This is a genomic window from Mycobacterium intermedium, assembly GCF_002086275.1.
Lineage (GTDB): Bacteria > Actinomycetota > Actinomycetes > Mycobacteriales > Mycobacteriaceae > Mycobacterium > Mycobacterium intermedium.
This window is the reverse complement of record NZ_MVHT01000011.1, coordinates 1-57,671: the sequence shown is the minus strand read 5'-3', so window position 1 is coordinate 57,671 and position 57,671 is coordinate 1. Positions and strand designations below refer to the sequence as shown.

Below are 57,671 nucleotides of genomic sequence, written 5' to 3'. Positions count from 1 at the left end.
ACGGATCGCTGGCCTTGTCGTGGGACTTTGTCACGCAGGCGATTTCACCGGAGATCGCCCGGCGGAACCTCGACAAGCTGGTCGACGCCATGGTCGCGGCACCGTCGGAGCAGGCCGGAACGGACGACGAGCTCACCCAGCGTGTCATGGCGATCTGCGCCGCGGCCCTCGGCCTGGCGCGGGTGGCGAAGTCCGACAACTTCTTTCAACTCGGCGGTGACTCGGTGTCCGCGACCAGCGTGGTGGAGCGATTGAGCCGCGAAGTTTCGGACGCGGCCACGTTGCGACTGCTGTTCGAGAACCCCGTGATCGGGGACTTCAGCGAAAAGCTGGCACAGCTGCGCGCCGCCGACGGTGCGGACTTTGAAGAGGGTGTGTTGTGAGCGCCGCGACGCTGATCGACCAGGTGCGCCGCCTCGGCGTGCAACTCTGGGTCGACGGTGAGAACCTGCGCTTCCGGGCGCCGCAGGGCGTCTTGGGCCCCGATCTCAAAGCGGCGCTGTCGGCGGCCAAAGCGGACGTCATCGCGGAGCTGACGCGCGAAACTCAAGTGCTGCGGGCGCCGCAGGATAGGTTCGAGCCCTTTCCGCTCACCGCCGTCCAGGCGGCGTATTCGGTCGGACGCACATCGGCGTTTCGCTGGGGCGGTGTCGGTTGTCACGGGTATGCGGAGTTCGCCGTCGACCACAGCGTGACGAAACCGTCCGCCGCCCAGTACCGCGCGGCGTGGTCCAAGGTCGTCGACGCGCATGACATGTTGCGCTGTGTCGTAGATCCTGACGGCTACCAGATCATCCGGACCGATCTCGACGATGGCCTGTCGGTCCTCGAAAGTGCCGACAGCGAACAGATTTCACGCGACCGCGCCCGGATCACGGAGGAACTGAAAAACCGCGTCTATCCGCTGGGCGAAGGCCCGATGTATGACATCGTGGTGACCATCGGTCCGGACGACGCCTTGGTACACGTGTCGGTCGACCTGCTGATCGCCGACTTCGTCAGCATCTTCATCGTGATGACCGACTTCGGGCAGGCGCTGTTGGACCCGGAATACGTACCTCCGGCACCGGAATTCAGCTTTCGCGAATACCTGCTCAACCTAACTCGCCAGCGCAACTCGGTGGCCGGTTCCCGACGTCGGCAACGCGACCTGGACTATTGGCAGGGTCGGCTCGAGGAGTTGCCGCCCCCGATAGCGTTGCCGCTGCTGCCTGAGTGTCGCGGGCGCGACGCCGGCTCGGCGGACGTCGCACCGACCTTCTCGCGGAGGTCGATGCGGTTGGCAGCCAGCCGGTTCGCGGCCTTCAGCAACCGCGCGACCGAGCGCGGCGCCACCGCCAGCGTGGCGATCGCAACGGCATTCAGCTGCGTCCTGGGCCGCTACGGTGACCGTGACCATTTTCTGTTGACGCTGACAACCATGTCCCGACATCCCTTCGTTCCGGACGTCGATCGACTGGTCGGGGACTTCACCGGAACCAGCGTCCTCGAAGTGGATGTACGCGGGCAGCGCCGGTTCGCCGAACTCCTGGGCGTGATCGGCCGGCGCCTCTTCGAGGACATGGACCATGCCGGCGTAGACGGCATCGAGGTGGCGCGCATGCTGGCGCAACACGCCGAACACCGTGGCGAGCACTCACCGGTGGTGCTGACGTCGACGCTCGGCTTCGACGTCCAAAGCGCACCCTTCCTGCGTCCGGTACCTGGGCGGGGACTGAGTCAAACCCCGCAGGTGCTGTTGGACTGCCAGGTGTTCGAGATCGACGGTGTCTGCGAGATCAACTGGGACACCCGCGACGGAGCCATCAGCGACGAGGTACTCGACCGCGCATTCGCCGACTTCCGCGATGCCGTGGAGAAGCTCAGCTCCGACCCACTGGCATGGGACCGACCTCTGCTCGCCGTGTCGGCTCCACAACGCACCCCGGTACCGCCCAACGGCGCTTTGCTTCATTCCGGGTTCTTACAACAGGCCGCGCGGACGCCGGATGCGGTGGCGATCCGGCACGGTGAGTGGTCGGTAACCTACGGTGGGCTGCTCGCCGCCGCCCATGCGGTAGCAGCGGAATTGTCCGCCGCCGGTGCCGGTGTTGGCGACTACATCGGAATTCGCCTGCCGGCGGGGCCAAGTCAGGTCGCGGCGATCCTGGGCACCGTGCTCGCCGGGGCGGCGTACGTGCCGCTCGATGTGGCGTGGCCGTACCACCGGGTCGCGCAGATCACCCAGCAATGCTCGCTGACCGCCTTGTTCGAGCCCGGTGGACGGGTCGATGAATTGCTCGCCGACCCGGCGACCTGGCTACCGGGCAGCACCACGATTGCGGTGCCATCGCCGGCGCCGGACAACACCGCCTATGTGATCTTCACGTCGGGGTCTACCGGAACGCCCAAGGGCGTCATGGTGAGTCACCGCGCCGCCTGGAACACCATCGACGACGTCAACGATCGGCTGGACATTCGGGCAACCGACTCCGTACTCGCCGTCTCGCAACACACGTTCGATCTGTCGGTGTACAACATCTTCGGGCTCCTGGCCGTCGGCGGCACCATCGTGTTCGCGGCGGGAACGGCGCGCAACGACCCGCGGGCATGGGCCGACTCCATCGCGAAACATGGCGTGACGGTGTGGAATTCCGTGCCCGCACAGATGCAACTACTGCTTGAGCACGTCGGAGATCGCGAAACGCTGCCAAGTCTGCGGCGAATCATGCTGTCGGGCGACTGGATTCCGGTGTCCCAACCCAAACAGATCGCGTCGTTGGCGCCGCGGGCCGCCATGCTCAGCCTCGGCGGCGCGACCGAGGCCGCCATCTGGTCGATCTGTCATCCGCTGGAGGCACGCCGATACGAGCGCAGCGTCCCGTACGGGACCGCGATGCGCAACCAAAGCGTGCACGTTCTGACCCACCGCGGGGAGCCCGCGGCGCCCTGGCAGATCGGTGAAATACACATCGGCGGGGTGGGTCTCGCGCAGGGGTATCTCGGTGATCCCGATCGCACCGCCGCTGCGTTCATCGACCATCCGGTCAGTGGCGAGCGACTTTACCGCACCGGCGATTTCGGTCGATACACCGACGATGGTGTGATCGAGTTGCTCGGCCGGCGTGACAACCAGGTCAAGATCCGCGGTCACCGCATCGAACTGGCCGAAGTCGATTCGGCACTGTGCCGGATCCCCGGGGTACGGACCGCGATGAGCGCCGCCATCGGGCAGGCGCCGCACGACCGGATCATCGCGGCCGCGGTCGTCCCGGACATCGCGGACGACACCGAGCGATCCGAACGCCGTTGCAGCTCCGAAGCGGTCCGGCGCAGCCTCGGCAAAGCGCACCAGCACCAGACCGCGGACCTCGACGGCGAAAAGCTGCTGCGCTTCGCCGCAGCCGCCCGATCGGTTGCGCTGGAAAGCATGTGCGCGGCCCTGGGTACCGTGGCACGCCCGGGCGAACCGATCACCGTAGACGAACTGGGCCAACGCCTTTCGCTGCCCGGCCGGCTCCACCGACTGCTGCGCCGCTGGCTCGACGCGCTCGTCGACGCGGGCCTGGTCACAATGAGGCCGGGTTCCCGGCTTGAACTGACCGAACATCGAGAACTTTCAGACTGCGCCGCCCAGTGGCAGCGGGTGCGCGAACTCGGTGCCGCCGTCGACTACGGTGACGACCTGTTGGCCTACGTGGGCGAATGCATCGAGAACCTGCCCGGCTTGCTGGCCGGTGCCGTCGACCCACTCGGGCTGCTGTTCCGCGAGGGAACGGTCGGCACCGCGACCGCCGCCTACCGCGACAACCTGATCAGTCGATATACCAACCGGCTGGTGGTGTCCGGTGTCGCCGCTCGCGCGAGCCGGGCCACGGCCCGACGACCCCTGCGGGTCTTGGAGGTCGGCGCCGGTGTCGGCGGCACCAGTGCGGACCTCGTCACCGCGCTTGCGCCCTACCACGTGCGGTACACGTTCACCGACGTGTCGAACTTCTTCCTGCTCCGGGCCAGCCAAATGTTCGCCGACCACGACTTCATCGACTACCGAATGTTCGACATCAATCGTTCACCCGCGGAGCAAGGCTTCTGCCCGCAATCCTTCGACGTCATCGTCTGCGCAAACGTGCTGCACAACGCGGTCAACATCGACGACACACTCATCATGCTGGACCGACTACTGACGCCCGGCGGATCCCTCGTCTGCATCGACGCCACCGGCGTCAACCACCCACTGATGATTTCGATGGAATTCAAAGAGGGTCTGCACGGATTCACCGATGCGCGCGCCGGGACCAACGCGGCGTTTCTTTCCCACGCGCAATGGCTTGGCGCCCTGCAGCGTTCGCCGTTCGGCGAGGTGTGCAGCTTTCCGCCGCCGGAGCACCCGCTGGGGTGGCTTGGCCAGCACGTGTTCTGGTGTGACTCCGCGTCTACCGCGCATTCGTTGCGGTCGACCGAGGTGATCGAACGCGCGGGGCAGCTATTGCCGAATTACATGGTTCCGCAACAGCTCATCTGCCTGCCCGCGTTGCCGCTGACGGCCAACGGGAAGGTCGATCGAGCGGCGGTCACGACCGAACTCGAATCGCTGCGGTCTGCGGCCCGGGCCGACGGCGAGGCCGGCGCGGGTGCGGCCGGGTGGCAGGGACATCTGGACACCATGCAGTCCCGCATCGCCGACATCTGGGCGTCGGTGCTCGGGCTGCCATCCAGCGAATCCTTCTCACCCGCATCGGACTTCTTCGCCCTCGGCGGCGACTCGCTGCTCATGGCCCAGGCGATCGGCCGGATCCGCCGCGAAATTCCTGAAGCCTCCGGCCTGGCCTGGGATGATCTGCTACGCGCGATGGTCTCCAATCCCAGCCTGGGCGCGGCCGCCGAGGCAGTGCGCGGCGGCACGGAGTCCCGGCCGAGCAACTCCGGCCACGACGGCTCGCCGCTGGTGTACCTCGGTGCGGGCCAAGGCTTTACCCCCGGCACCGAGATCGCGGTGTGCGTGCACGACGGTAGCGGGGGACTGGCGCCCTATGCGCAGTTGGTGCCGCAGCTGCTCGGGATGGGCGATCAGGTGCCCGACCTGTATGGGCTGCAGCGGATTCCGGGCGACGGCTACGCCGAGGTCGAACCCGCGCGGCTGTTCACCACACTGGCCGCGCGCTACAGCGCGCCGATTGTGGCCTTGGCACCCACCAAGGTTCATCTGTTTGGTTACTGCATGGGCGGGCTGCTGGCAGCCGAGATCGCGAAGTGTCTGGAAGAGTCCGGCATTGACGTCGGCACGGTGACCGTGGCCAGCTCGTACCGGGTCCCGATGGACGTCGAAGACGACGACATCCTCGACTACTGTTTCGCCCAAATCCTGCAGGTACCACCGGAAGCCCTCGGCCTGCAGGTTGACGACGACGCCATCCGCGGCGCCTTCACGCGCGCCAGGGCCCGGTACGGCGACGTGATACCGGCCGGCGCGTTGCGCGGCGAGGCCGAACCGGTGCTCGCGGCGTGCCTCGAGCGCAGCGCGGAACCCGGGGCGCCACGCCTGCGGTTGCTGGCCGAATCGGGCGTTTTGGGCGAGTCGTGGGATGTCGAATCCCTCACCGAACTGCGGTCGATCTTCGTGCACAGCCTGCGGGCGGTGGTGCATGGCGCGGCCGAGCCGTTCCTGGGTGACATTCACTTCCTGCGACAACGGGGCGACATCCATTTCCTGCCAACGCTGCAGGAAGACATGACCGCATTCTGGTCCGACTACTGCCTGGGCGAGTTGACGGTCAGCACCATCGACGGCAACCACTTCGATTGTCTGACCGGTGAAAACGCGGAAGCCGTCGCCAAGCTGCTCGTGCACTCTTGGGTCAGCGGTACGTGACCGGCGTGCTGCTGCTCGGCGGTACCGGAGCGGTCGGACGCGGCTGCTTCGACGTCTTGACGCGTCTGCGCGGCATGTCCGTCGTGCTGGCCGGCCGCGACGAGGCACGGCTTCGCGAGGTGGCCCCGGGTGCCGACGTCGCCCGAATCGACATCACCGATGCGGCGGCCGTTACCGCCGTGGCGACACAATGCGACGTCGTCGTCAACTGCGCCGGACCGTCAACAACATTCAGCGCGCAGGTCGCCGAAGCCGCCGTCGCCGCGGGGGTGCCCTACGTCGACCCAGGCGGTGACCAAGCGCTGATGGACCGGCTCACGGCGACCGGTGCGGGTGTTCCCGTCGTGCTGCAGGCGGGTGTGCAGCCCGGTCTCTCCGGACTGCTGCTGCGTCTGCTCGCATTACGCGCAACCGGCGCGATCGAGGACGTCACCGCGTGGTGTGGCGGATTGCAGGAACTCACGCCCGCCTCGGTGCTCGAGTATCTCGCCAGTCTGCACGACACCCAGAGCCACCCGGGAGCCGTGTTGCGGGACGGCGTGATTCGGCGCGCCACTCCCGACGAATGCGAGCCGGCGCCGGCGTCGTGCTTTCCGGACTCCGTCACCGCACGCCCCCACCTCGACGCCGAGACCGTTGCGGTGGCGGCACATCTCGGCATTGGCAATGTCTGCTGGATGAACGTGTTCGACGGCGCCCACAGCACCCGGGCGATGCAGCGGATGGCGATCGATGACGAACGATCGCCCGATCTGGAGGCGGTACGGTCGGCGGCCAAACTGGATCTGTTTGGCCGCCAGCCCTATTTCGCGATCGTCGCGCGCGCTCACGACGGCGTTGGCTCGACGACGGCCGCGTTCAGCTGTCCGGACAGCTACCGTGTCACCGGGGCGGTGGCGGCCTTCGCGGCCACGCGGGCCGCGGACCTGCCGGCCGAGGTCCACCCATTCTGGAGCATCGATGAGCCGCCGCGCGCGCTCGAGTTCGTGACCGAAGCGATTCCCCAAGCGACGCTATCGTGTTGCCGCGATTCTGCATTGCCGATCGAAGAGGGTGCCCTGTGACGGCGCGGCCGCGGGCGATAGTCGTCGGAGCGACCTTCGGGGCGGTCTACGCCGAAGCACTGGCGGCACCTCGTTCGCCGGTCGAGTTGGTCGGCCTGGTCTCCACCGGGTCCGCGGCGTCGGCCGAGCTCGCGGATCGACTGGGTGTGCCGCTGTATACCCGCCTGGACAGCCTGCCGAGCATCGACATCGCATTCGTGGTGGTCCGCTCGGGCGTGGTCGGCGGCGATGGGGTCCAGATCAGCGAGCAGTTGCTGGCGCGGGGCATTCACGTCATGCAGGAGCAACCGGTACATGCCGACGAAATCCTGTCCCTGCTGCGCGTCGCCAAGAAAAATGCGGTTTTCTACGATGTCAACGACTTCTACAGCCGCGTCGCACCGGTACGGCAATTGATCAGGGCCGCAAAGGCTCTCGACAAACGATCGCGGATTCGCTACGTCCATGCGCGGTCGGCGATCCATGTCGCGTACCCGCTGTTCACCATCCTCAGCAAGGTCGTCGGCCCGCTGACACCGGCCCGGATCACCGTGCCGCACCCAACGGACGACGGCCCCTTCGCCGCCGGTCGGCTCGTCCTCGGCGACGTGACCGTCGATCTGCTCATCCAGAACGAACTCTGCGCCAGCAACCCGGACAGTCAGCTGCGGTTGCTGCACACCATCACCGTGGGGTGCGATGCCGGTGAACTGGTCCTGGCCCATACCCACGGTTCGACGCGGTGGCATCGGCGTCCCCGCGCGGAAGCAGCCAGCGAGGATGTGCCGATTGCCGAGCTCGTCGGCACCTGCTTCGAACCGACCGCGGCCGAGGTGCGAAACACACTGTGGCCCGAGGCCATTCGCCGTGCGGCGACGGACTTCGTCGAATCGACCGACCGTTCCCGCTCGCCGATGTCACAGCGATTCGTCCGCGCGGCGCGACTCTGGTCGGACTTCACCTCGGCGCTAGGCCCCGCACAGCCGATCGAGTACGAGACGCCAATCCCGTTGTCGGCCGCGGACTTGACCAACGAGTCACAAGGCACGTTCTCGGACGATCCGGGCCAGATCGAGGCCGTGAATTCGGCGCACAACGGATAGTTGGGCCAACGCGGCAGCAAGGAGAATGGCGCCCGCCACCACCACGGGTGTCGTCGGCCGCATGTCGAGCCGAAGGTGGTAGCCGAGGCTGTGATACGTGGACAGCAGACGATCCGCGAGCACCACACCGCCCACCACCCCAAACGGAATCGCAAGCAACGCGAGGCCGACGTTTTCGGCGGCGATCAACCGGGACAGCATGCCGGCGCCCATGCCTTGGGCATGTAATGCACCCAACTCACCGATCCGTTCGGACATGTTGGCCGACAACGCGTTATACAAGAGGGCGGCCGCCATCACGGTGGCGAAAACGAGCATGATGCCGACCAGGGTGTCGTAGAGGCTGAAAGCCTTCCGCATGGTCGCCGCCAGCGATGTCGTGGACCGATACGCCACCACTCCCGGTAGCGCAGCGATCCGGTCGCCGGCCGCGCGCTCCTCGGTGCCGGGTCTGAACTTGATCAGCACACCGTTGACCGGCAGCGCATCCGCTTGTGCCCGCAGCTGGGCCAACGAGATGTACACGACCGGCGAGAACGGTTCGTCGACGAATCCGGCGACCCGCTCGCTGAACCGGAGCCCCGATTGCGGCAGCACGATATCGATGTGGTCTCCCAACGAGGTGGACAGCAATTCGCGCAAACCCACCCCGAGTAGGACCCCATCGCCGGTGAGCCGGTCTTCGCCCGAATCCCCTGGAAACGTGTGTAACTGGGTTTGCGGTGCCAGCCCGACCAGTTGGGTTTCGTATCGATGGTCACCGGAATAGACGCTGACTCCGTAAGCGCTGTAGGCCTCGGCCGCTTCAACATTGGGATCCGCGCGCAGCTTGTCCAGCACCGCATCGGACGGGCCGGACAGCACGGCCTCCCCGTCTTGTCGGGCGATCTGTCCGAATTGCCGATGCACCGTGCCGGGAAGGGTGTCGCGCATACCCGCGAAGACCATCACCAAAATGATGGACACCGCCACCCCCACCACCGTGAACAACGTGCGCCGACGGTTCCGCGGGATGGCCCGCAACACCATCCGCCAACGCGACGGGACGCGGCTCAGCGCGGGCACCAGCCGCTCGATCAGGCTGCGGCGACCGCGATCCACCGGCGGGGCGACCCGCATCGCCTCGGCGGGCTGCATGCGTGCCGCCGCATTGGCCGGCGCCACCGCGGCCAACAGCGCGACGGCGACGGCGGCGAGCGCGGCGATCACGTAGGTGAGCGGGTGAATCGTGGTGAGCCGCATGGGCAGCGCGATGGCCGTCGTAAACCTGGTGGTGATCCATTCGCTGAGGAAGTAGCCGCCGAACAGACCGGGCGCAGTCCCCAACACGGCACAGGCGATCCCGTAGCCCAGGTAGTGCCTGCGCACCGCGGCCGCCGAAAGTCCATTGGCGACCAGGGTTCCGATCACCGCTCGCTGTGCCGCGACGACTCGGGACAGCAGCACATAGGTGCCCAGCACGACGGCCGCAAGGAACAGCCACGGCAACAGCCCGGCGAGGCTGCGGAACTGCATGACGTCGTCCCGCAGCGTGTGAAACGACGCCTGGTCTTCGCGAGGCACGAACTGCAGCCCGGCCTTGCGGGCCAGCTCGCCGGCCGCCGCTGTCAGGGCGTCCGCCGCCGAACGGTCCTGCGCGTAAACCACGATCTGTTCGGTCGCGTTGGGTAGCGCACGCTGCAATTCGTCGCCGGGCAGGAACACCACGCCGAAGTCTTCGGGCGTGGTGAGAACCTCCTGCGCGGAGCGGGCGGGCCAAAGGTACTCCGGTGAGAGCGCGGTGCTGGCAACCGTAACCGGTTGCCAGCCTTGCCGTCCCAGCAGCTCGACGGTGTCTCCGGGGCCAAGGTGATAGTGGTCGGCCACATGCTGCTCGACCACCAGTTGCCCGGCGCCGGGCAGTGCGCCCGCGCGCAGGTCGAGCAACGACACCGTCGGTTGCCGGGAAGCGGGTACCCCGACGGCGCGGCCGTACAGCGCGTGTCCGTTCAGTCGGATGCCGACGTCGGCTTGATGGCGGGCTTCGACGAGCGGCCTGCCCGGCAGTGCGGCGGCGTCGTCGCGCAACGCGGCGGCCCCGAGTCCGGACAGGATCGCGTCGGGCAGCCGCTGGGCGGCGTAGGTCCGGTCGAAGGACTGGTCGAGATTTCGGTAGCTGTCCGTGGCGCCGATGAATACGGCCACGCCGATCGCGATGATCGCGGCGATCGCCAGGAAGCGCCACCGTTCCCCCCACACGTCACGACGCAATTTGCGTCGCAAAGTACGGCTCACCAGTCCAATTCCGATGCGTCCACCGGATTGTCGATCCGCTCTGCCTTGCTGATTGCGCCTGAGTGCAGCCACAGCACCCGATCCGCCATGCGCGCTATCTCGGAATTGTGTGTCACCAGAACGATCGTCTGAGAACCGTTGCGAGCCAGGTCACTCAACGCCGCCAAGACTTGTCGCCCGGTGGTCAGGTCGAGGCTTCCGGTGGGTTCATCGCAGAGCAACAGCGGCGGCGCCTTGACGATCGCACGGGCGATCGCCACGCGCTGCTGCTGCCCCCCGGAAAGTTGGGCGGGGAAGCGGTCCGCGACGTCAGCGATGCCCACTCGTTCCAGGGCGGCTCGACTGCGGGCTCGCGCATCGGGTCCGGTCAGCTCGGCCAGGAGTTCGACATTCTCGAGTGCCGTCAGCGTGGGCACCAGGTTGAAGAATTGAAAGACGAAACCGACATGTTCGCGGCGGTATTGAGTGCGTACCTTGCGGTCGAAGCGTCCGATGTTTTGACCGTCGACCTCGATCTCGCCGTCGGACGGCTGCTCGATGCCACCGATGATGTTGAGCAGCGTCGTCTTTCCCGATCCGGAGGGGCCGAGCAGCACGACGAATTCGCCGGCCGTGACTTCAAGGTCCACGTCGCGCAGGGCGACAACTCGGGTGGATCCGCTGCCGTACGTCTTGCCGACGTTGGCCAATCGCAGTGTGACCCTTGCGCCGTCCGTGCCCGCGACCATGTCCTCACTATTTCAGACCTCACCCGTCATACCCACCTTCTGGGTGACGCCAACACCTGCTGCGCTGAATAGCCTCGACCACGTGAGACCGCTGGGCAAGCTTGAACAAGCGGTCATGGAGGAGCTGTGGAAGGCTCGCAGCCCGCAGACCGGACGCCACTTGCACAACGCCCTGTCGGTACACCGCCGCCTTGCTTACACCACGATCACGACCGTCCTCACCCGGTTGACGGCCAAGGGACTCGTGGTGGCATACCGCGACGAGCGGGCGCATCGATATGCGCCGCGCCGGGAACACGGTGAGCTGGTGGCCGAGCTGATGGCCGATGCGTTGTCGCACGCGACGGACGTGGCCGCCCGCCGCTCCGCGCTGATGCACTTCGTCGAGAGCGTCAACTCCGACGATGCGTCGGCATTGCTGCGCGCACTCGCCGATGTTCACGCCGCGGACCACCCAGGTGGGGGATGGCCACCCAGTGCGTGCTGAGCAGCTCTTGGCTCTAGCCCTACTCAAGGAGGAAATCATGTGTGACACAAAAGATCCCATTGACCACTTCCGCACAACGTGCCCGCACACCGGCGAGTTCTTCATCGACCGATTGTCTTGGCCTGGGCTGCTTTCGATAGTGCTGGGTCTCGCCTCGTGGATTGGCGGTGTGGCCTCCGCAGCGTATAAGCACCACGAGTGGGTGATGACATTCGGAGTGGTCGGACTGTTGGCGATCGCCGGTGGCATCGCCTGGCTGGTCCTAGAGCACCGACGGGTGATGAAAGTTGAAAACCTTTGGCTCGCCGCCGATTCCGACCTGGGCAGAGCCGCGCACCAGCCCTAACGGGCTGCGGCGAACTCCCGAACCCAGTCGAACCAGCTCTTCATGCCGTCTCCGGTGCGGGCACTCACCGGCAAGATCGTTGCGGTCGGGTTCACCTGCCTGATGCGTTCGATGTAGCTGTCGACATCCACGTCCAGGTGCGGGACCAGATCGGTCTTGTTCAGCAGCACGACGTCGACGGACCGGAACATCACCGGGTATTTGAGCGGCTTGTCCTCACCTTCGGTGACCGAGTACACCATCGCCTTTGCGTGTTCGCCGACGTCGAACTCGGCGGGGCACACCAGGTTACCGACGTTCTCGATGATCACCAGGTCCAACGGTGCCAGGTCGAGTCCCTGCAGTGCCCGGTTGACCATCGGGGCGTCCAGGTGGCACTCGCCGCCGAATCCGTTGCTGGTGTTCAACAATGAGATCTGGGCGCCCCGGCCGTCGAGTTTGGCGGCGTCCAGGTCGGTCGCGATATCGCCCTCGATTATCCCCACGGACACTTCGCCGGCCAGTTCGTCGAGGGTCGCGGCCAACACGGTGGTCTTGCCGGAGCCCGGCGAGCTCATCAGGTTCAGCGCGCGAACGCCGTTGCTCTCGAACAGCTTGCGGTTGATGTCGGCCCGGGAGTCGTTTTCGGCGAAGATCGATTCCAGCACCTCGATGCGCTGCGATCCGGTCTCATACCCGGAGTGGTCACCGTGCTCGTGCTCGTGGTCCTCGTGGTGGTGGTGGTGACCGTCGTCGTCGTCGTGGTCGTGGCTGTGCACGGTGCCATCGTCGTGCCGGTGAAACCTACCCATTGCCCATGCCTTTCCTGACGGTGTTCACGACACCTGGATCGAGGTGACCAGGAACTCGTTGCCGCGCACCACCTCGACGTCCACGCTCTCACACTTCGCGCAGCACACCGACCAGCGGGATTCGATCACCGACCGCTCCCCACAAGGGCGGCACGCCACCTCGGCTGGCACGAACTCGAGCTCCAGTTGGGTGTCGGCCATGCTGTCGTCCAGGTGCTCACACACCAGCGACCAACAGAACTCGAGCGACTCGGGTACCACCTGGCGGAGCGCCCCGACCTGGACCCGAACAACATCGACGTGCCGGCCGGCCGCGTGGGGCTTGACCACGCCGGCGATGGCCTGACACAGCGACAGCTCGTGCACTACACCATGCTGCCTCGCCAGAACCATCGCTGTCGCGCATATTGAGTGCGGAAAAACGCAGACTTTGTGTGCGAAATTGTGATTGTCGGCACATCGGACTGCATCTAGCGTGGGGCGTACCCGCCCGTGCCGCCAGCCCACCTGGCACGGGGGGCTTGCTGCTCAGGAGGTTGATTTGGGCAGTCGGAACAATGGGGGGACGAGCGTACGGCTGCGTCTCGACATTGCCGGCGTGGTCCAAGGAGTTGGATTCCGCCCGGCCGTCGCGCGCATCGCCGCACGTCACGGCCTATCCGGCTGCGTCTACAACGACTCCGGTTCGGTGCATTGCGAGCTGGAGGGCGCGCGGGACGCGGTCGAGGCCGCGATGTGCGCGATCCAGTCCGAACATCCCCCCATGGCCCGCATCGACTCACTGCGGGCGACCCCGATTCCGCCGCGCGGCGAGTCCCGGTTTCAGATCATCGAGAGCCAGACGGTCGACGACCGTCGCACCCTGGTGCCGCCGGACATCGCCATCTGCGCCGACTGCCTGCGCGAACTGTTCGACCCCGCCGACCGCCGCTACGGCCATCCGTTCATCACCTGTACCAACTGCGGGCCGCGCTTCACAGTGATCACCGATCTGCCGTATGACCGCCCGACGACCACGATGGCGCACTTCGAGATGTGCGCGGCATGTGCGGCCGAATACTCCGACCCCACCGACCGCAGATTCCACGCCCAGACCATCGCCTGCCCCGATTGCGGGCCGACGCTGTCCTGGCATGGGCCCGGCGACGGCAGCGACCCGATCGCCGCCGCCGCGGCAGCACTGAACGACGGCCTGACCGTCGCGGTCAAGGGCATCGGGGGCTTCCACCTGGCCTGCCGCGCCGAAGATGCGGCGACCGTCGCCAGACTGCGCCAGCGAAAGAACCGGCCGGCCAAGCCGTTTGCGGTTATGGTGCCGGATATCGCTGCGGCGCAACGCATCTGCACGGTCAACGAGGCAGCGGCGGAGTTGCTGGCCTCGCCGGCCGCGCCCATCGTGTTGCTTCCCGCCCGCGACGACTCTCTGTTGGCTTCGGTAGCGCCCGGCCTGTCCGAGATCGGCGTCCTGCTGGCCTATTCGCCCCTGCATCATCTGCTGTTCGACCGGCTCGGTGCGGCTCCGCTGGTGATGACGTCGGCAAACCAGGGTGGCTCGCCGATCGTCTTCCGCGATTCCGATCTGGACTGGATCGACGGGTTGGCCGACGCGGTGCTCACCCACGACCGGCCGATCCACGTGCCGTGCGAAGACTCCGTCCTCACCGTCGACGCCGATGGCGGTGCGGTGCCGATCCGGCGGTCGCGTGGCTACGCGCCGCTGCCGGTATCGGTCGACGGGTGCGACGACGGCGAGGTCATCCTGGCCACCGGCGGCGACCTCAAGACGACGTTTTGCCTGATGGACGCGGGTGGCCACGCGCACATGTCGTCGCACCTCGGCGACATGGCCGACCCCCGGACCCAGTCATGTTTTGCAGCCGCGCTGGATCATCTGGCGTTCATGACCGACCGCCGGCCAACGCTCGTCGCCTGCGACCTGCACCCGTCCTACGCCACCACCGGTTGGGCACGTCGACGCCCGCAACCGGTCGTGCAGGTGCAACATCACCATGCGCACGCGGTGTCGCTGCTGGCCGAACACGGACGGCTCGAGACGCCGATGCTCGCGGTCGCCTTCGACGGCACCGGCTACGGCACCGACGGCACCGTCTGGGGTGGCGAATTGTTGCTCGTCACCGACCCGGCTGCCTTCACCCGCGTCGGACACCTCAAACCGTTCGCACTGCCGGGCGGCGACGGCGCGGTGCGCCAACCGGGGCGGATCGCCCTGGACCTGCTGCACCGGGCCGGCATCGACTGGGCGCTAGACATACCGGCGGTCGGCGGGCTCAGCGAGCGGGCGCGCCATGTCCTCGCCCAGCAGATTCCGCGTGGGTTCGGATGCGTCACGACCAGCAGCATGGGCCGGCTGTTCGACGCCGTCGCCAGCCTGCTCGACGTCTGCCACGACGTGACCTACGAGGGACAGGCGGCCGTCGAGCTCGAGCACCTCGCGCGCCGCGGCCGCGCGGTTCCCCTGAACTTCGAGATAACCGCGGGCGTGCTTGACCCGGCGCCGTTGATCACCGACCTGGTGCGCCACCTGCGCGCCGGCACGGCGGCCGCCGATCTGGCCGCCGGCTTCCACGACGCCGTGATCCGCGCGACCGCCGAGGCCGTCAGCCAGGCGGCCGCCGGTATGGTGGCCACCGTCGGACTGACCGGCGGGGTGTTCGTCAACCGACTGCTGCGTGATGGTCTCCGTAAAGCACTGGCCGGCAACGGCTTCGAGGTTCTCACTCATTCGGTGTTGCCGTGCAACGACGGCGGAATCGCGCTCGGTCAAGCGGTGATCGCCGCGCGGCGACAGGAAAAGCTTCCAGAAAGGGGGACGATCGAATGTGTCTCGGAATTCCCGGCAAGGTAGTCGACACGTGGGACGAGGCGGGGACGCGAATGTGCACCGTCGACTTCGGTGGCACCACCAAGACCGTGTGCCTGGCCTATCTGCCGGACATGGAGATCGGTGAATACACCATCGTGCACGCCGGATTCGCGATCACCCGACTCGACGAAGCGTCCGCGAACGAAACGCTGCGGATGTTCCACGATCTCGGCGTCCTCGACGAGGAGTTGGCCGGCGACGAGGGTCAGATACGGAGGGAACCCGCATGAAGTACCTGGACGAATTTCGCGACCCGGTAGCTGCCCGCACTCTGGTGGACCGCATCAAGAAGCGTGCCACCAAGACCTGGACCATCATGGAAGTCTGTGGTGGGCAGACCCATTCGATCATCCGCAACGGCATCGACCAATTGCTCGACGGCGCCGTGGAATTCATCCACGGACCGGGCTGCCCGGTCTGCGTGACGCCGCTGGAGATGATCGACCGCGCGCTGGAAATCGCCGCGCGCGACGACGTGATCTTCTGCTCCTTCGGCGACATGCTGCGGGTGCCCGGGAGTAACCAGGATCTGTTCAGCGTGCGCGCCCGCGGCGGCGACGTGCGGATCGTCTACTCGCCGTTGGATGCCACCCGGGTCGCCGCGGACAACCCCGACAAGGAGGTCGTGTTCTTCGGGGTCGGCTTCGAGACCACCGCGCCGGCCAATGCGATGGCGGTGGTGCACGCCCAGCGGCTCGGACTGACCAACTTCTCGATGTTGGTCTCGCACGTGCTGGTGCCACCCGCGATGACGGCGATTCTCAGCTCACCGACCAACCGCGTCGAGGGGTTCTTGGCGGCCGGACACGTCTGCACGGTGATGGGCACCAGCGAATACGGTCCGCTGGTCGACAAATACCAAGTTCCCATCGTGGTAACCGGTTTCGAGCCGTTGGACCTGCTCGAGGGCGTCCGGCAGGTCGTCGACCTGCTCGAGGACGGAACACCGGAGTTGCGCAACGCGTACCCGCGCGCCGTGACCGCCGCGGGCAATACCGTCGCACAGCAGACCCTCGCCGACGTGTTCGTGGTGACCGATCGGCAGTGGCGCGGCATCGGCATGATTCCCAAGTCCGGCTGGACGCTGTCGCCCCGCTACGCACAGTTCGACGCCGAATTGAAGTTCGGGGTGGGGCAACTGCGGGTGTGCGAATCCGCCGAATGCCACAGTGGGGAAGTGCTGCAGGGTCTGCTGAAGCCCAACGAATGCCCGGCGTTCGGGAAGTCGTGCACGCCGCGCACGCCGCTGGGCGCGACCATGGTGTCCAGCGAGGGCGCCTGTGCGGCGTACTACCAGTTCCGTCGGCTGGAGGCGGCCGCCCATGCCTGAACCTCCGGTCGCCATCGATCCGGCCGATTGGGTCTGTCCGCTGCCGCTGCGTGAAACGAAGCGCATCGTCCTCGGTCATGGCGGTGGTGGCGTGCTCTCGGAGGAGTTGATCGAAAACCTGTTCCTGCCCGCGTTCGGCGGCGCCGCCGGCCCGGCCCGCGATTCGGCGTTGCTCGACGTCGCGGGTGGGCGAGTGGCGCTGACCACCGATTCCTATGTGGTGCAACCGCTGTTCTTCCCCGGCGGCAACATCGGCGACCTGGCCGTCAACGGCACGATCAACGACTTGGCCTGCAGCGGAGCACAACCGGTCGCGCTGACGGCCGGGTTCATCCTCGAAGAAGGGCTCGAGCTCGAGGTGCTTGGCGCGGTCGCCGAAACCATGGGCAAGGCCGCCGCCAACGCCGGCGTCGGGATCGTCACCGGCGACACCAAGGTGGTCGCCAAGGGCGGTGCGGACCAGCTTTTCGTCAACACCGCCGGCGTGGGCGTCGTCCCAGCGGGTGTGCACATCGGGCCGGAGCGGGTGCGTCCCGGCGACCACATCCTCGTCTCGGGCAATCTCGGCGAGCACGGCGTGGCCATCATGAGTGTGCGCGAGGGCATCGACTTCGGCACCGTGGTCACGTCCGACAGCGCGCCACTGCACCGTATGGTCGCGGCAATGCTGGACGCCGGCGGCGCGGCCGTGCACGCGCTGCGCGATCCGACGCGGGGCGGCCTGGTGGCATCCGTGGTCGAGATCGCCCGTGCCGCCACGGTGGGCATCGAACTCGAGATAGCGAAAATTCCAGTGCCCGAGACGGTTTCGTCGGCGTGCTCGTTCCTCGGACTGGACCCGTTGCAGGTGGCCAACGAGGGCAAGATGGTCGCGTTCGTCGACCCCTTGCACAGCGAGGCGGTTTTGGATGCCATGCGGTCGCGGCCCGAGGGGGCCGATGCCGCCGTCATCGGACGGGTGGTGGCCGAGCATCCCGGGATGGTGGTGGGCAAGACGCCGTTCGGTACCACCCAGGTCATTGAACGCCAACTGGGAGAGCAACTTCCGCGAATTTGTTGACGGCAAGCTTGTCAGTGCACCTTCGTAGACTTGCGGTATGTCAACTGGCACAAGCGAGGACATCGCTGAGATCCTCGGCGGGCTGGAGGCCCTCGCGGATCGCATGTGCGAGTTGACCTATGAATCACAAACCACCGCGGAGTTACTGCGGGCCAGGGAAAACCTGGAACGTATCGTGCGCAAGCTCCGGGTGCCCGGGCACGGGATGGTCAACCAACTCGCCGCGCAAGCCACCTGCGAGGAGTTGGGTGGCACCTTGAGGCAGGCGTTGGCCGACCGGTTGCGGATCACCAAAGGCGAAGCCAGCCAACGCATCGCGGAAGCCGCCGACCTGGGCCCGCGGCGCGCCCTGAGCGGCGAACCGCTGCCACCGCTGTTGCCGGCGACCGCCGAGGCGGAACGCGAAGGACACCTCGACAGTCAGCAGATCAGCGTGATCCGCAAGTTCTTCGCCAAGTTGCCCGAGCGGGTCGACGCCGCCACCCGCGAGGACGCCGAAAACAAACTGGTCCTGGTCGCCACCGGATTCCGCCCCGACGAATTGGCCAACTACGCACAGGTTTTCAAGGATTGCCTCAAGCCCGACGGAGACTTCCAACCGGAAGCCCAGGAGGCTCAGCAGAACAGCGCCCGCGGTATCACCCTGGGCAACCAGCAGTCCGACGGGTTGTCGAAGATCAGCGGAAAGGTCACCGCGGAATTCCGGGCCGTCATCGAGCCGATTTTGGCGAAGCTGGCCGCGCCGGGCATGTGCAATCCGGCGGATGAAAACCCGACGATCGATGGGCGCGCCTCGGCGGAGGCGGTCGACCGCGACCCGCGCACCCGTGCCCAACGAAACCACGACGCCGTGCAAACCGCGTTGCGCGTGGTGCTGAGGTCGGAAACCCTGGGCCAGCACCACGGGTTGCCGACCTCGATCATCATCACCACCACCCTGGCCGAGCTGGAAGCCGGTGCGGGGCGGGGCTTGACCGCCGGGGGCACCCTGCTGTCGATGAACGAGGTCATATCCCTGGCCTCACCCTCGCACCCCTACCTGGCGATCTTCGACGAAGACAAGACACTCGCGCTCTACCACAGCAAGCGGCTGGCCTCCCCGGAGCAACGACTGGTACTGCTGGGCAGAGACCGCGGCTGCACCCGCCCTGGCTGCACCGTCCCCGGCTACTACACCCAGGTACACCACCTCGAGGGCTGGATGGCCAAGCGCCGCACGCATATCGACGAACTCACCCTGGCGTGCGGGCCGGATAACCGCATGGTCGAACGGCGAAAGTTCGTGACCCGCCGAAACTCCCACGGCTATACCGAATGGATTTCTCCCGAGCATCCCGACCACGGGCGACCCCGGGTCAACTGCATGCACCACCCGGAACGGGAACTCCAACCCCGCGACGACGATCCCGGCTAGCCCGGCACGTCACCCCGAGGCCAGCGCGATGCTGCGCAGCGCCGCGTTGGCGACCGCGGCCGGGGTCAGGCCCAGATGTGCGGCCACCTCGGGTCCCGGTCCGCTCGCACCGAAGCGTTCGATGCCGATCACCGTGTCGAACGGCCGCGCCAACGCCCGCCAGCCGGTCGTCACCCCGGCCTCGATCCACACCACCGGCAGATCGGGCAGGGCGGTGCCGTCGGCCTCCAACGCGGCCGCGATCCGCTCCCGCCACATCACGGAGACCACCAGGGCGGATATGCCACGCGCACCGAGCATTTCGGCCGCTTCCAGCGCGAGCGCCACCTCCGAGCCGCTGGCCGCCAGCATCACGTGCGCGGTGTCGGCCACCGGCCGGACAACGCGCATGCCGTAGTGGCGGACGTCGTCCAGTCCGGCGCCGCCGAGCACCGGCAGGTCTTGCCGGCTCAGAATCAAAGCCGTGGGGCCGTCGGTGTTGGCGGCCGCCAGTTGCCATGCCAGTGCCGTCTCGGCGGCATCACCCGGCCGCAGCACCGTGAGACCCGGGATGAGCCGCAAGGATTCCAGTTGTTCGATCGGCTGATGCGTCGGGCCGTCCTCGCCGACATGCACCGAATCGTGGGTGAACACATACACCACGGGCAATTTCATCAACGCGGACAGCCGCAGGGCGGGGCGCAGGTAGTCGGCGAACACCAGGAAAGTGCTGCCGAACGGACGCAACCCGCCATGCAACGCAATCCCGTTCAACACCGCGGCCATGGCGTGCTCGCGGATGCCGAAATGGATGGTGCGGCCGTTGAAGTCGCCCGGGCCGACGTCGCCGCCGGGGATGGCGGTGTTGGTCGAGGCGGCCAGGTCGGCCGATCCGCCGACCAATCCCGGGTAGACAGATGCCAGGGCGTTCAACGCGGCACCGGATGCCTTGCGGGTCGCGGACTTTCCACCGGGAGCGGCGTCGTCGGCCAGCGGCGTCAACACCGACAGGTCGTCGACGGTGGGAACCGCGTCCAGCGGAAAGTCCATCGACAGCTGCGGATTCGCGGCCCGCCACTCGGCATGTGTCCGCGCCCAGCGGATGTATTCCGCCTGGCCGCGGGCGACGGCCACGGCCGCGGTCGCGCTGACCGCGAGCGGTACGTGGAAGTGTTCGTCGGGCCAGTCCAGCCGTGCGCGCATGGCATTGAGCACCTCCGGGCCCAGCGGGCTGCCATGGGCTTTCGGTGTGCCCTCCACGCCGGGGGCGCCGAAACCGATGGTGGTGCGCACCCGGATGAAGACGGGCCTGCCGTCACCGTAGGAGGCATCGGTGAACGCGCGGTCCAGGGCGGGCACGTCGTTGCCGTCCTCGACGGTCAGCACCCGCCAGCCGTAGGCCGCAAACCGTGCCTCGACGTCGTCGGCGCAACTCTGCGACGCCGGGCCGTCGATGGTGATGTCGTTGTCGTCGAAGATGACGATGAGCCGGTCCAGGCCGAGTCGCCCGGCCAGAGAAGCGGCCTCGTGGCTGATGCCCTCCATCAGGTCGCCGTCGCCGGCCAGCACCCAGGTGCGGTGGTCGACGACGGTGTGTTCCTCGGTGTTGCACCGGGCGGCCAGCATCCGCTCCGCCAGTGCCATGCCGACCGCGTTCGCAATCCCTTGTCCCAGGGGGCCCGTCGTGGTCTCGACGCCGGGGGTGTGGCCGTATTCGGGGTGCCCCGGCGTCATCGAACCGAGCTGGCGGAACCTGCGCAGCTCGCGGATCGGCAGGTCGTAGCCGAAGACGTGCAGCAGGGCGTAGAGCAACATCGACCCGTGTCCGGCGGACAGCACGAAGCGGTCGCGGTCGGGCCAGTTCGGGTCGCCGTTGTGGCGCAGGTGTCGGGACCACAGGGTCCAGGCGATGGCACTGGTGCCCAGTGGCAGTCCCGGGTGCCCGCTGTTGGCGGCCTGCACGCCGTCGGCGGCCAGGAACCGCAGGGTGTTGATCGCCAGCCGGTCCAATTCGTCTGTCCTGGGCGTTATTTCACTTGGACTCGGTGCGATGGTCATCGCGTCACCAGCCTTCCGTTGATCTCGTGGGCATCGCCAGTTGCACCAGCGGCAGCAGTGCGCAATGCGTTCGCCCGTTCTGTCATATCTCCGCCGAACAACGCTGATCCGGCACAGAACACGTCGGCTCCGGCCGCGGCGGCACCGGCGATGGTGAGCGGGCTGATGCCTCCGTCCACCTCAAGCTCGATTTCCAGTCCGCGACTGTCGATTTCGGTCCTAGCGGCGGCGATCTTGGATTCCATGCTGGCCAGGTATCGCTGGCCGCCGAAGCCTGGGTTGACCGTCATGATCAGCAGTAGATCGGTGATGTCGAGCACGTCGACGACGGCGGCCAGGGGAGTGGCCGGGTTGAGCGCGACCCCGCCGCGGGCCCCGAGGTCGCGGATGCTGGACAACGTGCGGTGCAGGTGCCGACATGCCTCGGCGTGCACGATCACGATCTCGCAGCCGGCCTCGACCCAGCGGGGCAGCGTCGAGTCCGGGTCCTCGACCATCAGATGCGCCTCAAAGCCGATCGACACCCGGTCGCGGCAGGAGGCGATCACGTCCGGACCGAAGGTCAGGTTGGGGACGAACCGGCCGTCCATGACGTCCCACTGGATCCGGTCGACGCCGGCGCGCTCGATCTCGGTGACGTCGTGGCCGAGTTCGGCGAAGTCCGCCGGCAGCACCGATGCGACCAGAATTGGTGTCACCAAGCCACCTCCTTCAATTTCATTGCCGCTCAAGGTAGGGCGACTCGTGGCGGCGACGTATCCCCCAGGGTGGGGAAAATCAGGGTGTGCCGGGCGCGGAATTATCGGGAACGAAAATGTGGTGACGCTATTCGGATTCGCCATTATCTTGAATACATGATGACGGCTACCGCGGCATCACCCGTTCGAGTGGTTTTGGTCGATGACCACGAAATGGTCATCGAGGGTCTGAAGGCGATGCTCGCGTCTTTCAAGAATCGGGTACGGGTCGTCGGGCAAGCCGTCGGCGCCGAAAACGCACTCTCGATCATCGCGAGCCTGGAACCCGACATCGTGTTGTGCGACGTACGGATGCAGGGCGCCAGCGGGCTGGACCTGTGCCGCGAGATCCGCGAGCGGACTCCCGCCTGCAAAGTGATCCTGCTGTCGGTCTACGAGGACGAGCAGTACCTGTTCCAGGCGCTGCGGGTCGGGGCTTCCGGCTATCTGTTGAAGGGCATCAGCAGCGACGAACTGGTGCGCCAACTCGAGTATGTGCAAGGCGGTTCGAGGGCGATCGACGCCGGCCTGGCCGCTCGCGCCGCCGACACCGCGGCTCGGCTGCAGCGCGACGAGTTCTGGCCCGGCGCGCGACAGGGCCTGAGCCAACGGGAGAGCGAAATCCTGTCGTTCGTGGTGGCCGGCCTGTCCAATCGGGGCATCGCCAGCAAACTCGTCATCGGTGACGAGACCGTCAAGAGCCACCTGCGCTCCATCTATCGCAAGCTCGGCGTCGCCGACCGCACTGCGGCCGTGGCCGTGGCGTTGCGCGAGGGCATCTACCAGTGACCGTGCGCGGCCTGGTCGACGCCGACCGCGAGGTCGCGCTGCTGCTCGACATCGTGGCAGCCACGCAGAGCGGACCGGGCGTCGAGCCGGTGGCCGCCGCGGTAGCCCGCCTCATCACCGCGGCCACACCGGCCGACGTCTGCTTCGTGCATGTGCTCGACGACTCGGGCGGCTCGCTGACCCTGGCCGGTGCGACGCCGCCGTTCGACCAACACATCGGCCAGGTGCAGCTGCAACTCGGTGAAGGCGTCTCCGGATGGGTCGCTCGGCATCGCGAGCCGGTCGTCATCACCAGCGACAAGGAAGACGACCCGCGGTACGTGCCGATCGCCGCGCTACGCGGCTCCGACTTCACCTCGATGGCGTCGGTTCCCATGGAGACCGGGCCGGGCCGGCTGGTCGGGGTGCTCAATGTCCACACCGTGGCACGCCGCGAGTTCACCGAACGCGACATCCAACTGCTGCTGGCCATCGGCCGGCTGACGGCTGGCGCGTTGGATCAGGCCAGAGTGCACCGGCAGTTGGCCCTGCGGGAACGGGTGCATGGCGATTTCGCCGAGCAGGTTATCGCCGCGCAGGAATCCGAGCGCCGCCGGTTGGCCGGCGACATCCACGACGGCATCTCGCAACGCCTGGTGAGCCTGAGTTACCGGCTGGACGCCGCCGCGCGGGCGGTGGAGATCGACGACGCCGACGAGGCCACCGAGCAACTCGAAAAGGCTCGTGACCTCGTCGACCTCACGTTGGCCGAGGCGCGGTCGGCAATCAGCGGCCTGCGTCCACCCGTGCTGGACGATCTGGGTCTGCGGGGCGGGCTGGCCAGCCTGGCGGCCACCATCCCCGAGGTGGACCTCGACCTGGAGCTGGCCGATGACCGGCTGTCCGAGCATGTCGAGGTGGCGCTCTACCGGATTGCCCAGGAGTGCCTGCAGAACGTCGTCAAGCACTCGCGGGCGCTGACCGCCAAGCTGCGCTTCGCCGTTGACGATGGTCAAGCTCTTCTCGAGGTCGCCGACGACGGAGTCGGTTTCGACTGCAGCTCGGCCGACCGGGCGCCCACCAGCTACGGCATGCTGTCGATGACAGAGCGCACGGAGCTGGTGGGCGGTCGGCTGGTCGTGCGGTCGGCCCCCGGAGCGGGAACCACGGTCACGGTGACCGTGCCCCTGACCGCGGGCGCCGATCAGGCGGGCTGAAGTTCGCCGCGCAGGCGCAGGGCGGCCGCGTTGGCGGCCACGTGCGTGGCCAGGGCTTCCTGCGCCGCGCCGACCCGCGTCTCGTCGCCGCGCCACGCCTGCAACGCGGGTGACACCAGGGCCCGGCCGAAGGAGAAGGTCAGCGGCCAGGGCGTGCGGTGTGCCTGCAACGCGGTGAGGTTTGCCGTCGCCCGCCGCGGTGACTGGCCGCCGGACAGGAACGCCACCCCGGCCAACTCGGCCGGCCAGGCCCGCAGCACCGAAACCGAGGCCTCGGCGACCTGCTCGGCGTCGGCCTGAGTCGCGTGGTTTTCGCCTTCGATCACCATGTTGGGTTTGAGGACGACGCCAGCCAGATCGACGCGCAGCAAGTTCAGCTGCTGGCGCACCGCGGCGTGCACGCTGGCGGTCACCTCGGCGCAGCGCGCGATGCTGTGCGAGCCGGTCATCAGCACCTCGGGTTCGACGATCGGCACCAGGCCGGCCTCCTGGCAGGCGGCGGCGTAGCGGGCCAGCGCATTGGCGTTGCAGGCAATCGCGCCCCAGCTCGGGGTGCTGTCGGTGATGGTGAAGACCGCGCGCCACTTGGCGAACGCCGCGCCCATCTGCGCGTACCGGGCCAGCCGGGCGGGCAGTCCGTCCAGACCCTCGGTCACCGTTTCGCCGGGCAGGCCCGGGCACGGCTTGGCGCCGGTGTCGACCTTGATGCCGGGCAGCATGCCGAGGTCACGGACCGCCTGAGCAAACGGTCGCCCGTCGCTGAACACCTGGGTGAGGGTTTCCTCGCAGAAGATGATCCCGGACACCCCGTCGGACAGGCCCGGCGTGCTGGCCAGGATCTCGCGGTAGGTGCGCCGGCTGTCCGCGGTCGGGGTGACACCCGCCTTTTCCAGCCGTGCGGACATGGTCGCGATGCTCTCGTCGGCGGCCAGGATGCCCTTGCCGGGCGTGGTCAGTGTCGTGGCGATCTCCCTGCATGTGTTCATGCGGCTCACGGTAAGAAGCCGGCCACTGGCCCGGCGTCACCCGATCGGTGGAACGTGCGGGGTAGCGAATGAGACTTAACTATTCACTTCAGTATTGAAGGCTTATTCTCGATAGACAGCTTCAGTATTGCGCTGACAGCATTCCAGCCATGACAGAGAGATGGAACGCGGGCGTGATCCCGTACGCGGAAATGGGTTACTGGCAGCCGGACTACGTGCCGAAGGACACCGACGTGTTGTGCGCCTTCCGGATCACCCCGCAGGAGGGTGTGCCGCCGGAGGAGGCGGGTGCGGCGGTCGCCGGCGAATCGAGCACCGCGACGTGGACGGTGGTGTGGACCGACCGGCTCACCACCTTCGAGCACTACCAGGCCAAGTGCTACCGGGTGGAGGCGGTGCCCAACGCACCCGGGCAGTGGATCGCCTGGATCGCCTACGACCTCGACCTGTTCGAAGAAGGCTCCATCGCCAACCTGACCAGTTCGATCATCGGCAACGTCTTCGGGTTCAAGCCGCTCAAGGCGCTGCGCCTGGAAGACATGCGGATTCCCACCCACTACGTCAAGACGTTCCAAGGCCCCCCGCACGGGATCGTGATGGAACGCGAGTACCTCAACAAGTTCGGTCGGCCACTGTTGGGCGCCACCACCAAGCCCAAGCTCGGGCTCTCGGCGCGCAACTATGGCCGGGTTGTCTACGAGGCACTGCGCGGCGGGCTGGACTTCACCAAAGACGACGAGAACATCAACTCCCAACCGTTCATGCGGTGGCGCGACCGGTTCCTGTTCTGTATGGAAGCGGTCAACCGGGCCCAGGCCGCGACCGGCGAGATCAAGGGCCATTACCTCAACGTCACCGCCGGGACCATGGAGGAGATGTACGAGCGGGCCGAATTCGCCGCGGAACTCGGCTCGGTGGTCGTCATGATCGACCTGACGATCGGCTACACCGCGATCCAGTCGATGGCCAAGTGGGCGCGCAAGAACGGCGTCCTGCTGCACCTGCACCGCGCCGGGCACGGCACCTACACCCGGCAGAAGACGCACGGCGTCAGCTTCCGGGTCATCTCCAAGTGGATGCGGCTGGCCGGCGTCGACCACATCCACGCCGGGACCGTCGTCGGAAAGTTGGAGGGCGACCCCAACAGCATCGCCGGTTTCTACGACACGCTGCGGCTCAACAGCGTGCCGGCCGACCCGAGGAAGGGCCTGTATTTCGACCAGGAATGGGCGTCGATGCCCGGTGTCATGCCGGTGGCGTCCGGCGGTATCCACGCCGGCCAGATGCACCAGCTCCTGCACTACCTCGGCGAGGACGTGGTGTTGCAATTCGGCGGCGGCACCATCGGTCATCCGATGGGCATCGCCGCCGGAGCCGAGGCCAACCGCGTCGCGTTGGAGGCGATGATCAAGGCCCGCAACGAAGGCCGTGACTACTACCAGGAAGGCCCCGAAATCCTCAAGAAGGCCGCGGCGCGCAACCGCGCTTTGGACACCGCGCTGGCCACCTGGGGTGACATCACCTTCAACTACGAATCCACCGACACCCCCGACGTCGTCGCGACGCCGACCAGGGTCTGACGGCGAGAGGAGCACAGCAGCATGCGCATCACCCAGGGCACCTTTTCCTATCTGCCCGACTTCACCGACGACGAGATCAAGGCGCAGATCAACTATGCGCTGGAGCACGGCTGGCCGCTGTCGGTGGAGTTCACCGACGACCCGCATCCCCGCAACACCTACTGGGAGATGTGGGGGCTGCCGATGTTCGACCTCAAGGACGCGGCGGGGGTGCTGCTCGAGGTCAACGCCTGCCGGGCGGCCTATCCGAACAGCTACATCCGGCTCAATGCATACGACTCCGGCCTCGGCCGACAGACGACGGCGCTGTCGTTCATCGTGAACCGGCCCGCCGAAGAACCCGGGTTCCGGCTCGAGCGGGCCGAGCGGGCCGACCGCCGGATCGGCTACACCACGTACGCGTACGCCACCGAGCGGCCCGTCGGGCAGCGATACGAGGCGCCGTGACCGCGTTCGGTTTCCGTCCGGCCCCAGAGCCCGAGGGAGAGGTCCTCGGCCCGGATGCCGTCGTCGACCTGGCGGCGGCCCGGGCGAGCTCGGGCATCGACGAGGTGCTGTCCGCGCTGGACCGGGAGCTCGTCGGCCTGGAACCGGTGAAGACCCGGATCGCCGAGATCGCGGCGCTGTTGCTGGTCGACCGGATGCGGGAACGTTTCGGGGTCAGCGCTCCGCAGCCGACGCTGCACATGTGCTTCACCGGCAACCCGGGAACCGGCAAGACCACCGTCGCGATGCGGATGGCGGACCTTCTGCATCGGCTCGGCTACCTGCGCCGCGGACACCTGGTCGCGGTGACGCGCGACGATCTGGTCGGCGAGTACGTGGGGCACACCGCCCCGAAGACCAAGGAAGTCATCAAGCGGGCGATGGGCGGGGTGCTGTTCGTCGACGAGGCCTACTACCTGTACAAGGCCGAGAACGAGCGCGACTACGGCGGCGAAGCCATCGAGATCCTGCTGCAGGTGATGGAGAACAACCGCGACGATCTGGTGGTGATCCTGGCCGGCTACGCCGACAAGATGGAGCGGTTCTTCTCCGCCAACCCGGGCATGCAGAGCCGGGTCGCCCACCACATCTCGTTCCCGGACTACACGGTCGGCGAACTCGAGGAGATCGCCGGGCTGATGATCACCGGCCTGGGTTACCGATTCTCCGAGGACGCCAAGGTGGTGCTGCGGCAGTACCTGCACCGGCGCCGGGACCAGCCGTGGTTTGCCAACGCGCGCAGCGTGCGCAACGCGCTGGAGCGGGCCCGGCTGCGGCACGCGCGGCGCCTCTTGGAGCAGGCCGACACTGCCCCTGCTTCCAACGTCGGGCTGGACGCGCTGACCACCATCGAAGCGGTAGACCTGCTGGCCAGCCGGGTGTTCGAGACACGGGAGAGCGCATGACAACCAACGCGCGCCTGCGGGCGCTGGTCGAGGTGGCCGATACCGGTTCGGTGCGCGGCGCTGCCGAACGGCTGGTGGTGACCGAGTCGTCGATCTCGTCGGCGATACGGGCGTTGAGCAGCGACATCGGCATCGCCCTGGTCGACCGGCACGGTCGAGGAGTGCGCCTGACGCCGGCGGGGTTGCGGTACGTGGAGTACGCGCGGCGCATCCTGGGCCTGCACGACGAGGCGATTTCGGCCGCCCGTGGCGAGGCGGATCCGGAGAACGGTTCGATCCGGCTGGCCGCGGTGACGTCGGCCGGCGAACTGTTGATCCCGGCGGCGCTGGCGTCGTTTCGCGCGGAGCATCCCGGCGTGACCCTGCACGTCGAAGTGGCGGCGCGGGGCGCGTTGTGGCCGATGCTCGCTCGCCACGAAGTCGACCTGGTTTTCGCGGGCCGCCCGCCCGAGGAGCTGCGCCAGCAGGTCCGGGTGCGGGCGATCAGCCCGAACACGCTGATCGTGGTGGGCCCGCCCGAGCTTGCCGACGGCTTCGCGCCGGGGACGGCAACCTGGTTGTTGCGCGAGCAGGGGTCGGGCACCCGGTCCACGCTGATGGCGCTGCTCGAGGAATTGGATGTCACGCCGCCGCAGCTGGTGCTGGGGTCACACAGCGCGGTGGTGTCCGCGGCCGTTGCGGGGTTGGGCGTCACGTTGGTGTCGCGTCAGGCGGTGCGCCGGGAGCTGGAGGCCGGCGCGCTGGTCGAACTGCCCGTGCCGGGCACTCCCATCAAGCGGCCCTGGCACGTCGTCAGCCAGCCCACTCCGCCGATGGCGACCGAGCTGTTGATCGACCATCTGGTGTCCCACCAGGAGCTCGGCTGGCGGCAGGTGAGCGCGGTGCGGCGCGCCTCGTAATCGCGTCTGCGTTGAGTCTGCGTTTTGGGCGGGGAAGTTCGAGTAGAGGCCGCCAAAAGCGCAGTATCAACGCGTCGTTGCTACCGTCGCAACGTGTCCGACGGCGCCTCGCCCCACCGCTTGCGATACTCCACAGCAAAGCTGCCAAGGTGGTGGAATCCCCAGCGTTCGGCGACGGCCGTGACCGTCACACCGTCGGACGGCATCGCGTCCATCAGCTCCTCGTGCACCCGCTCGAGTCGGCGTTCGCGGACGTAGGTCATCGGGGTCATGTTGAGCTCTTCGCGAAACCCCTGCTGAACCGACCGGACGCTCATGTGGACCGCCTTGGCGATGTCATCCATGGTGATCCGTTCGGCGAGATGGTCGTCGATGTAGTTCATCGCGTCGTGCACCACGACTCGGCGCGGATCGGGCTGGACCGGCTGCAGGAACTCCTCGTAATAGTTGGACTGCTGCAAGTGCAGCAAAGTGCTCATCAGCAGTTCCTCGATCGCGCCGATGCCCTGGCCGCGCTGGATCAACGACCCGGGGTGAAACACCTCGGAATGGATCAGCTGGACGGCGGTGTGCCAGCGCATCGCGGCTTCGGTCGTCAGGTCGAACTCGGGCTCGAACTCCAACTGCTTGTTCAGGCTGCGGCCCAACAGCCGGGTCAGGTGCGCGGCCATCGCGCGCTGTTCGATGCGGATCAGCAACTGCGGGGAGTCGTGATCGAACTCGATGTGCAGGGACTCGCCGGGACTGGTCACCAGCGCGCAGATGGTGTTGGCCTCGAAGCTGCGGCCGCGGTGCTCGACCAGGGCGCGGCCGTTCATCGGCATGTGCACGCCGTAGTACTGGCCGAGGGCGGGAATGTCGATGGTCGCCGCCACGTGGACGTCGAGGTACAACATGCTGACGTTGCGCAGCCGCACGCCGTGCATGGTCGCAGCAAACCCGTCGGCGTTCTCGGGAGGGACGTGCAGCGACAACGGCGCCAGCGCCTTGGTCATCAGCCGCATGGCCTCGTTCGGGCTCTCGGTATAGAAGATTTCGTTGTCCGCCAGGGCCGGCGGGACGCCACGCGAGCGCACTTTGCGCCGCACCGGGTTCGCGGTCCGCCGGACGTCGATGTAGCCCAGGCGAGTCAGTCGCGACACGGCGTAAACCCTGGTTGAAGCCGTGTAGCAGCCCGTCGCGATGGTGAAGTGTTCACTAAATAATCGACGGTGATCATGCAAGTCTCTCCGACATCGACGCGCACCAGCGGGTAGAACTGTTCGCAATTCTGACAACAGTTGCGCGAAAGCGATAGGCAGACCCCAAACTGGTCGCTAGCTTTGTGATCGGGGCCACAGTTCACTGTGGTCGCCCAGGATCGGGCACAGCCCGCCCGATCCGCTAAGGGAGGTGTTATGTCAGCAAACGGTCAGGTTGCCACGCTCTCGCCGGCTGACCAGCTGCGTGAGCGGCTCGACGACCCCGCGATCGCAGAGTCGCTCAACACCCTGCTCGACCACGTCGACCTGTTGGCGGTGCTGGTCAGCGGATTGGACGGATTCGTGCGGCGCGGTGACGCGATCAGCGAGTCGTTGGCCTCGACGGTCGGTGAGCTGCGCACGGGGGTCCAAGCCGAGCTGCAATCGGTGGACCTACAGTCGCTGGTGTCCAGCCTGGCGTCGCTCACGTCGGCGCTGGTCGACGCGACGCCGGCGTTGAACAGGATCCTGCACTCGCCGCTCGTCGAGCCGCAGACCGCAGATGTCCTGGCGGAGATGGGTCAGGCCCTGGTCGAAGGCAAAGCCGCCGCGACGGCCGATCCGGGTGGCCCCAAGGGTTTCTTGGGACTATGGCGGGTCAGCAAGGACAAGGACGTCAGCCGAGGCATGGGCTTCCTGGTACAGGTGGCCCGGGCGTTTGGCCGGCGTTTACCCCAATAACCAAAAACCGTTTATCGACAGCCCACGATTCACCAAAATGCGGTCGCGCCCTCGGCCGCCATTCGAGAGGAGTTCCTATGGCTTCCGTTTTGTGGTTTCAGGGCGGTGCTTGTAGCGGAAATACCATGTCTTTTCTCAACGCCGAGGAGCCGAACGTCGTCGACTTAATTGTCGATTTCGGACTGGATCTGCTGTGGCATCCGTCATTGGGGCTCGAGCTCGGAAAGAATGCGCAGAAAGTTTTCTGGGATTGCGCCAAGGGTGACCGCCCGCTGGACATCTTCGTGTTCGAGGGCACCGTCATCGAGGCGCCCAACGGCACCGGCCGGATGGACATGTTCGCCGACCGGCCGATGAAGGACTGGGTCACCGATCTCGCCGCCGCCGCGCAGATCGTGGTGGCCATCGGCGACTGCGCCTGCTGGGGTGGCATCCCCGCCATGGAGCCCAACCCATCGGGGTCGACCGGCCTGCAGTTCCACAAGCGCGAGAAGGGCGGGTTCCTGGGACCGGACTTCCGGTCGAAGATGGGCCTGCCCGTCATCAACATTCCGGGCTGCCCCGCCCACCCGGACTGGATCACCCAGATCATCGTTGCGTTGGCCACCGGCCGCGCGGGCGACATCACCCTCGACGAGCTGCACCGGCCCGAGACATTCTTCAAGACCTTCACCCAAACCGGTTGCACCCGTGTGCAATTCTTCGAATACAAGCAATCGACGCTGTCCTTCGGTGAGGGCACCCGCACCGGATGCCTGTTCTACGAATTCGGCTGCCGGGGCCCGATGACCCACTCGCCCTGCAACCGGATCCTGTGGAACCGCCAGTCGTCGAAGACCCGCGCCGGCATGCCGTGCCTGGGTTGCACCGAACCGGAATTCCCGCACTTCGACCTGGCGCCGGGAACCGTGTTCAAGACCCAGAAGGTCAGCGGCATGATTCCCAAGGAAGTGCCCGAGGGGTCGGACCACCTCACCTACATGGCGCACGCCGCGGCCGCGCGCATCGCCGCGCCGCAGTGGTCCAAAGAAGACATGTTCGTCGTCTGACGACCGACCAGCACGCCAACAGCCCTGGTAGTGCCCACATTTCAGGAGGGATTCCAACCATGACCGCGCTTGATCTTTTCGTCAGCCCGCTAGGGCGTGTCGAGGGCGACCTCGACGTCCGCGTCACCGTCGAGGACGGGGTTGTCACATCGGCCTGGACCGAGGCCGCGATGTTCCGCGGCTTCGAAATCATTCTGCGCGGCAAGGACCCGCAGGCCGGCCTGATCGTGTGCCCGCGCATCTGCGGCATCTGCGGCGGCAGCCACTTGTACAAGTCGGCGTACGCCCTGGACACCGCGTGGCGAACGCACATGCCGCCCAACGCAACTCTGATCCGCAACATCTGTCAGGCTTGCGAAACGCTGCAGTCGATTCCGCGCTACTTCTACGCGCTCTTCGCCATCGACCTGACCAACAAGAATTACGCCAAGTCCAAGCTCTACGACGAGGCGGTACGCCGATTCGCCCCGTATGTCGGCACGAGTTACCAACCGGGCGTGGTGCTTTCGGCAAAACCCGTTGAGGTGTATGCGATTTTCGGTGGCCAGTGGCCGCATTCGAGTTTCATGGTGCCTGGAGGGGTGATGTGCGCGCCAACGTTGTCCGACGTCACCCGCTCCATTTCCATCCTGGAGCATTGGAAGGACAACTGGCTGGAAGCTCGTTGGCTCGGTGGCACCATCGACCGCTGGTTGGAGAACAAGACCTGGGAGGACGTGCTCGCCTGGGTCGACGAGAACGAGTCGCACTACAACAGCGACTGCGGCTTCTTCATCCGCTACTGCCTCGACGTCGGCCTGGACAAATACGGCGCCGGCGTGGGCAACTACATCGCCACCGGCACCTACTTCGACCCGTCCCTGTACGAGAACCCGACGATTGCCGGGCGCAATGAGGCGCTGATCGGCCGTTCGGGTGTGTTCGCGAAGGGCCAGTGGTACGAGTTCGACCAGGCCAATGTCCGTGAGGACGTGACGCATTCGTTCTACCAGGGCAGCAAGCCGCTGCACCCGTTCGAAGGCGAAACGCTGCCGATCGACCCCGAGGAAGGCCGCAAGCAGGGTAAGTACAGCTGGGCCAAGTCGCCGCGCTACGCCGTCGGCGACCTGGGCAACATCCCGCTGGAAGCCGGCCCGCTGGCGCGCCGGATGGCCGCCGGCGGTCCCAACGCCGCCGCGCACCAGGACAACGACCCGCTGTTCGTGGACATCTACAACAAGATCGGGCCGAGCGTCATGGTTCGCCAGTTGGCCCGCATGCACGAGGGCCCCAAGTACTACAAGTGGACCCGCGAATGGCTCGACCAGCTGAACCTCAAAGAGAGCTTCTACTCCAAACCGATCGAGCACGCCGAGGGCATGGGGTTCGGATCCACCGAGGCCGCGCGCGGCTCGCTGTCGGACTGGATTGTGATCGAGGACAACAAGATCAAGAACTACCAAGTGGTGACTCCCACCGCGTGGAACATCGGTCCACGCGACAGCTCCCAGGCGCTCGGCCCCATCGAGAGCGCACTGGTCGGGTCGCCGATCGTCGACCTCGAGGACCCGGTCGAACTCGGCCACGTGGCGCGCAGCTTCGACTCCTGCCTGGTGTGCACCGTGCACGCGTATGACGGCAAGACGGGCAAGGAGATGTCCCGGTTCGTGATCAACGGGATGGTGTGATCCTGACGACCTACGATTGCAGTTTGGGCGCCGACTCAGACCTGAACCAGGACCTGAACCTCGATCCTCCGGGATGCGCGGTGCTGGTGGTCGGCTGCGGCAATCTACTGCGCGGCGACGACGGGGTCGGGCCGATCCTGGTCCGGCACCTGTGGGAGCGGGGTGTGCCCGACGGGGCGAAGCTGGTCGACGGCGGCACCGCCGGCATGGACGTCGCATTCCAGATGCGCGGCGCCGAACGGGTGGTGATCATCGACGCGGCCGCGACGGGCTCCGCGCCGGGAACCATCTTCAAAGTGCCGGGCGAGGAACTGGAGGAACTGCCTCCGCTGCAGGGCCTGCACACCCACTCCTTCCGGTGGGACCACGCCATCGCCTTCGCCCGCTGGGCCCTCGCCGAGGACTGCCCGACGGACATCACCGTGTATCTCATCGAGGTCAGCGGGGTGGAGTTGGGTGCCGACCTCTCCGAGCCCGTGCGGGCCGCGCTGGAGCAGGTCATCGACCGGATCGAGGCCGAATACCTGGCCGCGCTGCGGCCGGTGGTCCAGGACGAGATCACGGTCGAGTTCACCGCCGACGGGTACCTGCGCCTTGGCGCGGAGTTGGCGGCCAGCAGGTTTCCGTCCGACGCCGTGGTCGCCATGGTTCGCGACGGTGACCTGTGGCTGGTTCCGCTGCGCGGTCCGCGCAGCGGCGGCCTGCTGCTCAAACAACGCAATCCGGCCGGCGACCGCTCGCTGCTGATTCGTGAGGTGATCGCCGACCGCGAGATCTCGGGTGTGTTTCGTGCATGCTGGGACGATGAGCACAGGGCGTTGCGCATCCCGTTGCACGACGAACCGGGACCGCCAGGGTGATTCTCATGGCTGAGCGGCCGACGGACGGGGGGCAGCCCGAGCAGCGGGATCGCCCGCCGACGGTAGTCCGTACCGACAGCTCGGCCGATGAAGCGCTGGACGTACAGACCGTAGTGGTGGAAGAAAACGGCCGCTGGGCAGTGGAGATCGTCGTCGTGTTCGCCGACGGGGTGGTTCGAAAGCGGATCGACACCCACGCCACCAAGCGTCGTGCCGAGTTGTCGGCCGGCCTGATCAAGCGCGCCGCCGAACGCAATATCGGAGGGGGACCCCTGAATGGATGAGACACGATGACGGCAACCTCCGAACTCGACGCGCCGATGACGCTCGCGGACCGGCCCCAGCCGCTGGGCGCGTTCCCGTTGCCGCTGGGGTATCTGCTGATCCCGGCGGGCGCGGAGAACGACTTGGTGCGCGCAAAGCTGTTGGTTGGCAACCTACCTGACGAATGGCCCGACGAACTGCGCGCGCTGCAACTCGCGCACGACGGTGATATCGAGGCCGCGCTCGACCACCTGACCGGTGCGGACCCGGTCACCCGATACAACCGCTTCGTGCTGCACCCCGAGGGTGTCGACACCGACGAATTACGCACCGAGCTGGGTGAATTCGGCGTGCTGGTCGACCTTGTGCTGTTCACCCTCGGTAGGCGCGACACCCCACCCCAGGTCGACGACGCCACCGGTGAGCTCGCCGCCGCGGCACTGTCGGCGCAGGCTACTTACGCGCTGGCAGCGGGGGATCCCCAAACCGCGATAACCCTGCTGGAGCGGGCGGCCGAAGCGGCCTCGACGGTGTCGCCGTGCTTGCAGGGCGTGTTGGTCGGGGCGGCCGGATCGATCTGCCGGGACATCGAGGACTGGTCGGCTCAGGAGCGCTTTGAGCGGGCGCTGCAGTTGCTGGACGGCGCCGACGGCCTTCGCGTTGCCCGTGCCGAATTGCACCTCGCCATCGCGGGCTTGATCCATGAACGCGCCCAAGACAATCCGGCGTGGTTGTCGAAGGCCATTCCGCACTACCACTCCGCCCTGCAGTTGGTGCTGCGGGAGGAGGCGCCGCTGCTGTGGGCATCCGCGCACGCCAACCTCGCGACGGCGTATCTGACCATGCCGATGGTGGAGGCGTCCGACCAGTTGCGGCTGGGCGTGGCCGCGCAATCGTTGCGCTCGGCGCTGAAGGTCTACACACCGGAGCAGTACCCCGAGCAGTGGGCCAGCGTTCAGCTGAACCTGGCCAATTCGCTGGTGTACACGCCGTCCAAGCATCAGGCCGACAACCTCGTCGAGGCGGTGGAACTCTACGAGGGTGTGTTGGCCGTACGAGACCGGGAGACCGATCCACTGGGCCGCGCCAGGGTGCTGGCCAACCAGGGCAACGCGCTGGCCCACCTGGGCATGTTCGACCAGGCCAAGGCCAAGCTCTACGAGGCGCGCTTCCTGTTCGAGGAGCAGCAGGATCACGACTCGGTTCGCGCCGTGCGCGGCGTGCTGGACGAAATCGCAAGGCAAACAGCGCTTTCACGCAGCGAGTGATGAACGGCGGGGGAATGACCAATGACTGTGACATCGAAAGTCGATGAGCCCAGGCTCGAGGAACTGGCCAAGCGTGTCGATGACGCGGTGTCAGCGCTGGCCGATCTCGACCCGAAGTCTCGCGCCGTCGCGGAGGAGCTCAAGGCCGCGCTCGAAGCGGTACACCGCGCCGGATTGGTGACTATTGTCCGCCGCATGCGCGAAGACGACGCGGCGCGCGCCGTGCTGTTCGAGTTGGTGGACGACCCGGTGGTGCACCTGCTGCTGTCGCTACACGAGATCATTCGCCCGGACCCGGTGACCCACGCCAATCGGGTGCTGGTTTCGGTGCGACCCCAATTGCAAAGCCACGGAGGGGATGTCACGCTGGTGCGGGTCGAAGACGGCACCGCATACGTCAAGTTGGAAGGCGCGTGCAACGGTTGCTCGATGTCGTCGGTCACGTTGCGCAACCTCGTCGAGCAGGCCTTGGTAGAAGGAGTGCCCGCGATCTCCGCCGTTGAGGTGCTGCCCAACGAGCCGTCGCCGACGCTGATCCCGCTCGAAGCGCTACGCATCGGCCCCGGCCGGGTGCGGGACGGTTGGGCCAAACTCGGACCCGTCGACGACGTGACCGACGGCGAGGTGACGGTGCGCAGCCTGACGGCCGATTCGGGGGAGAGCGCCGAGGTGATCGTGGTGAGCGTGGATCACCGGTTGTCGGCGTACCGCAATGAATGCGCCCATGAGGCAATGCCGTTGGACAACGCCGTCCTGGACGTGGGCACCGGCACGCTGACCTGCCCGTGGCACGGTTTCTGCTACGACGCCTCCTCGGGCGAATGCCTGAGCGCGCCGGGCGCGCAGCTCGAACAGTTGCCGCTGCGCGTCGACGACGGAGATGTCTGGGTCCGAGTGCGAGGATGAGTCGCTACACGGTCCGGCGCAATATCGGCGCGTTTCCGACGGCGCTGGCCTCACGTACTGAGCCGGTAGCCGACGTCGACCTGACCGACGGATGGTCGCCCGAGGTGTGGCTGGGCGCGCCGGCGGTCGGCGGTCTGGCCCTTCCGGCAGCCAAACCGACGATGGCGTGGATGTATTCGCCGCGTGGCGTGTTCCTGGGCGAGCACCATCTGGTGGTGGCCGACTCCGGCAATCACCGGGTGTTGTTGTGGCACGGCGTTCCCGGCGCGGACGAGCAACCGGCCGACGTGGTGCTGGGTCAGCCGGACGGCTCGACCGAGGGCCGCGCGGCGGGTGGCAGGGGGCCGGAGCGCGGGATGAACCTGCCCACCGGGGTGTTGGTGCATGAGGGTCGCCTGATCGTCGCCGATGCCTGGCACCACCGAATTCTGATCTGGGACAAGGTTCCAGAGTCCAGCGATGTGGCGCCCGACGTCATACTCGGGCAGGCAGACGCGTCCTCGGTGGAACCCAATGCCGGCGCGGAATGCACGGCGGCGTCGTTCTACTGGCCATTCGGCATCGCCATCATCGGGCGCAGGTTCTGGGTGGCCGACACGGGCAATCGCCGGGTTTTGGGTTGGCGCAACGGCATTCCGGACCCGGGCCAACCGGCCGATATCGTGCTCGGTCAACCGGACGCCGCCCACCGCGAAGAGAATCGGGGCGGCACCGTCGGCCCCGCGAGTTTCCGCTGGCCGCACGACATCACCGGGCGCGACGACTTGCTGCTGATCGCCGATGCCGGCAATCATCGCATCCTGGGCTGGTCGCCGCTGCCGGATGCTGACGGCCCCGCTGATGTCCTGCTCGGGCAACCGGATTTCGAAAGCGCGCAGGAATGGCCGTACGGTCCGCACACCGGTGACCGGTTCCGGTTCCCGTACGCCCTCGGGCTCGAGGAAGATCGGCTGGCCGTGGCGGACACCGCGAATAACCGGATCCTCTTATGGGACGGCATGGGTGACGGCGTGCCCACCGAAGGCCGCCCGGCCGATCACGTCCTGGCGCAGCCGACCTTCGGTACCAATGGCGAGAACCGGTGGACGTCGGTGCAGCGCGACACGCTGTGCTGGCCGTACGGGTTGTCCCTGCGCGGCGCCCGGTTGGCGGTCGCCGACTCCGGCAACAACCGGGTCGTGATCTGGCGGCGGCGGTGAGACCGCGGATCATCCAGTCCGACGGGCAGATCGGGTTCTACTGGACCACCCCGTCCGGTACGCCCACGTCGTTACAGAAGCTGGTGGAGCACGACGAGGAAGCGGATCGGCTGATCGCCACCCATTTGGCAGCGCTCGACGATGCGCTGATCATTGCGGCCGAACGGTTCGGCGAAATCCTGGGCGGGGGACGGGGTCCCGCCGACGCGGCCGAACGTGACGACCTGCTCGACTTGCACCGCACCCTGGATCGGCTGTGCTTCGAGTACGCCGCGGCCACCGAAGCGACCGGGATCAAGCCCGACCTGCGCGCCGGCAAGATCATCGGAACCGCCGCCCTGTTCTCCATCCGGGCCCGGCAACCGCTCGGACTGCTGGGGCCGGCACCGCTGGACGACCAGCTAGACGAACCCAGCCTGGGGGTGGTCGGCGGATTCGGCGAGATGCAGCAGGTGGACCCGACGCGGCCGTGGCTGGGTGGACGCTGGGTGGTGCGAACCGAAGGGGGACAACGCTTTCCGCTGACCCTGTCTATGATGATGTTCGACAGCTCGGGCGTGAACAAGGACGCCGCGCGGCGCGAGCACGTGGAGGCGCTCAACTCCGTCATCGACGCGGCGTGCAGCCCCGAAGCCGACCCGCTGGCCGTCACCTGCGCGGTCGACTGGCTGCTCTACGACTGGCTGATGGCCCACCGGGACGGCCCGGACAGTGCCGAGATCGTCTTCCCGAAGGGACACGAACAGGACGCGGCCGTGGTGGTCGCGGCCGCGGCCACCTCCGTCGTGGCCCGGGCGACGTTCGATCCCGGCCTGGTCGGGCTGGGTTCCCTGCGGCACTGACGAGCGACACGGACGTAACCACCTGCCGGATCACCCGATTCGGGGTGTAGCGGCGGCCACGGGTGCGCAACCCTACGAGCTGTGAACACCATTCTTTCGTCACTGGTGTGGTTGCTGATTGCGCTGCCACTGGCCGGGGCGGCGACGCTACTGGTCGGCGCTCGCCGCACCGACCCCTGGGGCCATCTGCTCGGCTGCGCCGGCGTGCTCGCGTCGTTCGGTTGCGGGATCGTTCTTTTCGCCGATCTGCTGCGGCGGGCCGCCGACGATCGCGCGATACACCAGATTTTGTTCAGTTGGGTGCAGGTTGGCACCCTGAACGTCGATTTCGGCTTGCAACTGGACGCACTGAACATCTGCTTCGTGGTGTTGATCACCGGTGTCGGGGCGCTGATACACCTCTATTCGATCGGATACATGCGCGACGACCCGGCCCGGCGCCGTTTTTTCGCCTACCTCAACCTGTTCGTGGCCGCCATGTTGCTGCTCGTCCTGGCCGACAACTACCTCGTGCTTTATTTCGGTTGGGAGGGCGTCGGTTTGGCGTCCTATCTGCTCATCGGGTTCTGGTCGCACAAACCGGCGGCCGCGACCGCGGCCAAGAAGGCCTTCATTGTCAACCGGGTCGGCGACGTGGGGCTGGCGGTGGCGCTGATGATCATGCTCGCCAACCTCGGGACACTCTCTTACGCAGGAGTTTTCGAGAAAACGACCGCAGCGTCGCAGGGCACGCTGAACGCGATCGGGTTCGCGTTGCTGCTGGCCGCCTGCGGCAAGAGCGCCCAGGTTCCGCTGCAGTCCTGGCTCGGTGACGCAATGGAAGGCCCAACCCCAGTCAGCGCCCTGATCCACGCCGCGACCATGGTGACCGCCGGCGTCTACCTGATTGTGCGGTCCGGCCCGATCTTCGATCTCGCCCCCGCCGCCCGGACGGCAGTGGTGGTGGTCGGCGCGGTCACGCTGCTGTTCGGGGCGGTCATCGGCTGCGCCAAGGACGACATCAAGAAGGCGCTGGCCGCCTCGACGATGTCGCAGATCGGCTACATGGTGCTGGCGGCCGGACTGGGCCCGGCCGGCTACGCCGTGGCCATCATGCACCTGCTCACCCATGGGTTTTTCAAAGCCGGCTTGTTCCTGGGTGCGGGTTCGGTCATGCACGGCATGAACGACGAGACCGATATGCGCCGCTACGGCGGCCTGCGCACGGTCATGCCGATCACGTTCGTCACCTTCGGCCTGGGCTACCTCGCGATCATCGGCATCCCGCCGTTCGCGGGGTTCTTCTCCAAGGATGCCATCATCGAAGCCGCGTTTGCAGCAGACGAGGCACTGGGCATCGTCACCCTTGTCGGGGTCGGGCTGACCGCGTTCTACATGACCCGGGTCATGATCCTGACCTTCTTCGGCGAAAGGCGTTGGCAACCGGACGCCCATCCGCACGAATCACCCGCCGTCATGACCGCGCCCATGGTCGTCCTCGCCCTCGGATCACTCGGTGGCGGTGCCGCACTCGCCGTCAACGGCACCCTGCAGCGCTGGTTACAGCCGGTCACCAACCCGGCCGACATCGGCGAGGCGCACCCGGCCATCCCCATCGGCACGCTTACCGCCATCACCCTGACGGCGGTCGCTGTCGGCATTTCGGTGGCCTGGCACAAGTACGCCGCGCGACCGGTGAAAACGTCCGTTTCGGAATGGGTTTCGGTGCCGGTCATCGCCGCGCGCCGTGATCTGTTCGGCGACAAGGTCAACGAGGCCGCGTTCATGCGGCCGGGGCAGCGGTTGTCGAGGGTGCTGGTCGACGTGGAGCTGATGCATATCGACGGCGCTGTCGAGGGCATCGCCCGGCTAATCGGTGTGGCGTCCACGCGTATGCGGCGCATCCAGACCGGTTTCGTCCGCTCCTACGCATTGACGGCTTTCTTCGGCACCGGCGCCGTACTACTGAGCTTCGTTCTAGGGAGGACGTGATGGCCCCGTTGTTGACTGCGCTGTGGGTGGCGCCGCTGGCGGGATCGGCCTTGGTCGTCGCGGTGCCCGCCAGCCGGCCGTTGGCGGCGAAATACACCGCCCTCGGTGTTTCGACGGTCGTCCTGGCGATCGTGGGCGTGCTGCTCATCCGATTCGACCCGTCGGACCCGCAGTACCAGTTCGTCGAAAAGCATTCCTGGATAAGGTCATTCGGGGCCAGCTACCTTGTCGGCCTGGACGGCGTCGCCATGGTGCTGGTGGTCCTGACCGCCGTGCTGATGCCGCTGCTGCTGCTCGCCGGATGGAATGACGTGCAAAGGCCCGGTGAAAGTGCCGTGTATCTGGCGCTGATGTTGGTCGTCGAGTCGATGATGCTCATCGCCCTGGTGGCCCTCGACGTGCTGCTGTTCTTCGCGTTCTTCGAAGCGATGCTGATACCGATGTACTTTCTCATCGGCAGATACGGGGGAGAGGGTGCCCCGCGGGCCGCGCTGAAGTTCCTGCTGTACAGCCTGTTTGGCGGCCTGTTCATGTTCGTCGCGCTCATCGGCTTGAACTTGATCGCCAAGACCTTTGACTTCCGCGCGATCACCGCAACGGTCTCGGCGGGCCAGCTCACGGCGAACCCGGTGGTCATGCATCTGCTGTTTGTCGGCTTCCTGTTGGCCTTCGCCGTCAAGGCGCCGCTGTGGCCGCTGCACACCTGGCTACCGGGCTTGGCCGCCGAGGCAACCCCGGCGACCGCGGTGCTGATGATGGCCGTGGTCGACAAGATCGGCACCTTCGGCATGCTCCGCTACTGCCTACAGCTCTTTCCCGGTAGCGCCACGCTCTTTCGGCCGTTCGTGATCGCGCTCGCGGTCATTGGGATCGGCTACGGTGCGCTGGTCGCGATCGGCCAAAGCGACGTGATCCGCGTGATCGCCTACACCTCGATCAGCCACTTCGGCTTCATCGTCCTGGGCATCTTCGCGATGACCAGCCAGGGACAGTCCGGTGCGGCGTTGTACATGGTTAACCACGGCCTGTCGACGGCCGCGCTGTTTCTGATCGCCGGTTTCCTGGTGTCGCGCAGGGGAACCCGCCTCATCGCCGACTACGGCGGTGTGCAACAGGTCGCCCCGGTGCTGGCCGGAACCTTCCTGGTCGCCGGCATGGCGTCATTGGCCTTGCCCGGGCTGGCGCCCTTTGTCAGCGAATTTCTGGTCCTGATAGGGACATTCACCCGCTATCCGATGGTTGCGGTGTGCGCCGCGACGGCGCTGGTGCTGTCGGCCATCTACATCCTGTGGCTGTACCAGCGGATGATGACGGGCCCGGTTGCCGACGGCAACCATCGGGTGTGCGACCTGCTGCCGCGCGAGCTGGCCGTCGTGGTGCCCTTGCTTGCCATGCTCATCGCCTTAGGTGTTTATCCCAAGCCCGCCCTGGACGTGATCAACCCATCGATCGAGCACCTGGCCGAGCATCACGTGACGAATGCCGGCTAGGGCCGCGGGGGCCCCGAGCTAGAGCGCGGCCAATTTCATCTCAGCCAGCTGCGCCTTGCGCCGCTCCATCAGCCGCAACACCATCGGGGTGAAGATCAGCTGCATCGCCAGGTCCATCTTGCCCCCGGGACACACGATCGTGTTCGGCCGCGACATGAACGAATCATGCAGCATGGCAAGCAGATACGGAAAGTCGATGCCGTGCGGATCACGGAACCGGATGATCAGCATGGACTCGTCGGCGGTGGGGATGGACCGCGCGATGAACGGGTTGGACGTGTCCACTACCGGCACGCGCTGAAAGTTGACATCGGTGTGCGAGAACTGGGTGCACATGTAGTTCACGTAGTCGGGCATGCGCCGCAAGATCGTGTCGGTCACGGCCTCCGGGCTGTATCCGCGGGAGGTCCGGTCACGGTGCAGCTTTTGAATCCACTCTAGGTTGATCACCGGCACCACGCCGATGCGCAGGTCGGCGTGTGCTGCGACGTTCACCTCGTCGGTGACGATCGCGCCGTGCAGGCCTTCGTAGAAGAGCATGTCGGTGTCCGGCGGGATTTCCTCCCACGGCGTGAACGTGCCCGGCTCCTGGCCGTAGGGCGCCGCTTCCGTCTCGTCGTGCAAGTACTTGCGGATCTTGCCGGTACCCGTTTCGCCGTAGGTCCGGAACAGGTATTGCAGTTCTTCGAACAGATTCGCCTCCGGACCGAAATGGCTGAAGGAGTGGTCGCCCCGGGCGTGCGCTTCGGCGATCGCCGCCTTCATCGCGACGCGGTCGTACCGGTGAAAGCTGTCGCCTTCGACGAACGCGACGTTGATGTTCTCCCGGCGGAAGATCTGTTCGAACGTCCGCATCACGGACGTGGTTCCCGCGCCGGAAGAACCGGTCACGGAAATGATCGGGTGCAGGCGTGACATGTGTTTACTCCCAGTAGGTTCAGACTTTCCGGTCGGTCAGGCGGTCACCACGCGATACAGGCCCCGAACGCCGTACAGGGGCGATGTGGAGGGGCGCACATAGTCGCTGCGGTGGTACTCCTCGATGAGCTCCACCTCGTCGGCGGCGCCGAAGATGAGCGGCGCCCGCTGATGCAGGCTGGTCGGCACGACGTCGAGCAGACGTTTGCGGCCAGTGCTGGCCTTGCCGCCCGCCTGCTCGACCAGGAATGCGATCGGGTTCGCCTCGTAGAGCAGGCGCAGGCGTCCCGGCTTGGCCGGGTCCTTGGCGTCCCGCGGGTATAGAAACACCCCGCCTCGGGTCAGGATCCGATGAGTCTCGGCGACCAGCGACGCGACCCACCGCATGTTGAAGTCCTTGCCCCGCGGGCCGGTCCGGCCCGCCAGACACTCGTCGATGTAGCGCTGCACCGCCGGTTCCCAGAACCGCCTGTTCGACGCGTTGATGGCGAATTCGTTGGTGGTTCGCGGGATTTGGATCGACGGCCGGCTCAGCACGAATTCGCCGAGGGTGGGGTCCAGGGTGAAGGCGTGCACACCGGTGCCCACCGTGAGCACCAGCATCGTCGACGGACCGTAGATCGCGTAGCCCGCACACACCTGCTGCGAGCCCGGCTGCAGGAAGTCCTCGGGGGCGGGGTCCACTCCTGGCTCCGGCGCCCGCAGAATCGAAAAGATGCTGCCCACCGAGACGTTGACGTCGATGTTCGACGAGCCATCGAGCGGGTCGAACACGAGCAGGTACTTGCCGCGCGGATACTGGGCCGGCAGCAGGTACGGCTCGGCGAGCTCCTCGGTGACCATTCCGGCCACCTGGCCACCCCATTCGTTGGCCCGCAAGAAGTAGTCATTGGCCAGCACATCGAGCTTCTGCTGCACCTCGCCCTGCACGTTCACCGCGCCGTCCACCGCGTCGGAGGCCCCCAGCACGCCCCCGAGCTCGCCCTGGGCCACCCGGGTCGAGATGGCCTTGCACGCCAGCGCGACGTCCAGGATCAGTGAATTCAGGTCGCCGCTGGCCTCGGGGTGGCGCCGTCGCTCCTCGATGAGGAACTTCACCAGCGTGGTGTGGTGGGTAAGCATGCGGATACCTCCGGCGAGCGGCGCGGGGGACGATTGACGAAGGCCGTAATCGGACTCAGCCATATGCTCTGACCTGCGCGGCGCCGGTCCATCCCCCTCAAGGGGGGTCCGGAGGGTGGATGTTCGCGCACCCGGACCGCCTGCGAGTTGTGACCCGGCCGCTAGAAGTTTGCGGGGTTCACCGGGTAGCGAGGGGCCGCCAAAGTACGGCTACACAGAAAAAATGCGTGCAACGCGTCGGCGCGCCTGCACGGTTAGTCCGCGTCATACCCATACGGTTCTGGTTACACGGAACTACTTGACATAACTCTAAATCTATGGTTGAGGTTGAGACTTTTCAAGCAGACACACCGGGTGCAAACGGACACGGGCAGGGACAGAACAAGCCCCTCAGGGAGGAAGACGAATGATGACCCCCCCACATAACTATCTGGCCGTCATCAAGGTCGTGGGCATCGGTGGTGGCGGCGTCAACGCCGTCAACCGGATGATCGAGCAGGGACTCAAGGGAGTCGAGTTCATCGCCATCAACACCGACGCGCAGGCGTTGCTGATGAGCGATGCCGACGTCAAGCTTGACGTCGGCCGTGACTCGACCCGTGGCTTGGGCGCCGGCGCCGACCCCGAGGTCGGCCGGAAGGCGGCCGAGGACGCCAAGGACGAGATCGAGGAACTGCTCCGTGGGGCCGACATGGTGTTCGTCACCGCCGGTGAGGGGGGTGGCACCGGTACCGGTGGGGCGCCCGTCGTAGCGAGCATCGCCCGCAAGCTGGGCGCGCTGACCGTCGGCGTCGTCACCCGGCCGTTCTCCTTCGAGGGCAAGCGACGCAGCAACCAGGCCGAGGCCGGGATTCAGGCGCTACGGGAAAGCTGCGACACCCTGATCGTGATCCCCAACGACCGGTTGCTGCAGATGGGCGACGCGGCCGTCTCGCTGATGGACGCGTTCCGCAGCGCCGACGAGGTGTTGCTCAACGGCGTGCAGGGCATCACCGACCTGATCACCACACCCGGCCTCATCAACGTCGACTTCGCCGACGTCAAGGGCATCATGTCGGGTGCGGGCACCGCGCTGATGGGCATCGGGTCGGCCCGGGGCGAGGGCCGGTCCCTCAAGGCCGCCGAGATCGCCATCAACTCGCCGCTGCTGGAAGCCTCCATGGAGGGCGCGCAGGGTGTGCTGATGTCCATCGCCGGTGGCAGCGACCTGGGCCTGTTCGAGATCAATGAGGCCGCATCGCTGGTGCAGGACGCCGCGCACCCGGACGCCAACATCATCTTCGGCACGGTGATCGACGACTCGCTGGGCGACGAGGTGCGGGTGACGGTCATCGCCGCGGGCTTCGATGTCGCCGGACCCGGCCGCAAGCCCGTCGTCGGCGCCGCCCCAGGCGAGTCGACGGGTGGCGGGGCCCATCGGATCGAGTCGGCCCGGGCGGGCAAGCTCACGTCGACGTTGTTCGAACCGGTCGACGCCGTGAGCGTGCCGGTCCACACCAACGGCGCGACGCTGAGCATCGGTGGCGACGACGATGACGTCGACGTGCCGCCGTTCATGCGTCGCTGAGGTCTCGATTTGCTTGCCAGTACGCGACAAACCGGCCGCGTCCGGCAAGCGCTGTCGCCCTACGGACAACAGCCTCCCGATACTAGGAACGTGAGCGTACGTATTCGCCGGGTGACCACCACCCGGGAAGGTGGTGTGTCGGCGCCGCCGTACGACACCTTTAACCTCGGCGACCACGTCGGCGACGATCCGGCCGCGGTGGCGGCCAACCGTGCTCGCCTGGCCGCCGCCATCGGTTTGCCCTACGAGCGGGTGGTGTGGATGAACCAGGTCCACGGCGACCGGATCGAAGTGGTCGACGGGCCGCGCGACACCCCCTTCGACGACACCGACGGCCTGGTGACCGCCGAGCCCCGACTGGCGCTGGCGGTGCTGACGGCCGACTGTGTGCCGGTGTTGATGGCGGACGCCAGGGCCGGGGTGGTCGCCGCCGTTCACGCCGGCCGGGTGGGCGCCCAGCGCGGCATCGTTGTCCGCGCGATCGAAACGATGCTGGGCCTGGGCGCGCAGGCCGAGGACATCTCCGTGCTGCTGGGCCCGGCGGTCAGCGGGCGCAACTATGAAGTGCCCGAAGCGATGGCCGACGAGGTCGAGGCGGCCCTGCCCGGCAGTCGCACCAGCACGTCCGCCGGGACCCCCGGTCTTGACCTGCGAGCCGGAATCGCTTGCCAGCTCCGCACTTTGGGCGTGACTGCCATCGATATCGACCGGCGTTGCACCGTTGCCGACCCGACCTTGTTCAGTCACCGCCGCGACGCGCCCACCGGGCGGTTGGCGTCATTGGTGTGGATGGAATGAGCGTGACGCCGGCAGACATCCCCATGCGGGGAAAGGGGGGCGACCGCCAATCTGAATTGACCCACGCGCTGGCGGCGGTGCGATCAAGGCTGGCCGCGGCCGCCGAAGCGGCGGGCCGCAATGTCGGAGAAATTGAACTATTGCCAATTACCAAATTCTTCCCAGCAACCGACGTTGCGATTTTGTCAAGATTGGGTTGTCGCGCGGTTGGCGAATCGCGCGAGCAGGAAGCGGCGGCAAAGGTTGCCGAGCTCGCGCGGTTGTTTGCGGATCCTGTGTACTCGGGTTCTTCCCGCGGAATCCAGTGGCATATGGTCGGCCGTATTCAGCGCAACAAGGTTCGCTCGCTGGCGCGCTGGGCGCACACCGCGCATTCCGTGGACACCCCGGCGGTGGTGACCGCGCTCGCTCGGGCGATCGGTACCGCGCTGGACGAGCAGCGGCGGCCACAGCCGCTTCGCGTCTACATCCAGGTCAGTCTCGACGGCGACGAATCCCGCGGGGGAGTCAACATCGCGGACCCCGGCGCCGTGGACCGCTTATGCGCGCAGGTGGACGAGTCGGAAAGCCTCGAACTTGTCGGATTGATGGGCATCCCACCGTTGGATTGGGACCCCGATAGGGCCTTTGATCTGCTGCAATCCGAGCACGCTCGGATCCGTCAGTCGTTTCCGCGCGCGGTCGGACTGTCGGCCGGCATGTCGAACGACCTGGAAAGCGCTGTAAAACATGGTTCGACGTGTGTGCGTGTCGGTACCGCGCTAATGGGGCCGCGGCGGTTACGGTCACCGTGAATAGTCACTGTAGTCACACCTTCATCACAGACAACAAACATCCCAAAGCTAGAAGGGGTCTCTCGATGAGCACACTGCACAAGGTCAAGGCCTACTTCGGTATGGCTCCGATGGAGGATTACGAGGACGAGTACTACGACGACCGCGGTCCATCCCGCGGTTATTCTCGGTCCCGTTTCGACGACGAATATGGGCGTTATGAGGGTCGTGACTACGACGATCCGCGCCGCGACGTGCGCGACCTGCGGGACCCCCGCGATCTGAGGGGCGAACCCGCCGACTACCCGCCGCCGAGCAGCTACCGCGGCGGGTACGCCGAGGAGGCCCGTTTCCAGCCCCGCGAGTTCGACCGCACCGACATGCCGCGTCCTCGCCTCGGGTCGTGGCTGCGCAACTCCACCCGCGGCGCGCTGGCGATGGACCCGCGTCGCATGGCGATGATGTTCGAGGAAGGCCACCCGCTTTCCAAGATCACCACGCTGCGGCCCAAGGACTACAGCGAGGCCCGCACCATCGGCGAGCGCTTCCGCGACGGGACCCCGGTCATCATGGACCTCGTCTCGATGGACAACGCCGACGCCAAGCGGTTGGTCGACTTCGCGGCCGGCCTGGCCTTCGCGCTGCGCGGGTCGTTCGACAAGGTCGCCACGAAGGTGTTCTTGCTCTCACCCGCCGACGTCGACGTGACTCCGGAGGAACGGCGCCGGATCGCCGAAACCGGTTTCTACGCTTACCAATAGGGCTTGACAGTCCCTTTCATGCTCTGGGTGGTACAGCCCGGCGCGCTTCGCAACGAGGGCGCCGGGCTGGCCGTTTGAGGGGGCAGCTACCGGCTGCCACGAACGTGTGCCGCAGACTCGGTCGGTAGGCTGTTCTTGCCGCCCCGCACGGGCGGCATATTGGCATCCTCGTCGGTAAGGTCAGGCTCTCGTTGGCAGTGTTCATTCACACCCTGGGTTTGGTGCTGTTCGCCTTCTGGTTCCTGTTGATCGTGCGAATCGTTGTCGAGTTCATCCGCTCGTTCAGCCGAGACTGGCGTCCCACCGGGATCACGGTGGTCATCCTCGAGTTGATCATGACGATCACCGATCCACCGGTGAAGCTGCTCCGCCGCCTGATCCCGCAACTGACGGTCGGCGCGGTGCGCTTCGACCTGTCCATCATGGTGCTGCTGCTGGTCTTGTTCATCGGGTTCAGCACGGCGATGAACTACCGCGCCTGAGCCTGTCGGCGCGCCTCCGAGATCTGGTTTGCGACGGTTCAGCCACGATTTGGAGACGGTTTTGACGCGCGCGATTATTAAGAACTAAGAAATGTGATTTATTTGCCTTAGAGATTGAAATTGGTTCTTATTTATTAGTCCAATCGGCAACCGCCGAGTCTGGTGTGACAGGATGGACGGCAGTTGCGTGACGGCTACCAGTCCGTTCTACACTTTCCAGTTGACCGTCCAGGAACTCGAGGGGACAAAGAATGCCGCTTACACCTGCCGACGTCCACAATGTGGCGTTCAGTAAGCCGCCTATCGGCAAGCGCGGGTACAACGAGGATGAAGTCGATGCCTTCCTCGACCTGGTAGAGAACGAGCTCACCCGGCTCATTGAAGAGAACGCCGATCTGCGTCAGCGGATTGCCGAACTCGACGCGGAATTGGCCAGCGGTGGTGGCGGTGGTGCCGCCCAGACCGTCGCTCAGCCGATTCCCACCTACGAGCCCGAACCGGCCAAACAGGCCGAGGCCGCGGCCGGCACCAACGAGGAACAGGCGCTCAAGGCGGCCCGGGTGCTCACCCTGGCGCAAGACACCGCCGACCGGCTGACCAGTTCCGCTAAGGCCGAGTCGGAGAAGTTGCTGTCCGACGCACGTGCCAACGCCGACCAGATCCTCAGCGAGGCCCGGCAGACGGCGGAGACCACCGTGGCCGAGGCCCGCCAGCGGGCGGACGCGATGCTGGCCGATGCCCAAGCCCGGTCCGAGAACCAGTTGCGGCAAGCCCAGGAGAAGGCCGACGCCCTGCAGGCCGATGCGGAACGCAAGCACTCCGAGATCATGGGAACGATCAACCAGCAGCGGACGGTGCTGGAAGGTCGGCTCGAGCAACTTCGGACATTCGAGCGCGAGTACCGCACCCGCCTCAAGACCTACCTGGAATCGCAGCTCGAGGAACTCGGCCAGCGGGGATCGGCCGCGCCGGTCGATTCCAGTGCGGACGGCGGCGGGTTCGAGCAATTCAACCGCAATAACACCTAACCCGGGACACGTGCCCGGCGACGGCACCGGTTCCGAGGTCGGTGCCGCGGTCCCTGGTAGGTTTAGCAGTCGCTGCTCGCCTGCTGGAGGAGACCGATGCTGATCATTGCCCTTGTGTTGGCCTTGATAGCCCTCGTCGCCTTGGTGTTCGCGGTGGTCACCAGCAACGAACTGGTCGCTTGGGTGTGTGTCGGCGCCAGCGTGCTGGGAGTGCTGTTGTTGATCATCGACGAGGTCCGGGATCGGCAGCAGCGGGCCCGCAGCAAAGGCGACGACTCGGCAGACGGGGCGACGGAGGACGCCGAGGCCCAAGAACCTGAGGAGACCGTCGACTACCCGGATGAGGGTGAGCAGGAGACCGTCACCTCCGAAACCGAGGCAGCGGCCGAGACGGAATCCCACGAATCCGACGACTCCGACGACCCCGACGACTCTGATGACAAGGAATCGACGGTGGCCGGCGACGCCGGTGACGCGGGGAACAGCAAGTAGTTAGGGCGCTCGGGAGCCGTCCGGGACCGCCTTGGGCGTCTGGCCGGCGGCCGTTGGCGCGGCGAGTAGCTGCCGCACTTCGTCGTCGCTGACCTGATGAAAATCGTCGTACACCTGCCCGACGGCCTCGAACGCGGCCGGCATGGTTGCGCAGACCACGTCGTCGGCCTCCCTGGCCAGCTCCTGGCAGGCGCTCGCGGGCCCGACGGGGACGGCCACGATCACCGCACGGGGTCCGGCGCCGCGCACCGCCCGAACCGCCGCCAGCATGCTCGCGCCCGTGGCGATGCCGTCGTCGACCAGGATCACCGTCTTGCCGCGCAGGTCGGCGGGCGGGCGCCCACCCCGGTACGCCTGCTCCCGGCGGTTGAGTTCGGTGGTTTCGCTGGCGATCACCTTGCGCACCTGTTCTTCGGTGATGTCCAAGCTGGACACCACGCTGTCGTTCATGACGACCCGGCCGCCGCTGGCCAGTGCGCCCATCGCGAGCTCGGGCCAGTGCGGCACCCCGAGTTTGCGGACCAGGAACACGTCTAGGTCGGCGTGTAACGCCGCGGCCACTTCCCAGCCGACCGGAACGCCGCCACGGGCGAGCCCTAGGACGATCAGACCGTCGCGGCCGCGGTAGGAACTGAGTTGCTGGGCCAGGAATTGCCCCGCGTCGCGGCGGTCACGGAACTTGCGTGTCGTCGTCCGGCGCAGAAAGCCATTCGGTGGGTTCATTGATCGCACTCCCGGCTTCGACCCCACACCAGCCTACGGCCGAGCCTCGACGAACGAAACACCGTGGTCGAGAAGGGTGTCCGAGGGGGACTTGGCCACCTGCGACACGGGTTGCGACCTTTGCGTTGAGTGGTTGACCAGCCAATTCTCCGACGGTTGGCGGCGCGCGGACCCTGGTGGTATCTGTGCGCCTTTGCCGCTGTTGTCCTGCGCCGTTTCGCAAAGTACCATGTTTCTCGTGGTGCGAAACGCGCTAGTTAAAGAAACGGATGTGCGCAATGCAGCGGTCGAGACGTTGCGCTCGCGACTGCCTGCATCCTGGCGCATCGAGACCGACATCGAACTGGACCGTGCCTTCGACTTTCGGATGAAATTGACCACCGACGAGGGTGCCACCGTCAACTTCCTGGCCGAAGTGAAGCTGTCAACGAATCGCCGCCCGGTGCAGGACATCGCAAGGCAGTTGCGCACCATGGCCGCCGCCTTCGGCGACGCTCCTGTGCTGTATGTCAGCGAATACGTCAGCCCACCGCTCCGGCGTGAACTGGACGAGGCCAATATCAGTTACCTGGACACGACCGGCTGGGTCAGCCTGACGGCGTCCGATCCGCCGGTGCTGATCCGCTTAGAAGGTGCGCCCAAACCGCCGCGGCCCCGAGAGTCGACGGCCACCGCCCGCCTCACCGGCCCCGCCACAGCGCGCACCATTCGTACCCTCCTCGACCGACAACCACCGTGGGGGATCCGCGAACTTGCGGAGCTGTCGTCGAGCAGTGCTGCAGCGGTCTCCAAACTGATGCCGACGCTGGTCGATGCCGGAGCAATCGAGCGATCCGACGATGGGACGATAACCCGCGTGCGGAAACGTACACTCCTCGATCGCTGGGTTACCGACTACAGCTTCACCAACGGTAATGGTGTTGTCCTCGACTACATCGCGCCACGCGGTGTGGCACGCACGCTCGACCGAATCCGGGGCCGCGACGACATCACCACCACAGGATCGGCTGCCGCCCGCGAATACCTTCCTGCGGACATCACCTCAGTTGTTCCTCTGACCGTTCTCACTCTCTACGCCGACAACGTCACCAGTACCGCCACCAGTTTCGGGCTCGTCCGCAGCGACCGCGCCACCAGCAACGTCATGATCACGACCCCGCGAGATCACACCTTGCTCACCAGCGCCGACATCACCCCAACTGGGTTGCGAGTTGCACCGACCTCCCAGGTGCTTGCCGACCTGCTGACCCTCCCCAAAGGTCGCCTTGCCCAAGAGGCCGAGCAACTCATCGACCTCCTGGCAAGGAGCGACGATGCCTGGAGAGAATGAATACGTTTACCCACCGGAGTATGTCGCGGCGCGAGCCGTACTGCTCGATGCCCTTGATGCACTCGATGGGCACCTTCCGACGATCATCATCGTCGGCGCCCAAGCCGTGTATCTGCACACTGGCGCCGGCGACTTTGTTGAACCACCGATGACCACCGACGGTGACCTGGCTCTCGATGCGGAGTCGCTGAAGACCAGTCCTGAGATCACCGCTGCTATGGCCGCAGCGGACTTCAAGCAGGGTGCAAACCCCGGTCGATGGACGGGCCGCGGCGAAGTGGCAGTCGACATCATGGTTGCGCCGTTTCAGTCGGGCCGCACGGCCAAAGACGCACGCTCAGCACGGTTGATCGGGCACGAAAAGTGGGCTGCCAGACCCACGGCTGGCCTGGAGCCCGCCCTCATCGACAACAGCCCACACATTCTGCGGGCATTAGCGGAAGACGATCATCGCTGTGTTGAGGTCAAGGTCGCGGGACCGGCCGCGCTCTTGGTCGCCAAGATCATCAAATTCGAGGAACGGCTCAACGACACCAAGGCCGAGGGCAAGCGGGTCAAGCAGAAAGACGCGTTGGATATGCTGCGCCTGCTTCAGGCTGTCGACACCGCTGACCTGATCGGCGGTCTTCGCCTGCACTTCGCTGACTCGCACGCACGAGATGTCAGCATCCGTGCGTTGGGTTTCCTGGGGAAGGAAGGCACGCCAGCGACTTCGGCCCTGCCACAGGCCGCCGCGGCAGTCGACGGCGGCAACCCCACCACAGCGCCCAGCTTCGCAGCTTTGGCGCAGGATCTCCTCGGTCATGTTCGCGACGAATTGGGTGTGACGCCTTGATTGTGAGCGCTGGACATTGCCAGTGTCGGCCGCGGGTGCCATGTCATCTGATGCTCAGTTTTCAGCCCGCATAGCGTCAAGCCACCACTCGGGCGTCGTGGCTTGGCGATCAGGAACCGCCCGACACTTGGTGGTGGATTGGGGTCGGCAGCGATGTCGGAGGTCTTCCTAACTGGTGATGCGCGTGACGCAAAACGGCCACGCGGTGAGTATGGCGAACCCACGCTGTCGGAGAAGCTCGTTACTCTGCCGTCATGTCGGAAAACCCAGCGGCATCAGACGGCCGGCTTGACCTGATTGCGCGGATAGCTGGCCTGCAGCTCATTCCCGCCAACGTGCACCACCTCGAATCGCTCAAGAAACTCAGCGCTTTCGCAACAACGCTGCCCGACACTGTGACAGTTGACAGTGGAACGTTCGCCGAGTTCGCTCAACGGTTCGAGCAGGACACAGGCGAGGCTTTCGCGCATGACGGCAGATTCGAATACTTTGTTACCGCGGAGGTGCCGTTCTTCTCAAGCAGCTACCTAACGCTGCAGGGCTACGACCCGACAAGCGGAACCGACGTAGGCCATCTGCTACTGGCGGTCTTCGGCGCACACGACTTCGACTTTCCGGCCGAGTACCAGCGCAACATCCGAACACTCACACATGTACTACTGACGCCAGCCGACCACCTAGCGAGGCGCTTCGGTTACCGGCGTCAGCAGTTGGCACCGCCTAAGACCGCGGAGGTGATAGTCCCCGGAGACCAGCACTGGGTCAGCTTATCTGACGCTCTGCAGTTCAATTTCACGTCCGCGTTCGCGGACACGCCAGCTGGCGCGGTCGCATACGTTCAGAGGGAGCTGTTCACGCCGATCGATGTACTCCACACGGTGGACCCGGTTGTGGTGCCAAACCTGTTGCTTCGCCAGCCATTTGTAATCACGCCCGCTGGCCAGGTCGTCATTGCCGCTCCACGCGACCTCACCACAACCCTTCGCCATAAAATAATCGCAGAAGCATCAAGGCATGGCTGCTTAGATTCTCTGCAAGCTGCGATCAGGGCAATTGCGACCAAATTAAGCCGTCGGCTCACCCTGCCGCTTTTCGATCCGCCAGGCGCCACTGTTGATGAACTCGACGCTCACACCATCCGACTGCGAGGTGCGATCGACTCGGACAAACGATTGGTCGTGAACATACGAGTGCCGCCGCTCGAAACGAGTAACGACGACGTCTTTCCAGGACCGATGATCGGTGCCTTCCCGCTGAACACCGAAGACGCGACTGCAGGGGAGCGGACGCTGACGCTGGACATAGTGTGGCCGATGGGACGCGATCTGATGCTGATGTCAGGTGATGAAGAACGTCACCTCGTCGGATCGTTCGACGAGTTCGAGTTGATCTTGTTCACGCCAGGAACCGATCAGCTCACGCTGTGGTATTTCGCAGAGGCGTGGGATCGCCTTGGCGAGTCGACACGGCTCCTGCACCCGGGAATCAGCGCTGTCTATGGGCTATACAGCGGTAGACACGATTCGTTCTACATCGACGATGACTCGCCGCCGCCACACTTGCTCGTAGTCGAGTCGGACTATTCCGAGGAACTTCGCCGCAGCTTTGCGACTCGAATCGGCAGAGCACAGGTGCACATCGCCAACCGGATATACGAATCGCACCTGAAACACGGTCCCGCGACTACCGTTCGCGAGGTCTTGGCACCGCCCCGCCACATCTTCTCCGCCGAGCTGGATGATGTCGTGATCTGGGCCGAGATAATCTCCGATACTGAGGGTGACGCCTACGGCCTCCACAGTTTCCCAGAGGCCATCTGCTACTGGGCAGAAGCCTTAAACCAATACGATCCAACAGTATTTGAGGCGTACGACCGCGACATTCATGTACTGATCAAGTACATCGGCGAGGTCGACGAAACCGACCAACCCTGGATATTCGAGGGCGATCCAGTCCACAATAAAGACTTCGTATTCGAGCTTCGTGCACCGCAACGTCCGCCAGCTGGTACGCCGCCGAATCACTTAGATCGCGAGCTGTTGGCGGAACTTGCCCGCGCCTTTCTCTCCGATCGACTAGCAGGACACGGGCTGACCCAAGCGACCGAAAGCATCGTCGAAGCACTGGCGCCGCCAGGGGAACGACGGATGGTGCACATCGTGCAATCTCACGTCGATCTAATCGCATGGCCAGGAAAGTTGCCGTCGGCCCGACGAGTGCAGCCCGCCGTCCTCGCACGGCTACTCGACGAACTCGGCAGTGAGCTGCGCGAGCACCGAGGCCGAGGTGTCGGAGAGATCACGGAAGCTGATCGCAGAGCCGTCCTGAATAAGGAAGTAGTTCCATTTTTCGGGGACCGCCTCGAGTCCCGTATCAAGGGTTTCAACGCCATGGACCTGCTCCGATCGCTGATTCTGCAGAACGAAGCACTCATCCATGAGGAGTACATCGAACGGACCCGCTACGCATCTCGATTGGCCTGCTTTGGGCACGGCCCCGATGAGGCGGAACGACTCGCAAAGCACTTGACGGCAACGAACACAGCGTCCGTGTGTTCCCGATTCCTCATTGAGTACGCCGCCGCCCTCCACCCGCAAGGTGCCGACGGCATGACTGATGAAGCCTATGACTCGATCTTGGCGCTCGCATCCGAGGTGGTGAACAAGGGGTTCATTTCCGACGCACTCCACGCGGGCATCTCACACGCCGAACTGTCGATCCTGCCGTCCGGACGACTGGGCATCTCGCGTGATACCGACCGCTACACCCAAGCTTTGCAAGGCCTGATGAGTGCAACTGCTCAATCCACCATTGATGAAGCCGTCGCGGCCGCTACTCAGCGGGAAGAAGGCGATGCCAGCCAAAAAGAGGCGTTCGCCGTCGCCGAACAGCTCGCGACCCGAGAGTTTGGCTTCAACTTCACCGATCTCACGCTGTTCACAAGCGAGCTGGTCAACCTGTCCCACGAAGAGAATCAAGACGACGTCGGCATCTTGTCCGTTCCACAAATTCAGGAGCGTATGGCTGCGAAATTTAACTGGGAACTTGACTTCGTCAACTCCATGCTGAGCCAGCTGTGCCTTCGCGAAGTCGAGAAGTTTTGGAATCTGGGCGCGGAGGTCCTGCCCTGGAGATTTAATCGATCGCGCTCATATTTGAGAAAACCCTTGATCTGCTGGAACGTCCGCGGAACCGAGACCGTAATTTTCGGCCATCGCAATACGATCCGCACCTCGTTCGAGCTCCATGGCCAATATCTGTCTGGTCGATTACAGGCAAGAACGAAGGAGATGAAGGAAGCACTGAGCCGCGCACGCGAGGAGAAAGGCGAGAACTTCGAACGCCGAATTGAGTCCACGCTCACCGGGGTCTGTGATCCGATCCTGCGTCGAGTGCACAAATTTGGGGAGCTCGACCTGCACCATGTCCAAGGCGTCGATCTCGGTGACATCGATGTCCTCGCTTTCGACCCGTCTTCACAATCGCTGTACATCATCGAGGCGAAGTCCCTGATCGTCGCGCGCACACCACGTGAACTGCAAAACGAAGTGTCGAACATCCACGTGGGCGAACACAGTGCAATTGAAAGACTGCGCGGAAGATACGAATGGGTTCTCCAGAACCACCAGGACGTGCTCAAGACATTGGATCTCACGGCAGCGGATGTGACCGTAGTTCCGCTGGTCGTTATTGATGCCGATCTGGTATCGGCCAGATTCGAGTCCCCGTTCGACATTGTGACACTGGACAATCTGTTGACGTACATGAGGGGCGACCAGGTGTGATGGCGGGCTCTTAAGCTTCCAGAACCCAGAGAAGTGTGGCCGAGGGCGACTTGGCCACACCCGGCACCGGTCGGGGTTATGCCGCTGACGTCGAACTGGCGTCGATTGCTGTGAGGGGGACCCGATTGATGGTCCAGTCGCTATGCGGCTTGGGGTTGGTGGGTCGTGGTCCACTGTAGGGCGAACTCGGTTGGGGTGAGCCCGCGGTGGGCGGAGTGAGGCCGGTTAGTGTTGTAGTCGATCCTCCAGTCTTCGATGATGACCTGGGCTTCTCGTAGGGAGTCGAAGCGCCAGGAGTTGAGCAACTCGTCGCGCAGTCGGCCGTTGAATGACTCGATCCAGGCGTTCTGCCAGGGGGATCTTGAGGGGGACCCGATTGATGGTCCAGTCGCTATGCGGCTTGGGGTTGGTGGGTCGTGGTCCACTGTAGGGCGAACTCGGTTGGTTGGTCTCATTCGGCAATTCGGGCGATTCTCGACAACCCGACCTATCGCGGGGTGCGGGTCTGGGGCAAACAGGAGAAATACGAGGTCCTGGCCCTCTCTGCCAACCTGAGTTGAGGCGCCCACCCCCTGACAATTAATGACTCGAGGGCGGGGATGGAGAGACTCCCTGAGATTGTGAATGGCCATGAGAAAGTCCCCATCTGTGGCCAGTAGAAAGTCCCCACTGGTGGCCAGGTAGAAGTCCCCACTC

Annotated in this window: 48 protein-coding genes and 3 pseudogenes (1 of these 51 running past the window's edge); 39 read left to right on the top strand and 12 right to left on the bottom strand. The window is 65.9% G+C overall.

Going from position 1 to position 57,671, the window contains the following annotated elements:
• The 4 genes in view from BST27_RS06510 to BST27_RS06495 are tightly spaced (each overlapping or abutting the next) and all read left to right on the top strand, a layout consistent with a single transcriptional unit that may run on beyond the window.
• Positions 1-383: the final stretch of a non-ribosomal peptide synthetase gene (locus tag BST27_RS06510; protein WP_232007291.1), read on the top strand. 8,722 nt of this gene lie to the left of the window's left edge; only the last 383 of its 9,105 coding nucleotides appear in the window; its start codon lies beyond the left edge, outside the window; the stop codon is at positions 381-383.
• Positions 380-5,848 carry a non-ribosomal peptide synthetase gene (locus BST27_RS06505; protein WP_079219711.1) on the top strand — a complete coding sequence of 1,823 codons (5,469 nt, stop codon included), beginning with the start codon at positions 380-382 and terminating at the stop codon, positions 5,846-5,848. The genes BST27_RS06510 and BST27_RS06505 overlap by 4 nt, the downstream gene beginning before the upstream one ends.
• Positions 5,845-6,912, top strand: coding sequence for a saccharopine dehydrogenase NADP-binding domain-containing protein (locus tag BST27_RS06500; RefSeq protein ID WP_139805037.1), 1,068 nt, complete (start codon positions 5,845-5,847; stop codon positions 6,910-6,912). The genes BST27_RS06505 and BST27_RS06500 overlap by 4 nt, the downstream gene beginning before the upstream one ends.
• Positions 6,909-7,994 carry a Gfo/Idh/MocA family oxidoreductase gene (locus tag BST27_RS06495; RefSeq protein WP_069419525.1) on the top strand — a complete coding sequence of 362 codons (1,086 nt, stop codon included), beginning with the start codon at positions 6,909-6,911 and terminating at the stop codon, positions 7,992-7,994. Before BST27_RS06500 ends, BST27_RS06495 begins: the two co-directional genes overlap by 4 nt.
• Here the strand turns inward: BST27_RS06495 and BST27_RS06490 are convergent.
• Entirely contained in the window at positions 7,929-10,268 is a 2,340-nt protein-coding gene (locus BST27_RS06490) for an FtsX-like permease family protein (RefSeq protein ID WP_069419526.1), read from the bottom strand. The two genes, BST27_RS06495 and BST27_RS06490, sit on opposite strands and share 66 nt — an antisense overlap.
• Positions 10,265-10,996 carry an ABC transporter ATP-binding protein gene (locus BST27_RS06485; protein WP_069419527.1) on the bottom strand — a complete coding sequence of 244 codons (732 nt, stop codon included), beginning with the start codon at positions 10,994-10,996 and terminating at the stop codon, positions 10,265-10,267. Before BST27_RS06485 ends, BST27_RS06490 begins: the two co-directional genes overlap by 4 nt.
• 82 nt (positions 10,997-11,078) lie before the next feature.
• On the opposite strand from BST27_RS06485, the gene BST27_RS06480 reads away from it, so the two are divergent.
• Together BST27_RS06480 and usfY are read left to right on the top strand one after the other, a co-directional pair.
• On the top strand, positions 11,079-11,483 hold the full coding sequence (locus BST27_RS06480) for a BlaI/MecI/CopY family transcriptional regulator (RefSeq protein ID WP_264000825.1): 405 nt from the start codon (positions 11,079-11,081) through the stop codon (positions 11,481-11,483).
• Between the two features lie 37 nt (positions 11,484-11,520).
• Positions 11,521-11,829: a protein UsfY gene (gene usfY / locus BST27_RS06475; RefSeq protein WP_069419571.1), complete on the top strand. Its 309-nt coding sequence runs from the start codon at positions 11,521-11,523 to the stop codon at positions 11,827-11,829.
• Here usfY and hypB read toward each other — a convergent pair.
• Entirely contained in the window at positions 11,826-12,620 is a 795-nt protein-coding gene (hypB, locus tag BST27_RS06470) for a hydrogenase nickel incorporation protein HypB (RefSeq protein WP_069419528.1), read from the bottom strand. The genes usfY and hypB overlap by 4 nt on opposite strands.
• Positions 12,621-12,644: 24 nt before the next feature.
• Positions 12,645-12,986, bottom strand: coding sequence for a hydrogenase maturation nickel metallochaperone HypA (locus BST27_RS06465; RefSeq protein WP_069419529.1), 342 nt, complete (start codon positions 12,984-12,986; stop codon positions 12,645-12,647).
• Positions 12,987-13,161: 175 nt separating this feature from the next.
• Here BST27_RS06465 and hypF point away from each other — a divergent pair, with 175 nt between their 5' ends.
• Genes hypF through BST27_RS06440 form a run of 5 tightly spaced genes read left to right on the top strand, consistent with a single transcriptional unit; the run spans position 13,162 to position 19,308 of the window.
• Entirely contained in the window at positions 13,162-15,486 is a 2,325-nt protein-coding gene (hypF, locus tag BST27_RS06460; RefSeq protein ID WP_069419530.1) for a carbamoyltransferase HypF, read from the top strand.
• Positions 15,459-15,734, top strand: coding sequence for a HypC/HybG/HupF family hydrogenase formation chaperone (locus tag BST27_RS06455; RefSeq protein ID WP_069419531.1), 276 nt, complete (start codon positions 15,459-15,461; stop codon positions 15,732-15,734). Before hypF ends, BST27_RS06455 begins: the two co-directional genes overlap by 28 nt.
• Positions 15,731-16,834, top strand: a complete 1,104-nt coding sequence (gene hypD, locus BST27_RS06450; protein ID WP_069419532.1) for a hydrogenase formation protein HypD — start codon at positions 15,731-15,733, stop codon at positions 16,832-16,834. Before BST27_RS06455 ends, hypD begins: the two co-directional genes overlap by 4 nt.
• A complete protein-coding gene (gene hypE / locus BST27_RS06445; protein WP_069419533.1) occupies positions 16,827-17,894 on the top strand; it encodes a hydrogenase expression/formation protein HypE in 1,068 nt (355 codons plus the stop codon). The genes hypD and hypE overlap by 8 nt, the downstream gene beginning before the upstream one ends.
• Before the next feature lie 37 nt (positions 17,895-17,931).
• Positions 17,932-19,308: an HNH endonuclease signature motif containing protein gene (locus BST27_RS06440; protein ID WP_069419534.1), complete on the top strand. Its 1,377-nt coding sequence runs from the start codon at positions 17,932-17,934 to the stop codon at positions 19,306-19,308.
• Between the two features lie 9 nt (positions 19,309-19,317).
• On the opposite strand, the gene tkt is transcribed toward BST27_RS06440, so the two are convergent.
• On the bottom strand, positions 19,318-21,345 hold the full coding sequence (gene tkt / locus BST27_RS06435; RefSeq protein ID WP_069419535.1) for a transketolase: 2,028 nt from the start codon (positions 21,343-21,345) through the stop codon (positions 19,318-19,320).
• The gene (rpe, locus tag BST27_RS06430) at positions 21,342-22,043 is read right to left on the bottom strand and encodes a ribulose-phosphate 3-epimerase (RefSeq protein WP_232007293.1); all 702 of its coding nucleotides are present in this window, start codon (positions 22,041-22,043) and stop codon (positions 21,342-21,344) included. Before rpe ends, tkt begins: the two co-directional genes overlap by 4 nt.
• A gap of 156 nt (positions 22,044-22,199) precedes the next feature.
• On the opposite strand from rpe, the gene BST27_RS06425 reads away from it, so the two are divergent.
• The gene (locus BST27_RS06425; protein WP_079219709.1) at positions 22,200-22,871 is read left to right on the top strand and encodes a response regulator; all 672 of its coding nucleotides are present in this window, start codon (positions 22,200-22,202) and stop codon (positions 22,869-22,871) included.
• Positions 22,868-24,067 carry a GAF domain-containing sensor histidine kinase gene (locus BST27_RS06420; protein WP_069419536.1) on the top strand — a complete coding sequence of 400 codons (1,200 nt, stop codon included), beginning with the start codon at positions 22,868-22,870 and terminating at the stop codon, positions 24,065-24,067. Before BST27_RS06425 ends, BST27_RS06420 begins: the two co-directional genes overlap by 4 nt.
• Here BST27_RS06420 and BST27_RS06415 read toward each other — a convergent pair.
• Positions 24,055-25,053 carry a class I fructose-bisphosphate aldolase gene (locus BST27_RS06415; RefSeq protein ID WP_069419574.1) on the bottom strand — a complete coding sequence of 333 codons (999 nt, stop codon included), beginning with the start codon at positions 25,051-25,053 and terminating at the stop codon, positions 24,055-24,057. The genes BST27_RS06420 and BST27_RS06415 overlap by 13 nt on opposite strands.
• Positions 25,054-25,202: 149 nt before the next feature.
• Between BST27_RS06415 and BST27_RS06410 the strand changes: the two genes are divergently transcribed.
• The 4 genes from BST27_RS06410 to BST27_RS06395 are packed head-to-tail and all read left to right on the top strand — an operon-like array spanning position 25,203 to position 28,923.
• On the top strand, positions 25,203-26,633 hold the full coding sequence (locus BST27_RS06410; RefSeq protein ID WP_069419537.1) for a form I ribulose bisphosphate carboxylase large subunit: 1,431 nt from the start codon (positions 25,203-25,205) through the stop codon (positions 26,631-26,633).
• 21 nt (positions 26,634-26,654) lie between these two features.
• The gene (locus BST27_RS06405) at positions 26,655-27,080 is read left to right on the top strand and encodes a ribulose bisphosphate carboxylase small subunit (protein WP_069419575.1); all 426 of its coding nucleotides are present in this window, start codon (positions 26,655-26,657) and stop codon (positions 27,078-27,080) included.
• Positions 27,077-28,024, top strand: a complete 948-nt coding sequence (gene cbbX, locus BST27_RS06400; protein WP_079219708.1) for a CbbX protein — start codon at positions 27,077-27,079, stop codon at positions 28,022-28,024. The genes BST27_RS06405 and cbbX overlap by 4 nt, the downstream gene beginning before the upstream one ends.
• Complete coding sequence (locus tag BST27_RS06395) at positions 28,021-28,923, top strand: LysR family transcriptional regulator (RefSeq protein WP_069419538.1); 903 nt, start codon at positions 28,021-28,023, stop codon at positions 28,921-28,923. The genes cbbX and BST27_RS06395 overlap by 4 nt, the downstream gene beginning before the upstream one ends.
• 80 nt (positions 28,924-29,003) lie before the next feature.
• Here BST27_RS06395 and BST27_RS06390 read toward each other — a convergent pair whose 3' ends face one another.
• Positions 29,004-30,065 (bottom strand): AraC family transcriptional regulator, encoded by a 1,062-nt coding sequence (locus BST27_RS06390; RefSeq protein WP_069419539.1) that lies wholly within the window; start codon positions 30,063-30,065, stop codon positions 29,004-29,006.
• Positions 30,066-30,320: 255 nt separating this feature from the next.
• Between BST27_RS06390 and BST27_RS06385 the strand changes: the two genes are divergently transcribed.
• The 11 genes from BST27_RS06385 to BST27_RS06335 all read left to right on the top strand — a co-directional run bounded on the left by BST27_RS06385 (position 30,321) and on the right by BST27_RS06335 (position 42,361).
• Positions 30,321-30,845: a helical membrane plugin domain-containing protein gene (locus BST27_RS06385; protein WP_069419540.1), complete on the top strand. Its 525-nt coding sequence runs from the start codon at positions 30,321-30,323 to the stop codon at positions 30,843-30,845.
• A gap of 77 nt (positions 30,846-30,922) precedes the next feature.
• A complete protein-coding gene (locus BST27_RS06380) occupies positions 30,923-31,894 on the top strand; it encodes an NADH-quinone oxidoreductase subunit B family protein (protein WP_069419541.1) in 972 nt (323 codons plus the stop codon).
• Positions 31,895-31,953: 59 nt separating this feature from the next.
• A complete protein-coding gene (locus tag BST27_RS06375) occupies positions 31,954-33,561 on the top strand; it encodes a nickel-dependent hydrogenase large subunit (RefSeq protein WP_069419542.1) in 1,608 nt (535 codons plus the stop codon).
• A gap of 86 nt (positions 33,562-33,647) precedes the next feature.
• Positions 33,648-34,421: a hydrogenase maturation protease gene (locus BST27_RS06370; protein ID WP_069419577.1), complete on the top strand. Its 774-nt coding sequence runs from the start codon at positions 33,648-33,650 to the stop codon at positions 34,419-34,421.
• A gap of 5 nt (positions 34,422-34,426) precedes the next feature.
• Positions 34,427-34,705, top strand: coding sequence for a hypothetical protein (locus BST27_RS06365; RefSeq protein ID WP_069419578.1), 279 nt, complete (start codon positions 34,427-34,429; stop codon positions 34,703-34,705).
• 6 nt (positions 34,706-34,711) lie between these two features.
• On the top strand, positions 34,712-35,953 hold the full coding sequence (locus BST27_RS06360; RefSeq protein WP_069419543.1) for a hypothetical protein: 1,242 nt from the start codon (positions 34,712-34,714) through the stop codon (positions 35,951-35,953).
• A gap of 21 nt (positions 35,954-35,974) precedes the next feature.
• On the top strand, positions 35,975-36,859 hold the full coding sequence (locus BST27_RS06355) for a NifU family protein (RefSeq protein ID WP_069419544.1): 885 nt from the start codon (positions 35,975-35,977) through the stop codon (positions 36,857-36,859).
• Positions 36,856-38,058 (top strand): NHL repeat-containing protein, encoded by a 1,203-nt coding sequence (locus BST27_RS06350; protein WP_069419545.1) that lies wholly within the window; start codon positions 36,856-36,858, stop codon positions 38,056-38,058. Before BST27_RS06355 ends, BST27_RS06350 begins: the two co-directional genes overlap by 4 nt.
• On the top strand, positions 38,055-38,900 hold the full coding sequence (locus BST27_RS06345; protein WP_069419546.1) for a hypothetical protein: 846 nt from the start codon (positions 38,055-38,057) through the stop codon (positions 38,898-38,900). The genes BST27_RS06350 and BST27_RS06345 overlap by 4 nt, the downstream gene beginning before the upstream one ends.
• A gap of 81 nt (positions 38,901-38,981) precedes the next feature.
• A complete protein-coding gene (gene nuoL / locus BST27_RS06340) occupies positions 38,982-40,871 on the top strand; it encodes an NADH-quinone oxidoreductase subunit L (protein WP_069419547.1) in 1,890 nt (629 codons plus the stop codon).
• The gene (locus BST27_RS06335; protein ID WP_069419548.1) at positions 40,871-42,361 is read left to right on the top strand and encodes an NADH-quinone oxidoreductase subunit M; all 1,491 of its coding nucleotides are present in this window, start codon (positions 40,871-40,873) and stop codon (positions 42,359-42,361) included. The genes nuoL and BST27_RS06335 overlap by 1 nt, the downstream gene beginning before the upstream one ends.
• An 18-nt stretch (positions 42,362-42,379) precedes the next feature.
• Here the strand turns inward: BST27_RS06335 and BST27_RS06330 are convergent, their stop codons facing one another.
• Positions 42,380-43,279, bottom strand: coding sequence for a phosphoribulokinase (locus BST27_RS06330; RefSeq protein ID WP_069419549.1), 900 nt, complete (start codon positions 43,277-43,279; stop codon positions 42,380-42,382).
• 36 nt (positions 43,280-43,315) lie between these two features.
• Positions 43,316-44,464 (bottom strand): class 1 fructose-bisphosphatase, encoded by a 1,149-nt coding sequence (locus tag BST27_RS06325; RefSeq protein WP_232007295.1) that lies wholly within the window; start codon positions 44,462-44,464, stop codon positions 43,316-43,318.
• A gap of 346 nt (positions 44,465-44,810) precedes the next feature.
• Here BST27_RS06325 and ftsZ point away from each other — a divergent pair, with 346 nt between their 5' ends.
• The 7 genes from ftsZ (at position 44,811) to BST27_RS06290 (ending at position 50,302) form a co-directional block, all read left to right on the top strand.
• Positions 44,811-45,968, top strand: a complete 1,158-nt coding sequence (gene ftsZ / locus BST27_RS06320) for a cell division protein FtsZ (protein WP_069419551.1) — start codon at positions 44,811-44,813, stop codon at positions 45,966-45,968.
• Between the two features lie 90 nt (positions 45,969-46,058).
• On the top strand, positions 46,059-46,766 hold the full coding sequence (gene pgeF / locus BST27_RS06315; protein WP_069419552.1) for a peptidoglycan editing factor PgeF: 708 nt from the start codon (positions 46,059-46,061) through the stop codon (positions 46,764-46,766).
• Between the two features lie 23 nt (positions 46,767-46,789).
• Entirely contained in the window at positions 46,790-47,560 is a 771-nt protein-coding gene (locus tag BST27_RS06310) for a YggS family pyridoxal phosphate-dependent enzyme (RefSeq protein ID WP_139805041.1), read from the top strand.
• A gap of 65 nt (positions 47,561-47,625) precedes the next feature.
• Positions 47,626-48,300 (top strand): cell division protein SepF, encoded by a 675-nt coding sequence (locus BST27_RS06305; protein WP_069419554.1) that lies wholly within the window; start codon positions 47,626-47,628, stop codon positions 48,298-48,300.
• Positions 48,301-48,491: 191 nt separating this feature from the next.
• Positions 48,492-48,782, top strand: a complete 291-nt coding sequence (locus BST27_RS06300; protein WP_069419555.1) for a YggT family protein — start codon at positions 48,492-48,494, stop codon at positions 48,780-48,782.
• A 251-nt stretch (positions 48,783-49,033) separates the two neighbouring features.
• Complete coding sequence (wag31, locus tag BST27_RS06295; RefSeq protein ID WP_069419556.1) at positions 49,034-49,810, top strand: DivIVA-like cell division protein Wag31; 777 nt, start codon at positions 49,034-49,036, stop codon at positions 49,808-49,810.
• A 96-nt stretch (positions 49,811-49,906) separates the two neighbouring features.
• Positions 49,907-50,302 (top strand): SUR7/PalI family protein, encoded by a 396-nt coding sequence (locus BST27_RS06290; protein ID WP_069419557.1) that lies wholly within the window; start codon positions 49,907-49,909, stop codon positions 50,300-50,302.
• Here the strand turns inward: BST27_RS06290 and BST27_RS06285 are convergent.
• Positions 50,303-51,034, bottom strand: a pseudogene (locus tag BST27_RS06285) (phosphoribosyltransferase); the annotation flags it as partial.
• 229 nt (positions 51,035-51,263) lie between these two features.
• On the opposite strand from BST27_RS06285, the gene BST27_RS06280 reads away from it, so the two are divergent.
• The 3 genes from BST27_RS06280 to BST27_RS06270 all read left to right on the top strand — a co-directional run bounded on the left by BST27_RS06280 (position 51,264) and on the right by BST27_RS06270 (position 56,975).
• The gene (locus BST27_RS06280; RefSeq protein ID WP_249025693.1) at positions 51,264-52,355 is read left to right on the top strand and encodes a hypothetical protein; all 1,092 of its coding nucleotides are present in this window, start codon (positions 51,264-51,266) and stop codon (positions 52,353-52,355) included.
• On the top strand, positions 52,339-53,190 hold the full coding sequence (locus tag BST27_RS06275) for a hypothetical protein (protein ID WP_069419560.1): 852 nt from the start codon (positions 52,339-52,341) through the stop codon (positions 53,188-53,190). The genes BST27_RS06280 and BST27_RS06275 overlap by 17 nt, the downstream gene beginning before the upstream one ends.
• 254 nt (positions 53,191-53,444) lie before the next feature.
• Entirely contained in the window at positions 53,445-56,975 is a 3,531-nt protein-coding gene (locus tag BST27_RS06270; RefSeq protein ID WP_069419561.1) for a hypothetical protein, read from the top strand.
• Between the two features lie 140 nt (positions 56,976-57,115).
• Here the strand turns inward: BST27_RS06270 and BST27_RS06265 are convergent.
• Positions 57,116-57,334: pseudogene (locus BST27_RS06265) on the bottom strand (integrase core domain-containing protein); the annotation flags it as partial.
• Positions 57,335-57,418: 84 nt separating this feature from the next.
• On the opposite strand from BST27_RS06265, the pseudogene BST27_RS34775 reads away from it, so the two are divergent.
• Positions 57,419-57,511: pseudogene (locus tag BST27_RS34775) on the top strand (recombinase family protein); the annotation flags it as partial.
• Between the last annotated feature and the right edge of the window lie 160 nt (positions 57,512-57,671).

Bases quoted from the DNA above. Each gene is read 5' to 3' on its own strand.
- BST27_RS06485 (WP_069419527.1), bottom strand. From the start codon at position 10,996: ATGGTCGCGGGCACGGACGGCGCAAGGGTCACACTGCGATTGGCCAAC.
- usfY (WP_069419571.1), top strand. From the start codon at position 11,521: ATGTGTGACACAAAAGATCCCATTGACCACTTCCGCACAACGTGCCCG.
- hypB (WP_069419528.1), bottom strand. From the start codon at position 12,620: ATGGGTAGGTTTCACCGGCACGACGATGGCACCGTGCACAGCCACGAC.
- BST27_RS06455 (WP_069419531.1), top strand. From the start codon at position 15,459: ATGTGTCTCGGAATTCCCGGCAAGGTAGTCGACACGTGGGACGAGGCG.
- hypD (WP_069419532.1), top strand. From the start codon at position 15,731: ATGAAGTACCTGGACGAATTTCGCGACCCGGTAGCTGCCCGCACTCTG.
- hypE (WP_069419533.1), top strand. From the start codon at position 16,827: ATGCCTGAACCTCCGGTCGCCATCGATCCGGCCGATTGGGTCTGTCCG.
- BST27_RS06440 (WP_069419534.1), top strand. From the start codon at position 17,932: ATGTCAACTGGCACAAGCGAGGACATCGCTGAGATCCTCGGCGGGCTG.
- tkt (WP_069419535.1), bottom strand. From the start codon at position 21,345: ATGACCATCGCACCGAGTCCAAGTGAAATAACGCCCAGGACAGACGAA.
- BST27_RS06425 (WP_079219709.1), top strand. From the start codon at position 22,200: ATGATGACGGCTACCGCGGCATCACCCGTTCGAGTGGTTTTGGTCGAT.
- BST27_RS06415 (WP_069419574.1), bottom strand. From the start codon at position 25,053: ATGAACACATGCAGGGAGATCGCCACGACACTGACCACGCCCGGCAAG.
- BST27_RS06410 (WP_069419537.1), top strand. From the start codon at position 25,203: ATGACAGAGAGATGGAACGCGGGCGTGATCCCGTACGCGGAAATGGGT.
- BST27_RS06405 (WP_069419575.1), top strand. From the start codon at position 26,655: ATGCGCATCACCCAGGGCACCTTTTCCTATCTGCCCGACTTCACCGAC.
- BST27_RS06395 (WP_069419538.1), top strand. From the start codon at position 28,021: ATGACAACCAACGCGCGCCTGCGGGCGCTGGTCGAGGTGGCCGATACC.
- BST27_RS06385 (WP_069419540.1), top strand. From the start codon at position 30,321: ATGTCAGCAAACGGTCAGGTTGCCACGCTCTCGCCGGCTGACCAGCTG.
- BST27_RS06380 (WP_069419541.1), top strand. From the start codon at position 30,923: ATGGCTTCCGTTTTGTGGTTTCAGGGCGGTGCTTGTAGCGGAAATACC.
- BST27_RS06375 (WP_069419542.1), top strand. From the start codon at position 31,954: ATGACCGCGCTTGATCTTTTCGTCAGCCCGCTAGGGCGTGTCGAGGGC.
- BST27_RS06365 (WP_069419578.1), top strand. From the start codon at position 34,427: ATGGCTGAGCGGCCGACGGACGGGGGGCAGCCCGAGCAGCGGGATCGC.
- BST27_RS06360 (WP_069419543.1), top strand. From the start codon at position 34,712: ATGACGGCAACCTCCGAACTCGACGCGCCGATGACGCTCGCGGACCGG.
- BST27_RS06355 (WP_069419544.1), top strand. From the start codon at position 35,975: ATGACTGTGACATCGAAAGTCGATGAGCCCAGGCTCGAGGAACTGGCC.
- BST27_RS06350 (WP_069419545.1), top strand. From the start codon at position 36,856: ATGAGTCGCTACACGGTCCGGCGCAATATCGGCGCGTTTCCGACGGCG.
- BST27_RS06335 (WP_069419548.1), top strand. From the start codon at position 40,871: ATGGCCCCGTTGTTGACTGCGCTGTGGGTGGCGCCGCTGGCGGGATCG.
- BST27_RS06330 (WP_069419549.1), bottom strand. From the start codon at position 43,279: ATGTCACGCCTGCACCCGATCATTTCCGTGACCGGTTCTTCCGGCGCG.
- BST27_RS06325 (WP_232007295.1), bottom strand. From the start codon at position 44,464: ATGGCTGAGTCCGATTACGGCCTTCGTCAATCGTCCCCCGCGCCGCTC.
- ftsZ (WP_069419551.1), top strand. From the start codon at position 44,811: ATGACCCCCCCACATAACTATCTGGCCGTCATCAAGGTCGTGGGCATC.
- BST27_RS06310 (WP_139805041.1), top strand. From the start codon at position 46,790: ATGCGGGGAAAGGGGGGCGACCGCCAATCTGAATTGACCCACGCGCTG.
- BST27_RS06305 (WP_069419554.1), top strand. From the start codon at position 47,626: ATGAGCACACTGCACAAGGTCAAGGCCTACTTCGGTATGGCTCCGATG.
- wag31 (WP_069419556.1), top strand. From the start codon at position 49,034: ATGCCGCTTACACCTGCCGACGTCCACAATGTGGCGTTCAGTAAGCCG.
- BST27_RS06290 (WP_069419557.1), top strand. From the start codon at position 49,907: ATGCTGATCATTGCCCTTGTGTTGGCCTTGATAGCCCTCGTCGCCTTG.
- BST27_RS06275 (WP_069419560.1), top strand. From the start codon at position 52,339: ATGCCTGGAGAGAATGAATACGTTTACCCACCGGAGTATGTCGCGGCG.
- BST27_RS06270 (WP_069419561.1), top strand. From the start codon at position 53,445: ATGTCGGAAAACCCAGCGGCATCAGACGGCCGGCTTGACCTGATTGCG.